At 63.9% G+C, this 56,048-nt stretch carries 57 protein-coding genes (2 of these 57 only partly in view); 23 read left to right on the plus strand and 34 right to left on the minus strand.

Annotated features, from left to right (window positions below):
* A protein-coding gene (locus M1E17_RS11815; protein WP_457962241.1) for an IclR family transcriptional regulator crosses the window boundary here: on the plus strand, positions 1-519 show its 3' portion. Its footprint begins 303 nt before the window's first position; 519 of the gene's 822 nt are visible here — the last part of the coding sequence; the start codon falls outside the window, past its left edge; it ends in the stop codon at positions 517-519.
* 39 nt (positions 520-558) lie between these two features.
* Here the strand turns inward: M1E17_RS11815 and M1E17_RS11820 are convergent, their stop codons facing one another.
* The 3 genes from M1E17_RS11820 to M1E17_RS11830 all read right to left on the minus strand — a co-directional run bounded on the left by M1E17_RS11820 (position 559) and on the right by M1E17_RS11830 (position 2,811).
* On the minus strand, positions 559-1,317 hold the full coding sequence (locus tag M1E17_RS11820) for an iron ABC transporter ATP-binding protein (RefSeq protein ID WP_457962242.1): 759 nt from the start codon (positions 1,315-1,317) through the stop codon (positions 559-561).
* Positions 1,314-2,000 carry an iron chelate uptake ABC transporter family permease subunit gene (locus M1E17_RS11825; protein WP_457962243.1) on the minus strand — a complete coding sequence of 229 codons (687 nt, stop codon included), beginning with the start codon at positions 1,998-2,000 and terminating at the stop codon, positions 1,314-1,316. The genes M1E17_RS11820 and M1E17_RS11825 overlap by 4 nt, the downstream gene beginning before the upstream one ends.
* A 208-nt stretch (positions 2,001-2,208) precedes the next feature.
* Positions 2,209-2,811 carry a TetR/AcrR family transcriptional regulator gene (locus tag M1E17_RS11830; RefSeq protein ID WP_457962244.1) on the minus strand — a complete coding sequence of 201 codons (603 nt, stop codon included), beginning with the start codon at positions 2,809-2,811 and terminating at the stop codon, positions 2,209-2,211.
* A gap of 258 nt (positions 2,812-3,069) precedes the next feature.
* On the opposite strand from M1E17_RS11830, the gene M1E17_RS11835 reads away from it, so the two are divergent.
* Positions 3,070-3,315, plus strand: a complete 246-nt coding sequence (locus M1E17_RS11835; RefSeq protein WP_457962245.1) for a hypothetical protein — start codon at positions 3,070-3,072, stop codon at positions 3,313-3,315.
* Positions 3,316-3,358: 43 nt separating this feature from the next.
* On the opposite strand, the gene M1E17_RS11840 is transcribed toward M1E17_RS11835, so the two are convergent.
* From M1E17_RS11840 to hxlB, 4 genes are all read right to left on the minus strand, one after another.
* Entirely contained in the window at positions 3,359-4,273 is a 915-nt protein-coding gene (locus M1E17_RS11840) for a glucose-6-phosphate dehydrogenase assembly protein OpcA (RefSeq protein ID WP_457962246.1), read from the minus strand.
* Positions 4,270-5,778, minus strand: a complete 1,509-nt coding sequence (gene zwf / locus M1E17_RS11845) for a glucose-6-phosphate dehydrogenase (RefSeq protein ID WP_457962247.1) — start codon at positions 5,776-5,778, stop codon at positions 4,270-4,272. Before zwf ends, M1E17_RS11840 begins: the two co-directional genes overlap by 4 nt.
* Positions 5,779-6,055: 277 nt before the next feature.
* Positions 6,056-6,679, minus strand: coding sequence for a 3-hexulose-6-phosphate synthase (hxlA, locus tag M1E17_RS11850; protein ID WP_457962248.1), 624 nt, complete (start codon positions 6,677-6,679; stop codon positions 6,056-6,058).
* A 72-nt stretch (positions 6,680-6,751) separates the two neighbouring features.
* Positions 6,752-7,351: a 6-phospho-3-hexuloisomerase gene (gene hxlB / locus M1E17_RS11855; protein ID WP_457962249.1), complete on the minus strand. Its 600-nt coding sequence runs from the start codon at positions 7,349-7,351 to the stop codon at positions 6,752-6,754.
* 163 nt (positions 7,352-7,514) lie between these two features.
* On the opposite strand from hxlB, the gene M1E17_RS11860 reads away from it, so the two are divergent.
* Positions 7,515-8,843: a LuxR C-terminal-related transcriptional regulator gene (locus tag M1E17_RS11860; RefSeq protein ID WP_457962250.1), complete on the plus strand. Its 1,329-nt coding sequence runs from the start codon at positions 7,515-7,517 to the stop codon at positions 8,841-8,843.
* Positions 8,844-8,921: 78 nt separating this feature from the next.
* On the opposite strand, the gene M1E17_RS11865 is transcribed toward M1E17_RS11860, so the two are convergent.
* Positions 8,922-9,521 (minus strand): TetR/AcrR family transcriptional regulator, encoded by a 600-nt coding sequence (locus M1E17_RS11865; RefSeq protein WP_457962251.1) that lies wholly within the window; start codon positions 9,519-9,521, stop codon positions 8,922-8,924.
* Between the two features lie 92 nt (positions 9,522-9,613).
* Positions 9,614-11,194 carry an FAD-binding oxidoreductase gene (locus M1E17_RS11870; protein WP_457962252.1) on the minus strand — a complete coding sequence of 527 codons (1,581 nt, stop codon included), beginning with the start codon at positions 11,192-11,194 and terminating at the stop codon, positions 9,614-9,616.
* 260 nt (positions 11,195-11,454) lie between these two features.
* On the opposite strand from M1E17_RS11870, the gene M1E17_RS11875 reads away from it, so the two are divergent.
* The 13 genes from M1E17_RS11875 (at position 11,455) to M1E17_RS11935 (ending at position 24,096) form a co-directional block, all read left to right on the plus strand.
* Positions 11,455-12,636, plus strand: coding sequence for a cytochrome P450 (locus M1E17_RS11875; RefSeq protein ID WP_457962253.1), 1,182 nt, complete (start codon positions 11,455-11,457; stop codon positions 12,634-12,636).
* The gene (locus M1E17_RS11880; RefSeq protein ID WP_457962254.1) at positions 12,624-13,661 is read left to right on the plus strand and encodes an amidohydrolase family protein; all 1,038 of its coding nucleotides are present in this window, start codon (positions 12,624-12,626) and stop codon (positions 13,659-13,661) included. Before M1E17_RS11875 ends, M1E17_RS11880 begins: the two co-directional genes overlap by 13 nt.
* A 36-nt stretch (positions 13,662-13,697) precedes the next feature.
* The gene (locus M1E17_RS11885; protein WP_457962255.1) at positions 13,698-14,633 is read left to right on the plus strand and encodes an ABC transporter substrate-binding protein; all 936 of its coding nucleotides are present in this window, start codon (positions 13,698-13,700) and stop codon (positions 14,631-14,633) included.
* 15 nt (positions 14,634-14,648) lie between these two features.
* Entirely contained in the window at positions 14,649-15,326 is a 678-nt protein-coding gene (locus M1E17_RS11890) for a 4-carboxy-4-hydroxy-2-oxoadipate aldolase/oxaloacetate decarboxylase (RefSeq protein WP_457962256.1), read from the plus strand.
* Positions 15,313-15,870, plus strand: a complete 558-nt coding sequence (locus M1E17_RS11895) for a cupin domain-containing protein (RefSeq protein WP_457962257.1) — start codon at positions 15,313-15,315, stop codon at positions 15,868-15,870. The genes M1E17_RS11890 and M1E17_RS11895 overlap by 14 nt, the downstream gene beginning before the upstream one ends.
* Positions 15,871-15,872: 2 nt before the next feature.
* Positions 15,873-17,102 (plus strand): NAD(P)/FAD-dependent oxidoreductase, encoded by a 1,230-nt coding sequence (locus tag M1E17_RS11900; RefSeq protein WP_457962258.1) that lies wholly within the window; start codon positions 15,873-15,875, stop codon positions 17,100-17,102.
* Positions 17,103-17,150: 48 nt separating this feature from the next.
* Positions 17,151-17,468 (plus strand): 2Fe-2S iron-sulfur cluster-binding protein, encoded by a 318-nt coding sequence (locus M1E17_RS11905; protein ID WP_457962259.1) that lies wholly within the window; start codon positions 17,151-17,153, stop codon positions 17,466-17,468.
* Positions 17,469-17,504: 36 nt separating this feature from the next.
* The gene (locus M1E17_RS11910) at positions 17,505-18,614 is read left to right on the plus strand and encodes an alcohol dehydrogenase catalytic domain-containing protein (protein ID WP_457962260.1); all 1,110 of its coding nucleotides are present in this window, start codon (positions 17,505-17,507) and stop codon (positions 18,612-18,614) included.
* Between the two features lie 221 nt (positions 18,615-18,835).
* On the plus strand, positions 18,836-20,008 hold the full coding sequence (locus tag M1E17_RS11915) for a sugar ABC transporter substrate-binding protein (protein WP_457962261.1): 1,173 nt from the start codon (positions 18,836-18,838) through the stop codon (positions 20,006-20,008).
* Positions 20,005-21,612 (plus strand): sugar ABC transporter ATP-binding protein, encoded by a 1,608-nt coding sequence (locus M1E17_RS11920; RefSeq protein WP_457962262.1) that lies wholly within the window; start codon positions 20,005-20,007, stop codon positions 21,610-21,612. The genes M1E17_RS11915 and M1E17_RS11920 overlap by 4 nt, the downstream gene beginning before the upstream one ends.
* Positions 21,609-22,781 (plus strand): ABC transporter permease, encoded by a 1,173-nt coding sequence (locus M1E17_RS11925; protein ID WP_457962263.1) that lies wholly within the window; start codon positions 21,609-21,611, stop codon positions 22,779-22,781. Before M1E17_RS11920 ends, M1E17_RS11925 begins: the two co-directional genes overlap by 4 nt.
* Positions 22,782-22,911: 130 nt before the next feature.
* Positions 22,912-23,346 (plus strand): DoxX family protein, encoded by a 435-nt coding sequence (locus M1E17_RS11930; protein WP_457962264.1) that lies wholly within the window; start codon positions 22,912-22,914, stop codon positions 23,344-23,346.
* Between the two features lie 114 nt (positions 23,347-23,460).
* Complete coding sequence (locus M1E17_RS11935; RefSeq protein ID WP_457962265.1) at positions 23,461-24,096, plus strand: dihydrofolate reductase family protein; 636 nt, start codon at positions 23,461-23,463, stop codon at positions 24,094-24,096.
* A 48-nt stretch (positions 24,097-24,144) separates the two neighbouring features.
* Here the strand turns inward: M1E17_RS11935 and M1E17_RS11940 are convergent, their stop codons facing one another.
* From M1E17_RS11940 to M1E17_RS11970, 7 genes are all read right to left on the minus strand, one after another.
* Positions 24,145-24,789 carry a GntR family transcriptional regulator gene (locus tag M1E17_RS11940; protein ID WP_457962266.1) on the minus strand — a complete coding sequence of 215 codons (645 nt, stop codon included), beginning with the start codon at positions 24,787-24,789 and terminating at the stop codon, positions 24,145-24,147.
* Positions 24,790-24,904: 115 nt separating this feature from the next.
* Complete coding sequence (locus M1E17_RS11945) at positions 24,905-25,501, minus strand: dihydrofolate reductase family protein (RefSeq protein WP_457962267.1); 597 nt, start codon at positions 25,499-25,501, stop codon at positions 24,905-24,907.
* 105 nt (positions 25,502-25,606) lie between these two features.
* Positions 25,607-26,029: an alternative ribosome rescue aminoacyl-tRNA hydrolase ArfB gene (arfB, locus tag M1E17_RS11950; protein WP_457962268.1), complete on the minus strand. Its 423-nt coding sequence runs from the start codon at positions 26,027-26,029 to the stop codon at positions 25,607-25,609.
* A 34-nt stretch (positions 26,030-26,063) separates the two neighbouring features.
* Entirely contained in the window at positions 26,064-26,831 is a 768-nt protein-coding gene (locus M1E17_RS11955; RefSeq protein ID WP_457962269.1) for a maleylpyruvate isomerase family mycothiol-dependent enzyme, read from the minus strand.
* Positions 26,831-27,685 (minus strand): fumarylacetoacetate hydrolase family protein, encoded by an 855-nt coding sequence (locus M1E17_RS11960; RefSeq protein ID WP_457962270.1) that lies wholly within the window; start codon positions 27,683-27,685, stop codon positions 26,831-26,833. The genes M1E17_RS11955 and M1E17_RS11960 overlap by 1 nt, the downstream gene beginning before the upstream one ends.
* Positions 27,682-28,827 (minus strand): cupin domain-containing protein, encoded by a 1,146-nt coding sequence (locus tag M1E17_RS11965; RefSeq protein ID WP_457962271.1) that lies wholly within the window; start codon positions 28,825-28,827, stop codon positions 27,682-27,684. Before M1E17_RS11965 ends, M1E17_RS11960 begins: the two co-directional genes overlap by 4 nt.
* Before the next feature lie 111 nt (positions 28,828-28,938).
* A complete protein-coding gene (locus M1E17_RS11970; protein WP_457967727.1) occupies positions 28,939-29,727 on the minus strand; it encodes an IclR family transcriptional regulator in 789 nt (262 codons plus the stop codon).
* 114 nt (positions 29,728-29,841) lie between these two features.
* Between M1E17_RS11970 and M1E17_RS11975 the strand changes: the two genes are divergently transcribed.
* Together M1E17_RS11975 and M1E17_RS11980 are read left to right on the plus strand one after the other, a co-directional pair.
* Positions 29,842-31,170: an MFS transporter gene (locus M1E17_RS11975; protein ID WP_457962272.1), complete on the plus strand. Its 1,329-nt coding sequence runs from the start codon at positions 29,842-29,844 to the stop codon at positions 31,168-31,170.
* On the plus strand, positions 31,163-32,419 hold the full coding sequence (locus M1E17_RS11980; RefSeq protein ID WP_457962273.1) for an FAD-dependent oxidoreductase: 1,257 nt from the start codon (positions 31,163-31,165) through the stop codon (positions 32,417-32,419). The genes M1E17_RS11975 and M1E17_RS11980 overlap by 8 nt, the downstream gene beginning before the upstream one ends.
* Here M1E17_RS11980 and M1E17_RS11985 read toward each other — a convergent pair.
* From M1E17_RS11985 to M1E17_RS11995, 3 genes are all read right to left on the minus strand, one after another.
* On the minus strand, positions 32,409-33,701 hold the full coding sequence (locus M1E17_RS11985; RefSeq protein WP_457962274.1) for an RNA polymerase sigma factor: 1,293 nt from the start codon (positions 33,699-33,701) through the stop codon (positions 32,409-32,411). The two genes, M1E17_RS11980 and M1E17_RS11985, sit on opposite strands and share 11 nt — an antisense overlap.
* 21 nt (positions 33,702-33,722) lie before the next feature.
* Entirely contained in the window at positions 33,723-34,082 is a 360-nt protein-coding gene (locus M1E17_RS11990; protein WP_457962275.1) for a YciI family protein, read from the minus strand.
* Between the two features lie 153 nt (positions 34,083-34,235).
* Positions 34,236-34,859 carry a TetR/AcrR family transcriptional regulator gene (locus tag M1E17_RS11995; RefSeq protein ID WP_457962276.1) on the minus strand — a complete coding sequence of 208 codons (624 nt, stop codon included), beginning with the start codon at positions 34,857-34,859 and terminating at the stop codon, positions 34,236-34,238.
* Positions 34,860-34,965: 106 nt separating this feature from the next.
* Here M1E17_RS11995 and M1E17_RS12000 point away from each other — a divergent pair, with 106 nt between their 5' ends.
* Positions 34,966-35,799, plus strand: a complete 834-nt coding sequence (locus M1E17_RS12000; protein WP_457962277.1) for an alpha/beta fold hydrolase — start codon at positions 34,966-34,968, stop codon at positions 35,797-35,799.
* Between the two features lie 28 nt (positions 35,800-35,827).
* On the opposite strand, the gene M1E17_RS12005 is transcribed toward M1E17_RS12000, so the two are convergent.
* The 3 genes from M1E17_RS12005 to M1E17_RS12015 form a co-directional block, all read right to left on the minus strand.
* Positions 35,828-36,229, minus strand: a complete 402-nt coding sequence (locus M1E17_RS12005) for a RidA family protein (RefSeq protein ID WP_457962278.1) — start codon at positions 36,227-36,229, stop codon at positions 35,828-35,830.
* Between the two features lie 17 nt (positions 36,230-36,246).
* Positions 36,247-36,615: a nuclear transport factor 2 family protein gene (locus M1E17_RS12010; RefSeq protein ID WP_267275014.1), complete on the minus strand. Its 369-nt coding sequence runs from the start codon at positions 36,613-36,615 to the stop codon at positions 36,247-36,249.
* Positions 36,616-36,717: 102 nt separating this feature from the next.
* Entirely contained in the window at positions 36,718-37,791 is a 1,074-nt protein-coding gene (locus M1E17_RS12015) for a LacI family DNA-binding transcriptional regulator (protein WP_457962279.1), read from the minus strand.
* 153 nt (positions 37,792-37,944) lie between these two features.
* Here M1E17_RS12015 and M1E17_RS12020 point away from each other — a divergent pair, with 153 nt between their 5' ends.
* The 4 genes from M1E17_RS12020 to M1E17_RS12035 all read left to right on the plus strand — a co-directional run bounded on the left by M1E17_RS12020 (position 37,945) and on the right by M1E17_RS12035 (position 43,425).
* Positions 37,945-40,053 (plus strand): beta-galactosidase, encoded by a 2,109-nt coding sequence (locus tag M1E17_RS12020; RefSeq protein WP_457962280.1) that lies wholly within the window; start codon positions 37,945-37,947, stop codon positions 40,051-40,053.
* Between the two features lie 71 nt (positions 40,054-40,124).
* Positions 40,125-41,477, plus strand: a complete 1,353-nt coding sequence (locus tag M1E17_RS12025) for an ABC transporter substrate-binding protein (protein WP_457962281.1) — start codon at positions 40,125-40,127, stop codon at positions 41,475-41,477.
* A 77-nt stretch (positions 41,478-41,554) separates the two neighbouring features.
* Entirely contained in the window at positions 41,555-42,511 is a 957-nt protein-coding gene (locus M1E17_RS12030) for a carbohydrate ABC transporter permease (protein WP_457962282.1), read from the plus strand.
* Positions 42,508-43,425 carry a carbohydrate ABC transporter permease gene (locus tag M1E17_RS12035; RefSeq protein ID WP_457962283.1) on the plus strand — a complete coding sequence of 306 codons (918 nt, stop codon included), beginning with the start codon at positions 42,508-42,510 and terminating at the stop codon, positions 43,423-43,425. The genes M1E17_RS12030 and M1E17_RS12035 overlap by 4 nt, the downstream gene beginning before the upstream one ends.
* A 20-nt stretch (positions 43,426-43,445) precedes the next feature.
* Here the strand turns inward: M1E17_RS12035 and M1E17_RS12040 are convergent, their stop codons facing one another.
* The 12 genes from M1E17_RS12040 to M1E17_RS12095 form a co-directional block, all read right to left on the minus strand.
* Positions 43,446-44,030: a histidine phosphatase family protein gene (locus M1E17_RS12040; protein ID WP_457962284.1), complete on the minus strand. Its 585-nt coding sequence runs from the start codon at positions 44,028-44,030 to the stop codon at positions 43,446-43,448.
* Positions 44,031-44,089: 59 nt separating this feature from the next.
* Positions 44,090-45,001, minus strand: a complete 912-nt coding sequence (locus tag M1E17_RS12045; RefSeq protein ID WP_457962285.1) for an SDR family oxidoreductase — start codon at positions 44,999-45,001, stop codon at positions 44,090-44,092.
* Positions 45,002-45,023: 22 nt separating this feature from the next.
* Positions 45,024-45,449, minus strand: coding sequence for a DUF1801 domain-containing protein (locus tag M1E17_RS12050; protein WP_457962286.1), 426 nt, complete (start codon positions 45,447-45,449; stop codon positions 45,024-45,026).
* A gap of 47 nt (positions 45,450-45,496) precedes the next feature.
* Positions 45,497-46,684, minus strand: coding sequence for a VWA domain-containing protein (locus M1E17_RS12055; protein WP_457962287.1), 1,188 nt, complete (start codon positions 46,682-46,684; stop codon positions 45,497-45,499).
* A complete protein-coding gene (locus M1E17_RS12060) occupies positions 46,681-49,002 on the minus strand; it encodes a DUF5682 family protein (RefSeq protein ID WP_457962288.1) in 2,322 nt (773 codons plus the stop codon). The genes M1E17_RS12055 and M1E17_RS12060 overlap by 4 nt, the downstream gene beginning before the upstream one ends.
* 9 nt (positions 49,003-49,011) lie before the next feature.
* Complete coding sequence (locus M1E17_RS12065) at positions 49,012-50,118, minus strand: ATP-binding protein (protein ID WP_457962289.1); 1,107 nt, start codon at positions 50,116-50,118, stop codon at positions 49,012-49,014.
* Entirely contained in the window at positions 50,115-51,569 is a 1,455-nt protein-coding gene (locus M1E17_RS12070) for a DUF5691 domain-containing protein (RefSeq protein ID WP_457962290.1), read from the minus strand. Before M1E17_RS12070 ends, M1E17_RS12065 begins: the two co-directional genes overlap by 4 nt.
* A complete protein-coding gene (locus M1E17_RS12075) occupies positions 51,566-52,864 on the minus strand; it encodes an SWIM zinc finger family protein (RefSeq protein WP_457962291.1) in 1,299 nt (432 codons plus the stop codon). Before M1E17_RS12075 ends, M1E17_RS12070 begins: the two co-directional genes overlap by 4 nt.
* A 115-nt stretch (positions 52,865-52,979) precedes the next feature.
* Positions 52,980-53,261, minus strand: a complete 282-nt coding sequence (locus M1E17_RS12080) for a DUF3040 domain-containing protein (RefSeq protein WP_457962292.1) — start codon at positions 53,259-53,261, stop codon at positions 52,980-52,982.
* A 141-nt stretch (positions 53,262-53,402) separates the two neighbouring features.
* Positions 53,403-53,843, minus strand: coding sequence for a universal stress protein (locus M1E17_RS12085; protein ID WP_457967729.1), 441 nt, complete (start codon positions 53,841-53,843; stop codon positions 53,403-53,405).
* Between the two features lie 170 nt (positions 53,844-54,013).
* On the minus strand, positions 54,014-55,474 hold the full coding sequence (locus tag M1E17_RS12090) for an APC family permease (RefSeq protein ID WP_457962293.1): 1,461 nt from the start codon (positions 55,472-55,474) through the stop codon (positions 54,014-54,016).
* A gap of 336 nt (positions 55,475-55,810) precedes the next feature.
* Positions 55,811-56,048 carry the end of an SRPBCC family protein gene (locus tag M1E17_RS12095; RefSeq protein ID WP_457962294.1) on the minus strand. 239 nt of this gene lie beyond the right edge of the window, so only the last 238 of its 477 coding nucleotides appear in the window; its start codon lies off the right edge, out of view — the gene reads right to left on this strand; it ends in the stop codon at positions 55,811-55,813.

The raw sequence follows: 56,048 nt of genomic DNA on the forward strand, positions 1-56,048 counted from the left end.
CATGGCCATGTCCACCTGGCTGCGCTGCACGGACACGGCGCACTGGTCCTAGAAAAGCTGTCCTGGCCCCATGCCGAGAAGACCATCTCCCGGACCGGGAGCAAAATGCCGCTGCACGCCAGCGCCGCCGGACTGGTTTTGCTCGCCTATGCCCCCAGTGCGTTTCAGGAAACTGTGCTGGCAGCGCCCCTGAGTGCCTTTACGCCTCAGACCACAACAGATCCGCTTGTTCTCCGAAGACTGTTGGCTGTGATCCGGCAGGAGGGGATTTCCAGGAGCATGGAACAGCTGGTAGCGGGCATGGATGCCTGTGCGGCGCCGGTCTTCTGGCCTGATCAACGGGTGGCAGGAGCCATAGCCGGTATCGCGGCGACGGGAACCTACAAAATGGCGGACATGGAGCGTGCCGTCAGGAAGGCCGCCAGGGGTCTCACGGACTTCCTGGCTACCCCCGAATCTGCCGTTGGTTCACGGGCATCGTTCCATGCCGGGCTGCGGCCAATGGCCCAAACGGATTGAACCCACTCGAAGCGTGAAGGTTCCCAACGGATCCGACGTTCAGGCGAAATAGACGCCGATGCGGTTGCCGTCGATCTCTTCGATCCTGATGTCGATGTCATAAACAGCCTGGAGCATGGGGCCGTGCATGATCTCCTCCGGGCTGCCCTGATGGATCAGGCGCCCGTCCTTCATGGCCAGGATCGTATCGGAGTAGCAGGACGCAAAATTGATGTCGTGCACCACCAGGACAATGGTCTTGCCCAGCTCATCCGCCAGCCGGCGCAGCAACCGCATCATTTCCACTGAATGTTTCATGTCCAGGTTGTTCAACGGTTCATCCAGGAGCAGAAATTCGGTGTCCTGCGCCAGGACCATCGCGATGTAGGCACGCTGCCGCTGGCCTCCGGAGAGTTCGTCCACGAACCTGTCTGCCATGGCGGTCAGATCCAGCTGCCGGATCGATTCCTCCACCATTGCCAGGTCTTCCACCGTGGGGCGGCCCCCGGTATGGGGGAACCTGCCAAAGGCAACCAGGTCACGGACCGTGAGCCGCATGGTCAGGTGGTTTTCCTGGCGAAGGATGGCCATGGTCCGGGCGAGCTCCCTGCCCGGCGTGCTGGCCACGTCCAGGCCTGACACCTCAACCGTGCCACTCTCCAGCGGCTGCAGCCGGCTGATCAGCGAAAGCAAAGTGGACTTTCCGGCACCGTTCGGGCCGATGATCGAGGTGATGCCACCGCGGGGAATAAGGCAGCTGACGTCGTCGAGGACCAACCGCCCTCCGTACGCCTTGGAAACGTTCCGGATGTCAATCATTTGCGTGTCCCGGTCATTTTCAGGGAGCCCTTGAGGAGGAGGAAGAGGAACAGAATGCCGCCGGCGAATTCGATGACAACACTCAGGGCGGTGGCGAAGCCGAACACACGCTCCAGCACCACCTGGCCACCCACCAGCGCGATGACGCCGATGAGCGCCACTATCGGGAAGAGGCGGGCGTGGCTGAAGCCACGGCACAGCTGATAGGCAAGGCTGACCACCAGCAGGCCGAAGAACGTCACAGGACCAACCAGGGCAGTAGAGACCGCCACCAGGAGTGAGCAGGCCAACAGGATACGCATGACTGCGCGCCGGTGGTCCACGCCTACATTAATGGCGATCTCCCGCCCGAGGGCCAGCACGTCCAAGGTATGGCGGGACTTCCAGACACCCCCGCACACCACGGCGATGATCACGGCGGAGACTCCCAAAAGCGAGGGCTCCACGTTGTTGAAGCTGGCAAAAAAGAAATCCTGCAGAATGATGAACTCGCTCGGCTCCATCAGCCGCTGAAGCAGCGAGGAAAGACCACGGAAGAGGCTACCCAGGATCACACCCACCAGGAGCAGCAGGTGCAGGGAACGCGTTGCACCGGTGAACATCCACCGGTAAAGCACGGCACTGAAGGCCACCATGAGGACCACCTCCAGCCCGAACCGCAGGGAAGGCGAGGGGGCCACCACCGTGGCCCCCCCAGAGTGAAGGTCAGCACTGTCTGCAGCAGGATAAACAGTGAGTCGAAGCCCATGATGGATGGCGTGACTTTATGGGTAAGGCGAGGCTCAATTCAAAACAAGTCGGGCGTTTTTCCCCGTTTTGTGGGTTAAATCACAAATGGGCACGACGGCGCCGCGAACGTGCGCTGCATGCCGGCGGTAAGGAATCCGGAAGTTATTTGCCGGGTGTTACCCGGGCTGAGTCGCGAAGAGCGGACAGGATGTGCCGCACCATTTGCCCGGCCGTGTTCACCTCGAGGTAGACCGCGATGCCGCCGTACGTCAGGTCCAGGATCATTCCGCCGAGATCCGTGTCGCTTATTTCAGGATGGCCATTTGGGAAGAGTTTACTGCGGAGGAGATGTCCTATCTGTTCCCACTGGCTGGTAAAAAGCTGGCGCTGCCGGTCAGTCAGCGTGCCGTCGCGATGCGCCCGCCGCAGCATTTCGATGGCAATGAGGCCCCACTTTTTTTCGCCCGCGCGTGAATCGCTCCACTGGGCGACGACGTCGATCACCTCGACGGGATCGTCGATCCCGTCGAGCAGCTGGGCCAGATCCTTGACATCGAAGCCGGCATTTCCTTCGAGCATCTGTTGAAGAATGTCCTCCTTGGAGGAGAAATTCGAGTAGAACGCGCCTTTGGAGAACCCTGCTTCCTCGGCGATGCGCTCTACGGAGGCGCCGTCATAGCTGTAACGTGCCACCACGTCGCCAGCAGATCGGAGGAGCTTCTCCCGAGTCAGTGCCTGGCTCTGTTCCCGTGTCAGCCGCGCCATCGATGCCCCTTACATTTCCGTTCAGTCCAGGTCCATCTAACACTAGTATGCGAGCCTGCCCGGCTGGATTTAGCAGGTGATTGCCGCGTCCGTGGCAGCCAGTGCTTGGAAACCATCCTCGGCTGCAGCAGGGCATTGACGCCCTCCTCCGATCGAGATACGATCAGGTATCTGAATTCTTAGTGGAATGTCAAATAGATGTCCTTTCCGTAAGCCGCAGCCGAGGGGAGCGGCCCGCAGAGTCTCAATGGAGGAGCTATGTCGTTACGAGCAGCAGGCAACCCGGACCGGGACCTGAACAGCGGCCTCGGTCCGCACCCGCGGTTGCTTTCGCTGCCAAGCAAGTGGGTGGGCGGAATGACCCGCGAGGAGGCCTATTCGCTCTGCCCGGAGGACTCATATGTCGAGTACTACGGAAACCAGTGGCTGATTGTGCCTTTCGAACCGGTGGAACAGCCGCACTTCTTCGTCTGCCGGCCGGAGGACCATGTACTTGTCGCATGACACCACGACGGGTTGCCGGTCAATGCTCTGGCGTTGGGGGTAGTCAGCGGCCGGCGGGAGTCGCCGTCTGCAGAACCTGGCCGAAGACTTCGTCGGGGTCCAGGCGGCGGAGTTCTTCGGCGAGGCAGTCGCGGAGGCTGCGTCGGGGGAGTGAGATGCGTTGGGCTGGTTGGCCGGGTTGGGTGAGTTCGGCGATGGAGAGTCCGGGGCGGAAGAGTTGGACGTCGCCGCCGGGTCGGCTGAGGCGGACGCGGCGGATCCCGGTTCCGGCGGGGTCCGCGACGATGGTCACGGGGGCCTCCAGGGACAGGGTGAGCCAGGCCGCGAGGAGGATGGTGGAGGGGGAGTCGGAGGCGCCCTCGACCGCGACGGCTGTTACGGGGGAGGGGTCTACCTGGTCCAGGACCGCGGCGAGCTGGATCCGCCAGTTCGTCAGCCGGGTCCAGGCCAGGTCGGTGTCGCCGGCTTTGTAGGTGGCGCGGATGTTTTCCAGGGCCTGTTGCGGGTCCGGTTCGTTCGCGGAATCGGTGATCCGGCGGTGCGCGATCCGCCCGATCGAGGTTTCGCAGGCGTTTTCCGGGGCGCCGTGCGGCCACCACGCCACGATCGGGGCGTCCGGCAACAGCAAAGCCGCGACGAGGGACTCGGACTCGTGCGCGAGCTGGCCGTAGCCGCGCAGCACGATCACCTCGGACGCGCCGGCGTCCCCGCCGACCCGGATCTGCGCGTCCAGCCGGTCCGGGGCGTCCTTGCCGGCGTCGGCGAGGACGATGATCCGGCAGGGGTGTTCCCGGCTGGCCTCATTCGCGGCCTCGATCGCTTCTTCCTCGAGCCCTGAGGTGGTCACGACCACCAGGGTCAGGACCCGGCCCAGGGCGATCACGCCGCCCTGCTCGCGCAGGGCCATGATCTTCTTGGACACGTTCGAGGTGGTGGTGTCCGGCAAATCAACAATCATGGCCTTCTCCAGGTTCGTCCGTCACGGGCCAGCAACTCATCGGCGCTGGCCGGGCCCCAGGAACCCGGGGCATAGGGCTCGGGCTGTTCGTTCAGTTCGGCCCAGTAGTCCTCGAACGGGTCAAGGATCTTCCAGGACAGCTCCACTTCCTCATGCCGCGGGAACAACGGCGGCTCACCCAACAGCACGTCCAGGATCAAACGCTCATACGCCTCGGGGCTGGATTCGGTGAACGAATGCCCGTAGCCGAAGTCCATCGTCACGTCCCTCACTTCCATCTGGGTGCCCGGGACCTTGGAGCCGAACCTGATGGTCACGCCCTCATCGGGCTGGACCCGGATCACCACAGCGTTCTGCCCGAAATCATCCTCGCCATGATCCCGGAAGAGCAGGTTCGGGGCGCGTTTGAACACCACCGCGATCTCCGTCACCCGCCTCCCCAAACGCTTGCCCGCACGCAGATAAAACGGCACCCCGGCCCAGCGCCGGGTATGGATATCCACCCGGATCGCCGCGAACGTCTCCGTCATCGAATCAGCAGGGATCCCCTCTTCCTCCAGGTAACCCAGGACCTGCTCCCCGCCCTGCCAGCCACCGGCGAACTGCCCCCTGGCCGAATGCGCCGACAGGTCCTCCGGGAGCTTGACCGCGGCGAGGACCTTTTCCTTCTCCGCCCGCAAATCATCAGCATTAAACGAGATCGGCTCTTCCATCGCGGTCAGCGCCAACAGCTGCAGCAGGTGGTTCTGGATCACATCCCGCGCCGCGCCCACACCGTCGTAATACCCCGCCCGGCCGCCCGTACCGATATCCTCAGCCATCGTGATCTGGACATGGTCCACGTAGTTCGCGTTCCACAACGGCTCAAACAACTGGTTCGCGAACCGCAACGCCAGAATGTTCTGCACCGTCTCCTTACCCAAATAATGATCAATCCGGAACACCGCGTCCGCCGGGAACACCGACTCCACAATGTCGTTCAGCTTCCGGGCCGATTCCAGGTCATGACCGAACGGCTTCTCGATCACCACCCGCCGCCACTTATCCCCCTCGGCCTGCGCCAGGCCATGCTTGGACAGCTGCCGGCACACCTGCTCAAACGCTTTCGGCGGGATCGACAAATAAAACGCGTGATTCCCACGCGTGCCGCGGACATCATCAAGTTCCTTGATCGTCTCGCCCAGCCGCTCAAACGCGCCGTCATCATCGAACTCGCCCTGGACAAAACGGATCCCCTCCGCGAGCTGGTTCCACACCGCCTCATCAAACGGCGTACGGGCATAGGCCTGCACCGAGGCCTTCACCTCCGCAGCGAAATCCTCCTTGTCCCACTCCCGCCGCGCGAACCCGACCAACGCGAAACTCGGCGGCAACAACCCACGATTCGCCAAGTCATACACCGCCGGCATCAACTTCTTCCGCGCCAAATCACCAGTCACCCCAAAGAGCACCAACGACGACGGCCCCGCAATCCGATTCAACCGACGATCCCGCGGATCCCGCAACGGATTACGCCCCGATTTCCCCGGACGCGATTCATATGTCCTGATGGAAGAGCCCGCAGTGCAAGAGGATGCAACGGTGGGGGACGCCAAAGCAGGCGCCGGCGAAGGGGCGGAAGGCGAAGCCTGTGCCGGAATAGTGGGGGAGGGCAAAATGGAGGATTGGGGGGTGTGGGACAGCAGATTCGTAGCAGACATTGCGGCTTTCTGTTCCTGGCATGGATGCGGCGGCCTGCACCTATATATAGGTGCAGGCCGCCGCCGTCCCGATAACGGTGTACTAGATGATGGCGGCCTTCAGCTCTTTCGCTGCGAGGGCCGGATCTGCGGCGCCGTAGATGGCACCGCCTGCTACGGCCACGTCAGCGCCTGCACGCTGGACAGCCTCAATGGTGCTGAGGTTGACGCCACCGGCAACCGAGAAGGGAACGCGGGCCTCTTCGCCTGCACTGAGCAGCCCGTTGAGGTCAAAGCCGGGCTGCGCCTGCTCATCCAGGCCCGCGTGGAACTCCACGAAGGTTGCGCCGAGTGCACGTACCTCTTTGGCGCGGGCAACCTTGTTCGGAACGCCGATGAGGTCCACCACGATGCCCTTGTTGTGCGCTTTTGCGGCCTTGACGGCACCTGCGATAGTGGAGTCGTCAGCGCTGCCGAGAACGGACACCAGATCGGCGCCGGCTGTGAAGGCAATGTCGGCTTCAAGCTCGCCGGCATCCATCGTCTTCATATCAGCAAACACGGTCTTGTCCGGGTGGGCAGCCTTGACGGCGGTGACGGCACCCAGGCCGGCGGCTTTGATCAGGGGCGTGCCGAGCTCAATGATGTCAACGTATTCGGCAACCTTGCCGGCCAGTTCGAGGGCATCCTCGACGGTGAGAAGGTCCATGGCAACCTGAAGTTTCATAATGTTTGTTTTCTTTCTGTTGGGAACTGCGTGATTTTTGGAACGACTGTAGAGAAAAGGAAGGGTGCGTTGTTACTCGAGGTTGGCGTGCCGCAGCCAGAGTTGCTCCGCCGGCACATCTGCGTTGCCCCAAAGCGTTTGGAAGACGGCTTCGGTGGCCAGGAAAAGCACCTGCTCGAAGAGGCTCCCGGAGTACTGACGGGAGACCCCTGATCCGTGGTCTGTCTTTTGCTGGGCGGGGATAATCACCAGCTCGTCGCTGAGACCTGCCAACGGCGATCCCTGGTTGGTGGTAAACGCCGCGACGCTTGCCCCCGCGCTGACTGCAGTTTCTGCTGCCTTCACCACACCGGAAGTGGTGCCGGAGCCGGAAGCAACCAGGAGCAGGTCACCGGAGCTGATCGCTGGGGTGGTGGTATCACCAGCCACATGGACAGTCAGGCCCAGATGCATCAAGCGCATGGCCGCCATCCTCAGGACGAGGCCGCTGCGGCCTGCCCCGGCGACAAAGACGCGGTCTGCCTGGCCGATTTTCGCTGCCAGTCCGGCCAGTTGCCGGTCATCGATCCGTGCGGCTGTGTCAGCAATCTCGTTCCGGACGAGTGACAGGTTGTAAGCAATGGCGCCGACAGTGTCTTCCACTGTCGATGCACCGGCTGTTGTTGAATTCACTGTGTGCGTTCCTTCATTCGTCATCAGCGACACTGTGCCAGATGAGAAGCTTTTCATTCTCTGCTACTTATCCTGTCCAAGATCCGGGGTAGGCGTAACGCTGATTTAGAACGGTTCTGCCTACACTTTCGGATAGTTGGCTGTTTCCGGGTAGTCTGGCCGGATGAACACAGCCGGAAAGCCACTCGACACAGCGCCGGGCCCTGCTCTCCTGGATGCGACGTGGGCCCTCCTGAACGCGGTGTCGGCCGTGGCCCAGGCCCCCCTCACCTCCATCGCGGAGCGTTTGCGCGAGGCGCTGCTTCCCTTCGCGGCCGGAAGCGCACTGGTGATTTTCACAGAGGACTGCACGGGGCGTCCGCAAAAGAAGGCTGGTGAAGAAGGGATTATTTCCCGGGTGTCCATCGCCGAACTGCAGGGCCTGCGCGCGTCCCTGACTGATGGACGTCCCTGGCTGGGGGAGGCCGGGATAGCGGGGGAGCCACGGCCGGTACTCGCAGTTAGGCACGTGGCCAGCAACGCCCTGCTTGTTATTACTGATCCCTGCCTGGACGAGAATGATCTGGACAAGGATGCGGCGGCACTGGACGCGGCGCTGGAACTGGTGCAGTACTTTTGGCAGCTCGCAGCCCAAAGGATCCAGGAAAAGGTTAAGGACGCTCCGCCGTCGTACCTGCTGGAATCACGGGCGGCATCGGCCGAGCGGATCCGCGTCACGGCCGAACTGGTGGACCAGCATTCCACAACCCTGGAAACACAGCTGGCCGCCCTTCGATCTTCGTCCCTGGACGACGCCGCCGCGCGTTCGTCGGTTACTGCGCTGACGGCCAAGGCACTGGTGGGGCTACGGACTCTCAGTGACCGCACAGCCGACCTGGTGGAGGAGCCGGTTGCAAAGGCCTTCGAACGCCTGCGGGAGGACCTGCGGCCGCTGACCCGGTTCAGCGGCATCAACGTCCAGTTCATTGAACCGCCCCTGGGTGGGAGGGCGCTTCCCGGTGAGGTTGCCCACGCGGCGAGGGCGATAGTCAGGGGACTGCTGCTGGCGATGATGGAACAGCCGGAAGTCAGGCGGGTCCGGGCACAGTGGGACTGCGACGGGGAGAACCTGCTGATAAATGTACGCGACGACGGCCTCGGCGCGCTTTCAGCCGACGCCCCGAGTATTGGCCGGTTGGACCGCCGGGTCCAGGCGCTGTCCGGTCGCATGCAACTCGACGTCATGGCCGGCTGGGGTGCCGACGTCAGTGTCACGCTGCCGTTGGACCCTCCAGCTCTGCCTGCCGGTGATGTGACGGCCTGGAACCTTGCCGCCCGGGAACTGGAAGTCCTTCAGCACCTGGCTGCCGGGAAGCGGAACCGCACCATCGCGTCGGCCCTGGGCATTAGCGAGAACACCGTGAAATTCCATGTGCGGAATCTTTTCAGGAAGCTCGACGTCGGTTCACGCACCGAGGCAATTGCCCTGGCCAACAGCCACGGCCTGCGCTGACGCTCCCTTCTGCGCCACACCCGGTTGGACCTATCCCTTCGGATAGACGACGCGCTGCCTTGGGCTGTGGTCCCGCGTTCACCCGCTGGGCACGCGTACGGATCCGTGAAGTGCAGTGAGGACCTGGCGCACCATCTGCCCGGCGGTGTTGACCTTAAGGAAGACGGCAATACCGCCGTAGGTCAGGTCCAGGACTATGCCGCCGAGATCGACAGCGCTGATGTCGATGTCCCTGTCCGGAAAGAGCCTGCTGCGCAGGAGCTCACCCACCTCTTCCCACTGGCTGGCAAAGAGCTGCCTTTGCCGGTCAGTCAGGGTGCCATCGCGCTGCGCCCGGCGCAGCATTTCGATGGCGATGATGCCCCACTTCTGTTCCTCGGCGCGTGAATCGCTCCACTCGGCCACGACGTCTATCGCTTCTTCAGTCGTTTGGACACCTTTTAGCCGCCGGGTCAGGTCCCGCACGTCGTTGCCCGCGTTCCCTTCCAGCAGCTGTTGAAGAATGTCCTCCTTGGAGGCGAAGTTTGAATAGAACGCACCTTTGGAGAAGCCTGCTTCTTCGGCGATGCGTTCAACGGACGCACCGTCATAGCTGTAGCGTGCCACCACGTCGCCTGCCGATTTCAGGAGCTTCTTTCGTGTCAGTGCCTGGCTCTGTTCCCGTGTCAGCCGCGCCATTGGTCCCCCTTATAGTCGTTTCCACCCGCCGGCCCCATGATGGGCGGGGTCCCGGGCAAACGATGCCCGGAAGTTCACTCAATCAGGCCGCCCTAGGTGCGGCTGCTCCGCTCGCCCCCGTCGCGGTACGCAGCTGGCCAGATGCCATGGCGGCCCGGGGACAGAATGCCGTTTGGGTCCACGGCGTCCTTCAGCTTCTCGACGAAACGCCGGTAGGCATGTCCATTGAACGAATATTGGTCTGCCGCAAGGTCCATAAAATCGAGGTGGGGGCGGCAGACGCCGTAACCAAGACTGCCGAGCCGGGAAACCATCAGCTTGACGACGTCGAACGCGTTGCGCACCGCGTCAGCGTTCGTTTTGTCGTAACGAACGCCCGCCAGGACAATCCCTGACCTCTCGCTGGTCAGCATTATGGCTGCCGAGAAGTTCAGGCCGGCCGCCTCGAGATGCCTGCGAATCTCGTCAGTGACCAGGCGCACCTCGGTGCCCTGCATCGGCACAATCGGGGAGAAGTCGACGTGCGCAATATGGTCGGGAGTGTTTTCAATGGCCTTCAGTGTGGGGATGCCCGCCATGATCTGGTCAGCCGAATAGACAATCTCGTCGTACTCATGGGGGGCGTAGGTGCGGGGAGCGTCAACGCGTCCACTGGGGATCTTGGCCCACGCGTCCTGGATGCGGCGAAGCTTGATTCGGACTATCTCGGCGTCACCCCAAACCGCCGCCCGCGTTGCCCAGGCGCCCACTCCTGCCCGTTCGCCGATCTCCCGGACCTCGTTGGCCGTGAGCTGCGTGAGGCCGCCAGCACCCGGCTCATCGCGAAGCATAACGGCGGCGCGCAGGGATGAATACAATGTCGGAACCCCCTCCAGGTGGCCCTCGATCTTCAACTCCCGGAGCGTATCTATCGCGAGCTCCAGGTCCATGTCCTCCCCGATCGAGAGCATCACCGGGGCGTAGGCCTCGGGCAGGCGCTTCAGCCAGACACCCATCCTGGTGACGATACCCAGATTCGACTGCACAAACAACGGATCCAGGGACGGCCCAAGGCTTCGCTTGTAGAGGTGCCACACCTTGCTGCCCGGTACCGCGCCGGCACCGGTCCGCAACAGGTCCCCGTCCGGCAGTACCACCTCGAAGCCCGTCGGGAACATGTAGTCCGCGCCGTAGAACTGGTAGGTGTGCCCGCTGTCCATCGAATTGCCGATGACCGATCCCCAGCCGAGGTCGGGACAGGGCACCATGAGGCTGTAGCCGGCCGCTTTCACTGCGTCGTAGAGGTCGAACCACCGTACGCCCGGCTCAACCACCGCATAGGCGAGCTCGTCATTGATCTCGAGTATCCGGTTCATCTTCTGGAAGCCGATTTGGATGGACCCCCGTACCTTGGGCGACGGGCCGCCGTGTCCGACGTTACGGCCCTGGCTGTGCGGCCACACGGGAATCCCGTACTTGTTGGCGATCCGCATGATTTCCTGCACCTGTTCCGTCGACGTCGGCTGCAGGACCGCCGACGCGGCGTACGTCTCGTCTCCGGGGAGCCAGTAGGGGTCCTTGAACTCGTCCACCCTGGCGCGCTCAATGTGGACCGATTCCTTGCCAACTACCGCTGAAAGCTCACGGATCATGTCGTCCGGGATGGTCGGGAGGTCCATCGCGAGGTTGTTCATGTCTTTCTCCTTTGAAAGATGGACCGTCCCGAGGCGAACGGGAGGGTATCGAAACATATGCGAAATAGTATTGGGATACTACATGGTATCCCAGCCGCACCGTTCAGCGTCAACCCTCCATAACCCCGGCGGCCCTTTCCCGCATCCCTCTGCGCTCCATTGACAAGAATCCCGCACAGAGATACCGTTCAGTATCTGAATGCCGAACCGTATCTAAAGCGGCACAACAGGCACCAAGAGACAGCTGCGATGGAGGAGATATGTCGACAGAATTAACAGGAGACAACCTGTACAGGGATCCCTATCCCGTCTATGCCCGGTTGCGCCGGGAAGAACCGGTGGCCTTCTTTGAGGGCACCAAGGAATACTTCATCACCCGTTTCGATGACTGCCGTGCAGCAGGATCCAATGACCGGGTTTTTGGCCCGTCGGCCAGCCCGGACAGGCCAGAGGCCCGTGTTATGGGTATGCCGAACGTGCTGAGCATGACGGGTGAAGAACACAGCGGTCTTCGTGAAGCGATCGACCAGAACCTGACCCAGGAGGCGGTGCGCCGTTTCGTTGACGCACTGACCCGGCCGGTGGTGAAGCGGTACCTTGCCGAGCTGTTGCCGCGCGGCGAGGCAAACCTCACGGCCGACCTCTTCGAACCGATTTCGGTCCGCTGCATCGGCGATGTCATTGGACTCACTGAAACGCCTAACGAGACGTTGGTGGAATGGTTCCACGCGATGAGCGCAGGCCTGCAGAACGTCAATGACGACCCCGCCGTATGGGGCCGGCTGGACCGGGCATTGGTCGATATCGATTCCCAGTTGGGGGATCTGTACGAGCGGGCGGTGTCAAAGCCCAACCACACGCTGATGAGCCATGTGATGCATGGCGGCATGCCGGAGGGCAAGGTGCGCAGCGTCGAAGAGATCATGCCCACCATGAAGGTCATCATTCTGGGTGGCCTTCAGGAGCCGGGCCACGCTGCTGCGAATGCTGCCGCAGGGCTCCTCCTGGATCCTGAGCAGACCCAGGCCATGGCTGCCGACCCCAAGGAACATGCCCTGCGCGCGTTCGATGAGGGCTTGCGCTGGGTCTCACCCATTGGCGTCACTCCACGCGTTGCCGCCAAAGACGTGCAGATCTCCGGCACACACATTCCGGCCGGCTCTTCAATCGCCATTGTCATGGCGTCGGCCAACCGCGACGAGAGCCGTTTCGAGGACCCGGACCGTTTCAACATGTTCCGGAAGAAGCGCCCGCACTTCTCCTTCGGCTTCCGGCCGCATTTCTGTTCCGGCCATGCGCTTTCCCGCGCCATGGGCGAGATCGCGCTGGAAGAAGCCTTCCTGCAGCTGCCAGGTCTTCGCCTCGATGACAGCCGCGAGATGAAGTTCAAGGGCTGGCGGTTCCGTGGTGTGTCAGACCTCCCCGGCACATGGAACGCCTGAACACGCTGGCCATCGATTGCCATGGCCACTTCACCACGGAGCCGCCGGAGTTCCACGCGTTCCGGAAAGCCCAGATCGCCTTCGCTGAAGGACGATCAGAAGAACGGCCGCTGTATACGGGCATCCCGGACGACGAGCTGCGCAGGATCATCACGGACAACCAGCTTCGGATCCAGCAGGAAAGGGGATCGGATTTCACCATCCTCTCGCCGCGGGCGTCCGGAATGGGCCATCATGTACCCGGCCAGGAAACGGCGACGGACTGGGCCCGCCTGTCCAACGATACGATCCGGCGAATCTGTGAACTCTTTCCGCTAAACTTCGCCGCGGTCTGCCAGTTGCCGCAAACCGTCGACGGCGGCCTGGGCCCCGTCGTATCCGAACTCGAACGCTGCGTCTCCGCCGGCTTCATTGGATGCAACATCAACCCCGATCCCTCCGGCGGGCACTGGTCGGCTCCGCCGCTCTACGATCCGTGGTGGGACCCACTCTGGGAAGCCATGACCAGGCTCGACGTCCCGGGCATGATCCACGTCTCCGGCTCCTGTGAACGCGCACTGCACACCACAGGGGCGCACTATCTGGCTGCCGATACCGCCGTTTTTATGCAGTTGGTCGAAGGGGATCTCTTCGAACGTCACCCAAACCTGCGCCTGATCATCCCCCATGGCGGCGGCGCCGCTCCCTATCACTGGGGCCGCTACCGGGGCCTGTCCATGATGCTGGGTAAGCCGCCCCTTGCCGAGCACGTGATGCAGAATCTGTTCTTCGACACCTGCGTCTACCACCAGGCGGGGATCGACATGCTCTTCCGGGTGGTGGAGCCGAAGAACATCCTCTTCGGCTCGGAACTGCTGGGAGCGGTTCGCGCCGAGGACCCCGAAACTGGCCACAGCTTTGACGACACCAAACGCTACATCGACGCGCTGAACCTCGATCACAACATCCATCACGCTGTCCTGGGCGGAAATGCCCGGCAGGTCTACCCGCGGCTCGACGCACTGCTTACGGCACAGGGCCGCTAGGGACGTCCAACTTTCCGGAACATAGGAGTTCTCACCATGACAACATCTTTGACTCAAGTGCGCCTTGCGGGAGGTGCCCAGGGCTTCAACTGGCTTCCCGTATTTGTCGCTGAAGAGCAGGGCCTGTTCGAACGGAACGGGCTGACGATCGAATATCTGAAGCTTGGATCCGTGGACAAGGCGACCACCGCAGTGCGTGAAGGCACAGCAGACCTTGCCATCACCCCGCCGGAAGGGGCCATCGCGGACTACGTCTCCGGCGGCAACCTTCGGATCATCGGCGCCAACGCCGTCCGCCTTCCGATGTCGCTGGTGGCACGGCCGGACATCGCCGGCATCCAGGACTTGCGCGGGAAGCGGATTGGAACATCTTCCCTGACCGAGGGAACCGCAATCTACACGCAGATGATGCTTCAGCAGGAGGGCCTGAGCTACCCGGCTGACTATGACTTTGTCCTTGCCGGTGTTCATACCACCAGGTGGACGGCGCTGAGGAACGGCGAGATCGATGCCGCACCCCAGCCTGCTCCATGGAACTTCCTTGCCGAACGCGAGGGGTACCGCCTGATCTGCGAGACGAATGACGTGATCCCTGAGCTTGTGTTCGCGGCCCTCATCGGCAATGCCGGCTGGGTCTCTGCGAACCCGGAGACGGTGGGCAAGCTCGTGGCAGCGCTGGCCGAGGCCCACGACTTCGTCAATGATCCCTCCAACGATGCCGTCACCCTGCCGATTTATCAGCGGCTGACGACACCCGGAGACGTGGAACTGGCCACCAAGGGACTCGCTTACACCCGTGACATGGGGATGTGGCCGGGCAATCTCCACATCCTGCCCACTGCGCTGCAGGCCACCTTTGACCTGATGATCCGCGTCGGGTTGCTGGGGTCCGAACACCGAACCACAGCGGAAGGCGCGTTCGATCCCGGCTTTGTCCGGCAGCTCACCGCACCGACGCCGACGACTGCCTAAAGGAAGGGAAACGTCATGGCAAAAGTAGTGACAGAAACCAAGCGGACCGGGGCCGGGATCTGCGAAGGATTCGCCGCCCTCGGTGTGGCCACCGCGCATGAAGCACAGAACCGGACCGGGCTGCTGGGCGCCCGGCTGCGCCCCCGGCAGTCAGGAACAACCATTGCGGGGCCGGCACTGACCTGCGAGGTGGCACCGGGAGACAACTGGATGATCCACGTCGCCCTGGAGCAGGCGCAGCCGGGAGACATCCTGGTGGTGACACCGACGTCCCCCTGCGATGACGGCTATTTCGGGGATCTCCTCGCCACCTCGGCGATGGCCAGGGGCATCCGGGGACTGGTCATCGACGCGGGAGTTCGCGACGTGGCCCAGTTGCGCGCCATGGGATTTCCTGTCTGGAGCAAGGCAGTCAGCGCCCAGGGAACAGTGAAGGAAACGCTCGCCGACGTTCAGGTGCCCATTGTTTGCGGCGGCGCCCTGATCACCCCGGGAGACGTGGTGATCGCTGACGACGACGGCATCTGCGTAGTGCCGCAGGGCAGCGCAGCCGCGGTGCTTGGGAAGGCCCGCGCCCGCGCCGCGATGGAGGAAGAGAAGCGGCAGCTCTATGAGGCCGGCCACCTGAGCCTGGACGTCAACGACATGCGGCCCCGACTAAAAGAGAAAGGCCTTTTCCATGAGCAAGCCTGATGCGCCCGCTGTCCCACGCCGGGTGGTGACCGGCGTCAGGAACGGCAGATCCGTCGTCGTCAGCGACGGCCCTGTTCCCAATGCCCACCACTACACGTCCATCCCGGGCATGATGACCTCCGTCCTCTACGCGACCGCCGCCTCACCAAGGCTTCCCCAGCAGGAGGTGGAGACCGCGCCGTTGCGGATGCACGTGCCTCCGCCACCTGGCGAGACCCGGCTGATGATCGTGACCTTTCCGCCGGATTCCTCGCTGGCCCTGCCCGGGTTTGATCCCGTCGCCGCCGATGCCGAACAGCGGGAATTCATCCCTGGCCTGGCCGAACTGTTCGAACAGGACGCCCCCGGAATGCACAGGAGCGAGACGGTGGACTACGGCGTCGTCCTCGACGGCGAAATCTGGCTTGAGCTGGACGAAGGAGACCGGACGCACCTGCGGACGGACGATGTGGTGGTTCAGTGCGGCACCAGGCACGCCTGGCGGAACGCCGGCGACCGCACCGCGAAGATGCTTTTTGTACTGATCGGCGGTGAGCGGAAATGACGATGGAACGTTTTGATTGCCTCATTATTGGGGCGGGACATGCCGGGGCAGAGGCCGCAATTACCCTTCGCCAAACAGGATTCGCGGGAACAATCGGCCTGGTGGGCAACGAGACCGTGCTCCCTTACGAGCGTCCGGCGCTGTCAAAGGAATATCTCGCCGGCAAAAAGACCTTCGACCAGCTTCTCCTGCGGCCGTCGGACTTTTGGGGCCAGCACAACGTCTCCGTCCGCCTCGGGCGGCAGGTGATCGGGATCGATGCTCCCGGCAAGACCGTGACCTGTGAAGACGGCAACGAGATGGGTTATGGCGTCCTGGTCTGGGCCACCGGGGGCAGCCCGCGCACTCTCACTTGCCCCGGTCATGACCTTGAAGGCATCCACGCGATCCGGGATCTGGCTGACTGTGACCGGCTGATGGCCGTACTTCCCGAAAGCCGGCGCATCGCAGTCATTGGCGGCGGTTTCATCGGGCTGGAGGCTGCTGCCGTCCTCCGGGAGCTCGGCAAGGAGGTGGTGATCATCGAAGCCCTTGACCGTTTTCTGGCCCGGGTGGCTGCGGAACCTGTGTCCCGGTTCTATGAGGCTGAGCACCGCAGCCGCGGCGTGGACATCCACCTTGGAACGGGTGTGTCGGAAATCGTGGGCCGCAATGGTGCCGTGAGTGGTGTCCGCCTTATTGATGGACGGGTCATTGACGCTGACCAGGTCATCGTGGGAATTGGGATTGTTCCGGCAATCCAGCCCCTTGTCCTCGCAGGGGCGGAGGCAACAGCGGGTGCCACCGGTGTGCTTGTTGACGACCACTGCCGCACCTCAGTGGCCGATATTTATTGCATTGGTGATTGCGCAGTCTTGAGCAGCGGACCCGGCATCCGCATTGAATCCAGGCAAAACGCCACCGAGCAGGCGCAAACCGCGGCCAAAGCGATCAGCGGCCAGGCTGAACCCCTGGATCTGCTCCCGTGGTTCTGGTCAAACCAGTACGATCTGCGGCTCAAGACCATTGGCCTGAGCCTCGGCTATGACCAGACGGTATTGCGCGGTGACCCGGAAAGCCGGAGCTTCTCGCTGATCTACCTGAAACAGGGCGCCGTCATTGCGCTGGACTGCATCAACGCCACGAAGGACTACATGCAGGGACGCAAGCTTGTCGAAGCGCGCTCACGCATCGATCCCGCCATCCTTGCGGACAAAGGGAAACCACTCAAAGAGATGGCCGCTGCCATCTGACCTGCCGCATGAGCGCAGGTTGCAATTCACACAGAAGGAGGAAAAGTCATGGAATTCACTGTTACTACCCGGGACGACGTCGACCACACCATAGAGGCCCGCACTGGCATTTCGCTGATGCAGAATATCCGCAACGCCGGCATCGAGGAACTTGAGGCCATTTGTGGCGGCGCGCTGTCGTGCGCCACCTGCCACGTCTACGTGCAGAGCCTGCCCGCCGGTGCCGAACTGCCCGAAAAGTCCCGGGACGAGGAAGACCTCCTCGACGCCTCGGACTGCCTGACGTCCTATTCCCGGCTGTCCTGCCAACTGGTCTTTGACACACCCCTGAGCGGCATGCGGGTCACCGTAGCACCTGAGGACTGACCCATCCAGCGTCCAGCTGAACCTGAAAGAGGAATTATGCAGCAAGTAATGCGTGCCGCGCGGCTCCACGCCGTCGGCGAAAAGATGGTCATTGAGGACGTCGAACGGCCCAGGGCAACCGGCACAGACGTAGTGGTTGAAGTCAAGGGATGCGGAATGGTGCCCAATCTGGGCAACGTCCTGGCGAATTGGGAAACCTGGTACCCGCAGATGCCGCTTCCGCCCCGTCCCGCGATCTTCGGGCTCGACCCGGTGGGCATCGTGCATGAGGTCGGGGAGATGGTGCTCAACGTGAAGCCCGGAGACCGGGTCTATGTCAATCCGGGGCGTTCGTGCGGGGCATGCCAGTCCTGTGCCGCCGGGACACCGCAAAAATGCGACTACTGGACGTTGAACGGGTACTTCGGCTACAACCCCAACAGCCTTGAGATGTTCAAGCGCTATCCCCACGGCGGCTTCTGCGAATACATGCGGGCTCCCCAGACCGCCATCGTGAAACTTCCGGACAACATAGAGTTCCGCCAGGCAACCCGGATGGGTTACCTGGGAACGTCCTACGCCGCAGTCAAGAAGATGGGCCCGCTGGCCGGAAAATCCCTCATCATCAACGGCGCGTCGGGAACGCTCGGAGTCGGTGTCACCTTGGTGGCCCTGGCACTTGGCATTTCCCGCATCTACGCAGTTGCCAGGGGACTGCCCTTGCTGGAGAGGCTCCAGGCCCTTGCCCCGGAGCGCATCGAGATCTTCTCCAACACCGAAGGCAGCACCGCAACCTGGGTCAGGTCCAGGACCGGGGGAGCCGGAGCGGATTTGATGGTGGATACCCTCGGTGCCGTTGCCTCGCTCGACTCGCTCAAGGATGCCATGCATGGGGTACGCCGCGGTGGACGCATCATCAACATCGGCGGAACCGCTGGCGACCTCAGCATTGACGTGAAGTGGTGGATGGACGAACAGATGGAACTCCTTGGCTCGGTCTGGTTCACGTCGGCTGAGGCGATCGAACTTGCGGAGTTGTTGCGTAACGGGACTATCGACATCTCTGTACTGACCCCTAAGAGTTGGCCATTGGATGACATCAATGAAGCCATCTCAGGGGTCGCCAGTGGTGACGGCGGTTTTACCAGCTACCTCGTCGAAATCTGAACATCCCTGTGGGCAGCACGTATCTAACAAACAGCTGCCAATGGGCAGATATCCATTGACCCATCATGTGACCTGAGATACCATTTAGTATCTGAAGTCTCAGCGGTATCTATAGAAAAGCCGTACAGCGACACAACCCCCACAGCTCAGCAAAGACCCATCGTCCCGGCACCTCCTGCCGGACGGTACGACAAAGAAGTCACCAGAAAGCGAGCATCATTATGCAACGACGCATTAAACGCGCCTTGAGCTCCGCCGCAGTCATCGCCTCCATCTCACTTGCCGCCGCAGGCTGCGCCACGGACGCCGGCAGTGACGGCCCGACGGCGGAAGTCACCTACCGTGACGCAAGCGACAATTGTGCCGCACCTCCGCTGGCGGGAGTCGATTTCGACGCTGCGCAGGCATTCCTCAAGCCGTTCGAGCAGAAGGCAACCGGGCTGCTTGTGACCCAGCCGCTGCCGCAGCCCATCAACCCCGGCACTACCGTCGCCTACCTGGACAATGGCTCAGCTGTCTCGGGACTTATCTGGGGGTTCATGGAGGCAGCAGGCAAGACGGCCGGCGTGACCATGCAGCGGGTAGCCACCGGGACGAATGCCCAAAGCATTAACACGGCGCTCAGCTCGGTTGTTGAAACAGCTCCTGACATCCTGGTGGCGGCCGCCACGGATGCCACGTTCTTCCAGGACCAGCTCAAGGCCCTTGAGGCAGCCGGCACAACCATTGTGTACGCCGGGTCTACCAACGCGGAGGACTTTGGCCTGCTCGACTCATTCTCCGGCCGCGGCGCTTCGATCGAGAACGGCAAGGTTCTTGCTGCCAGCGCAGTGAACTTTACCTGTGGCACTGGCACGGAATTCGTGTTCTATAACGTCCCTGAATTCACGTTCTCCCAGGTGCAGCTTGAGGCGATCCGGGAGTACCTGCCGACGCTGTGCCCTGACTGCAAGCTCCGCGTGGCGGAGATCCCGGTAGCCACGATGGACACCACTGCCGGTGACGCGATCGTGAGTGACCTGCAGGCGCATCCGGAAACGCAGTACTTCATGACGGTTGCAGACCAGATGCAGATCGGGCTGAAGGCAAAGCAGGAGCTCGCCGGAATCAACGTTCCCGGTATTGGTCATTCCTCGCTCCCGCCGAACGTCGAGCAGATCGCCAGCGGACTCCAGTCCGCCGGTTACGCAGCCGACTACAACATGTACGCCTGGCTGCTCATGGACGAGGGACTCCGCCGCCACATGGGTGAAACCGTGACCTACGACGATTGGGCCAACGCCACCCAGCACATGTCGCGAGTACTCACGGCGCAGAATGCCGGCGAGTACCCGCATGGTTTCGTTGCCTACCCCAACATGGTGGAGGACTTCAAGAAGCTCTGGGGCAAGTGAATCACGTAACTGCTGGCACGCCAGCTGACCTGATGGACCGTGGCTCCGGGCCCCTGCTGAGGGTCCAGGGCGTTACCAAGGACTTCCCCGCGCTGCGGGCCCTGGATGACGTGTCCCTGGACCTTCACAGCGGCGAGGTTGTTGCGGTAGTGGGCCACAACGGCTCCGGCAAATCGACCCTTGTCAAGATTCTCGCGGGACTGTACGTCGCCGATGGTGGAACTGTTGAATTGGCGGCCACGGAGGGCCGGCAGACCGAACTGCACATCATCCACCAGGACCTGGGCCTCGTCTCAGAACTCAACGCCATCGAAAACCTGGGCATGACGCACTACAAAGGCGCGGCGGCGGTGACACCCTTCAACAGGAAGCAGGAGCGTGCCCGGGCGCTTGAGCTGATTCGCCGGTTCGGTGAGGAGTTCGACGTCGACGTGCCCATCAGCGGGCTGACTCCGGCCCAGCGGGCGATCATTGCGATCGCCCGCGCGCTGGACGGCTGGCAGCACAGCCACAACGTCCTCATTCTTGATGAGCCGACCGAGGCGCTCCACGCCAGTGAAGTCAAGATCCTCTTCGACGCCGTCAAGCGTGTGGCTGCAGACGGCGCCGGGGTCATCTTCATTTCCCACCGGCTTGACGAGGTACTGGAGATGGCGGACCGTGCCGTCGTCCTGCGCGACGGCAGGAAAGTCGCGGATGAGCAGCGGGAGACCCTGGACCATGACCAGCTCATTGCCCATGTCACGGGTGTGGCGAAGGGCGTTGCCCTGGCCCGGCAATCGAACCGGGAGAAGGGTGCCGTGATCCTGGAAATATCGGGACTCAGAGGGGCCGGTGTGGAGTCTGTGGACCTCACGCTCCGCGCCGGCGAAGTGGTTGGCGTCGCCGGTGTCCTGGGCTCGGGCCGGGAGGCACTTCCTGCCCTGATGTTCGGGGCCATTGATTCAACCGCTGACAGCTACATCCTGGGAGGGCAGCCGTACCGGAAGCGCCGGCCGGCGGAAAGTATCCGCCGCGGGATGGCGTTTGTGGCGGGGGACAGGGCCCGCTTTGGTGCTGTCCGCGCCCTGACGGCCCGCGAGAACATCACCCTCCCGGAGCTGGCGAGCCTGCGGAGCCGCTTCGGCGGCATCAAGAGGAAGAAGGAGCGCGCCCACACCGCCGCGCTCATGGAGCAGTTCGGCGTCAGGCCGCCGCGGCTGGAGCAGAAGTTTTCGCAGTTCAGCGGCGGTAACCAGCAGAAAATCGTGATGGCGAAATGGCTGCGCAACCGGCCGCAGGTTCTTCTCCTTGAGGAGCCGACCCAAGGGGTGGACATCGGCGCGAAGCAGGCCATCTACACCGCCATCGAAACCGCTGCAGGCCAGGGCGCCGCGGTTCTGGTGTGCTCCTCGGACGCCAAGGAACTGGTGCGGCTGTGTGACAGGGTCCTTGTCCTGCGGCACGGAACAGTGGCGGCCGAGCTGTCCGGGGACCGACTGACAGAGACCGATCTGGTGCTGGCGGGATACGGATTGGCCGACGCCGGCGCTGACGCCGACACCGGGGCTGAGCCCGCGCCCGCTGCCGGCGGAGCACGTGAAATAAGCAAAGGAAAGCAATGAGCACCATCGAAACCCCCAGCACCGCCGCGGGCGAGGCGAGCGCCGCCCCCTCCGGAGGTATGAATACTGCAGGTACGAGCACTGCAGGGAGGAACACTGCAGGTACGGACACGGCCGGGATGAAGCCGGCCGCTACGAAGCCGAGCGACCTGAAACCGGGTGGCTGGGCGAAGGCGCTCTCCTTCCGGAACATCAGCGCCATCTATATCTTCATCTCCATCTTTGTGATCTTCTCGCTGGTGACGCCGCAGACCTTTCTCCAGGCGGGTGTGTGGCGCACCTTGCTGGACGCTCAGGCGATTACTGTTATCGCGGCCATCGCCGTCCTCATCCCGCTGGTGACCGGCGCCTTCAACCTCGCCATTGGCGCGGAAATCGGGTTCGCCGGAATCCTCATCGCCACCCTGCAGGTGAAGGCAGGCATCCCCTTTGCAATAGCGATCCCGCTGGCCCTGCTTGTGGGCGCGCTGGTTGGGCTCGTCTCAGGCCTCCTTATCACCAAGGGCAAGATCGACTCATTCATCGCAACCCTGGGCCTGAGCTCAGTCCTGCTCGCCGCCCTTGCGTGGCTTTCGGCAAGCCAGCAGATTACTGGTCTTCAGGATGGTTTCCGGCTGGTGGCGACAGGGAAGTTCCTGGGGGTAACGAACTCCGCCTACATCATGATCGTCCTGGCGTTTGTCGTCTGGTACGTCCTGGAGCGGACGCCGGTGGGCCGGCGCATGTATGCAGCAGGCTATAACCCGGACGGGGCAAGGCTCGCGGGAGTTAATGTCGCACGGATCCAGATCTGTGCTCTGATGGCCGGCGGTGCCATCGCAGCCGTTGCCGGAGTGCTGCTCACGTCCAGGATCAATACCGGCGATCCGACGGTGGGCCCCAGCTTGCTGCTGCCGGCACTGACTGCCGTGTTCCTCGGTTCCACGCAGTTCAGCGGGGGCCGCCTTAACGTCTGGGGCACCCTGATCTCCGTCTACGTGCTTGCCACCGGGATCAAGGGCCTGCAGCTCATTGGTGCCGCGCCCTGGATCAACGACCTTTTCAACGGCGTCGCGCTGCTCGCCGCCGTCGGCCTCTCCCAATGGGAGGCGACGTCCAAGCGGACCTCAGCCATCCGGCGGGTCCTGCCGTTCGGCAAGGGCAAGAAGGAGAAGGCGGCCGCCCGCTAGCCCCCAGACCCGCGGGGAACGCTCCAACAGCCCGAACTTTTCAGAGTTTCAGTTCAGATAAATGGCTCCACGTTGCGGCGCTTGCCGCGGGATGGCAGCCTTCCAACAGCCAGCGAACGGAATTATTCTCATGAACCAGTCCACCCTGACAAACACTGCCCTGACCATCCTGCGCGCCGCCGTCGGATTTATTTTCGCCGCCCATGGCCTGCAGAAATTCGTCGAGTTCACTATCCCCGGCACGCAGGCCGCTTTCGCCCAGATGGGTGTTCCTGCAGCCCAGATCGTGGCACCCGTTGTGGCCACTCTCGAGTTGCTGGGAGGGATCGCCCTGATTGCCGGTGTCCTGGCACGGGTTTTCGCCGCGCTCCTGGTCCTGGACATGCTCGGCGCCCTGGTGGTGGTGCACGCTCCGGCTGGCATCTTCGTGGAGAAGGGCGGTTTCGAATTCGTCCTGGCCCTCGCCGCCGCGGCCCTGGCAATTGTCCTGACCGGCGCTGGCCGCTTCTCTGCGGATGCCACACTTTTCGGCGGCAGGGGCTCGAAGCTGAGCGTCCTGGCCTGAACCCTCGATTTACCCACGGGCCCTTGAACGCCTGATCGCTCCGGGCTTAGCATGACCGGCACGGGGCGCCGGGCACCACAGCGGACTGACGCCGTTTAGATCGAGGAGGCGGCTATGGGCGAGACAACTTCTGAAGGGTCTTCAGCGGATCTGATGGTGGACCTGATCATCTCCCTGGACGGGTATGCCTCAGCTGAGGGATGGCCCGGCTGGTGGGGTCTGGAGGGCCCGGAGTACCTCGCGTGGCTCGGGGAGGAGGGGGAGAAGGGCTACACCTTCCTGCTCGGTGCCAACACATACCGGCTGATGTCCAACATGTCGGAGGAGGCCGCGGCGGAGGACTCCGAATTTTCCGAGGATGAGGGAGCCAGCCTGACAGGCCTTGCAGCCGTCCCCAAGGTTGTCTTCTCCTCCTCCCTTCCGGCGCCGCTGACATGGCCGAACTCCACCCTTGTCACCGGAGACGCGGTCCAGGCTGTCAGGGAGCTGAAACGGACAGCTGCCGGCCCCCTGAGCACCCTGGGCAGCTTGAGCCTCTGCCGTTCGCTCCTGAGTGCCGGCCTCGTGGACAGATTCCGGTTGGTTGTCTTCCCTGTGATCACAGGGAAGACCGGGCGGGAGCGGATCTACGACGGGTATCCGGACGTTGCCCTGGAGATGGTGGAGAGCCGGACCTTTGACGGCCGGCTCCAGCTGCTGGAGTACATTCCCACCGTGCTCAACGGTCCGCCGGGCAGCGGTCCGACATAAGTCGGCTCCAGGTAAGTCAGGTCTCGGTAAGTCAGGTAAGAGGAGACCTTATTCCACAGACAGGTGCCTGTGGAATGCATCCCGGATCTCCGGGAACGTGCCTGTCGCGATCAGCTCGGCCATAACGGTGTGGTTACTCACGCTGCTCAGGGCGGGATACGCCTGGTCCAGATTGGTCATGCACATCAGAGATTCAGTTGCCAGTGTGGTGTAGGCGCGGAGCAAACGTGATTTTCCGGACTCCGCCACCAGGGTGGTGTGAAACTCAAGGTCCAACCTGAACACCTGGGCCCAGTCATCGGCCTCGGCAGCTTCTGAGAGCCTTACGGCAATGTCAAGAAGCTTCCGGGACGTCTGCCTTCTCTGCTGGGCCGGCTGGGCAGCGATGATTTCGGCGGCGCCAAGTTCAAGGATCTCCCGCACGCGGTAGATCTCGTCGACGTCCTCTTGTGTCAGCTGAACCACAAACACGCCGCGGTTGGGCCTGCTGACCAGCAACCCCTCCTGGCTCAGGCGCTGCAGGGCTTCCCGGAGCGGACCACGCGAAAGATTGAGCTGGCCTGCCACGAGCACTTCATTAATCTGCTGGCCTGGGGCGAAGTGCCCGTCAATCATCCGCTCACGCAACTGATCCGCGATTTTAACGGGTGTTGACTGGCGGGTCATGGCATTCAGGGCGGGTCCACTGTTCATATCTCACACGTCCTTCCCGAACCTCGATCCATCCACCCTACCATAACTGTAAACAGTTGACAGTAGACTTTCGTGATTGGAGGGCGCGTGGGGGAGGTTTATAGCCACTTAGGACTTAGCGGATCGACCGGTAGCGGACGTGCGTCACCAGGCGGGTCCCGCTAACGTCTCTGGGCTCCACGTTGAAGTTTTGGACGCCATCGAGCAGCCGCTCACCCGCTCCGAGCAGGATCGGTGCGATATGCAGCCGCAACTCGTCGATCAGCCCTGCCGAAAGGAACTGGCGGACAGTTTCTGCGCCCCCCGCTACGGCAACGTCCTTACCAGCGGCTGCTTCCCGGGCCTGGTCCAGTGCCGATCCGATCCCGTCGGCCACGAAGTGGAAGGTGGTGCCGCCCTGCATCTGCAGGGGAGGGCGGGGATGATGGGTGAGGACAAACACGGGGGCGTGATAGGGCGGGTCCTCACCCCACCAGCCGCGCCAGTCCTTACCCCATGGCCCCGGCCCGGGGCCGGCGAACATGTTGCGGCCCATGATGTAGGCGCCGGACGAGAGGATGCCCGCAATCTCCGCCGCGTTCGCCTCGGGCTCTTCGAACATCCACCGGTGCAGGTCTTCGCCGCCTTCGCCCAGCGGGTTTTCCTGGCTCTGATTGGGCCCGGCGAGGTATCCATCGAGGGAAATGGTGAGATCGCACGTGACACTGTCCATGATGTCCTACCGGGGTGGCTTGTTTTTCCGGGCACGGGTGAGTACCGCCAACCCTAACGGCATTCCGGTGCTGCTGGAAGCGCCGTTCCCTGAACTTTTGCGGTGCTACTCTGCAGACGGCCGCTTTCGTTGCCGCTTCGTCGCCGCCCGTTGTTCCTTCGCGGCCAGGCGGCGGCGGTTCGAGCCCCGGGTTGGTTTGGTCGCCCGGCGAGGAGCCGCCGGCGGAGCAAGGCCTTCTGCCACAATGTCAAGGAGCTTGCTCATGGCGATCTCGCGGTTTCGCAGCTGGGAGCGCTGCTCGGAGGCGGTCACGGTGATGATGCCGTCGACGAGGCGTTGTCCGAGACGCGTGAGCAGTATCAGGCGTTGGCCCTCAGTAAGCGCCGCAGAGTCGCCGATATTCCAGAGGAGCTCTACGCGGCTGTCCGTTGTGTTGACGTGTTGACCGCCCGGCCCGGACGAACGCGAAAACCGCCATCCTAGTTCCGAGGCAGGAATGGTCAGCGCGGGTGACACCTCCAGATCCATGACACCAGCCTTGCACAAGATCGGCCACTGGCCGCTAAATCCAGGCGGGGGCGGCTGGCGTACCTTCCGTTGTACCCGGGCCCGAGGCGGTCACCCCCGTGCTGCCGCGGCCTGCGGCCCATTCGACGACGGCCGCCAGGGGACCGGCTATTTCCACCGGTGATTCGGCTGCCGCGTCTCCATAAAGCACCGGCGGCTGCTCGGGCTGGTCAGTGCCTGTGACACTGATGCGCAGCCCGGCGTCGGTGCCGCGGGTGGCCCAGGCGCTGGTGATGTCTTTGAGGAGCCTGGTGAGGACGGGTGCGGGGATGTCGGCGAAGGTGGCGCCGTTGTCGAGGTCGACGGCGTGAATCCAGACTTCGCGGGTGCGCATCCATACCGTTTCGCTTGCCGGGACGATCCGGCCTTGGGCGGTTTTGACTTTGTGGTGCCAGGCGTGGGCGGGGAGGTCGCGCCATTCGACGTTCAGGTGCACGGCGGAGTGGTCAAAGAGGTTCCGCAGCGCGATCGGGGACAGGGTGGCACCGAACGCGATCTCCTGGTTGCGGGCTTCCGGGGAGGGGTACATGGGGGTTTCGATCCCGGTGGCCGCCCATTCGATGAGCCGGGCCAGGGCGCGGGCGTTGTAGCCGATGTGCGCGGTGACGTGGCGGCGGGTCCAGCCCGGCAGCAGCGAGGGCCCGTCGAGGTCCGCGTCGGAGAGCTCGTTGAGTTTCCGGGCGAAGAACGCGGTCCCGCGGCGGGCCTGGAGGAGCGCGTCCAGGATCGCCGGGTCCGTGGTTTGGTCGGTGCGGGCAACCATCAGGCTTCCTTGACCACACGGTTTTTCAGTTGGCCCAGGCCTTCGATGGTGGTGACCAGGAGCTGGCCTTCCTGCAGGTATTTTTTGGGGTCCTGTGCGTGGCCTACGCCGCCGGGGGTGCCGGTGGCGATCACGTCGCCGGGGTTCAGGGTGATGATGGTGGAGATGTAGGAGACCAGGAACTCGGGGGTGAAGACCAGGTCCGAGGTGGGGGTGCTCTGCTGGATGTCCCCGTCGACGGCGGAGGTCATCAGTGGGCCGGGGGTGAATTCGTCTTTGGTGACCAGGGCCGGGCCGAACGGGGTGGATTTTTCCCAGGTTTTGCCTTGGAGCCATTGGATGGTGCGGAACTGGTAGTCGCGCATGGAGATGTCGTTCAGGACCGCGTAGCCGGCGATGTGGTTCGCGGCGTCGGCCTCGGGGATGCGGCGGCCGGTTTTGCCGATGATGAGGGCGAGTTCAGCTTCCCAGTCCACCGCGTCTGATTCCTGCGGCAGCGCCAGGTCATCGTTGGGCCCGATCAGGGACTCGGCGTACTTGGCGAACAGGGTGGGGTACTCGGGGACTTCCCGGCCCATTTCCTTGATGTGGTTGCGGTAGTTATGGCCCACGCAGATGATCTTGCCTGGGGAAGGCACGACGGCGACAAGGTCCGCGCCGTCCAGCGTGTGCGTTGCGCCGTTGGCTGCCTTCGCAGTGGTTTCCCAGGCGGGATCCTGCAGGAGGGCTCCGACGTCGACGAACCCCTCAATCTCTGTGAGGGTGCCGCCGTCCTGGCGGACCGCCACAGTACTGGTTGTTTTGGTGCCGGCGCCGTTGCTGCCGTTTTCGGTGCGGAGGGTGAGGAGTCTCATGCGTTCTTGCGTCCTTCGATGTAGGTGCGGTTAAAGCTCAGGCGCTCAAAAATGGGGGCGTCACTGAAACGGAACAAGTCAAAGTCTGTGTCTGTCCCCGCCTCGGCCTGAAGCGACCAGGCCGCCCAGGACGGGACCACAAACAGGTCGCCCTTGGCCAGCTGCCTCGTTTCGCCGTTCAGAGTCACGGATCCGGTGCCTTCGAAGACCTGCCAGACGCTGGAGCCAACCTCGCGGACGGTTTCGGTCAGGGCGCCGGCGCGGAGCCGGTGGAACTCGGCCCGGATGGTGGGCATCACGTCCCCGCCGGTGGTCGGGTTGGTGAAGCGGACGGCGGCATGGCCCTGGGACACGGTGGCCGGGTGGCCCTCGTCTTCCAGGAGCAGCTGCTCGGCCAGTGCCTTGTCTGTGTGTTCCCAGCGGTAGGCGGCGATGGGGGAGCTGGTGGTGTCATCCAGGCCGGAGAGCGGGCGCAGGCCGGGGTGGGCCCAGAGCCGCTCCGAGCGGGAGATGTCAGGAGTGGCCTCGTCGGTGACGCGTTCGGTGCCGAACTCAAAGAAACCGGCGTCGGCGTAGTGCACAAACGGGATGTCCAGGCCGTCAATCCAGGCCATCGGCTGATCCGTGTCGTTATGGTGGCCGTGGAAGTTCCAGCCCGGTGTGAGCAGAAAATCGCCGCGGGACATCCGGACCGGGTCACCGTTGACCACGGTCCAGACGCCCTCGCCCTCCACCACAAAGCGGAAAGCGTTCTGCGAATGGCGGTGCTCCGGTGCAGTTTCGCGGGCGCCAAGGTACTGGATCGCAGCCCACAGCGTGGGCGTCGCGTAGGGGGTACCAGCCAGGCCCGGGTTGGCCAGGGCAATAGCACGGCGCTCCCCGCCCCGGCCCACGGGCACCAGATCACCGGCATGGGCAGCCAGCGGATACAAATCGTCCCACCGCCAAACATGCGGCACCGCCTTCGGCGACGGAACCATCGGCATCAAGTCCGCGATCTCGGTCCACAACGGAATCAGGTTCTCCTTATCAAAGTCCCGGTACAACTGCCCCAGCTGGGCAGCCTCCTCAGGCGTGGGCTCCGGAACAGAGTGCCCTGCGGCAACTGATTCATGGGTCGTGTTCTCGGCGCTGATGGACACGCAGGCCTCCTGAGGTCAGAAACGGTTCTTGGCGTACCCCGACTCTATGGACGCAGGCCAGCTAAACCCCAGCACATTCTGCTGACCAGAATCTTTTGCAGCTACGTACTTTCAGCCGGCGTCGGGCTCGGCCGGGTTCGCTGCTATGTCGATCTCCAGTTGCCGGCAGCTTTCACGCAGGACCGGAACAAGTCCGGCGTCGAATACCCTCCTAAAACGTGTTGCGGGAGTGGCAACGCTCAGCGCCCCCACCACGTGCCCGTGGCGGTTGTGCAGTGCCATCCCCAGGGCGCACACGCCTTCCTCAGTGCCCTCGAAATTAGCGGCGAAGCCATTGCTGCGGATGGTCTCCAGCTCGCGAAGGAACGCCGGATACTCCTCATCCGAGATGGTGTCCCCGCCGATTTCGGCGTTATTGCTGCGAAAAAGCTGGCCGATCAACGGGGTTTCAAGTTCTGCCAGCATGGCTTTGCCGCCAGAAGTCCTGTTGGCCGGCATGACCGTCCCCTGCCTGTCACCGACACGTAACACGTTGTTTCCCTCCACGGTGGCCAGGAAACGCACTTTGGTGCCCACCCTCACCATGAGGTTGACGGTCTCGTTGAGCTGCGCCGAGAGCAGCTCCATGTGGGGCTGGGCGAGGGAGCGCAAGAGCCTGGTCCACCCCAGCCCCGCCGGTCCGACGCCCATGGCCGGGCCGGGGACGTACCGCCGGTTTTCATCCTGCACGGCAAACCCGCGGTAGACCAGCATGGCCAGGAGCCGGTGGGCCGTGGAGGGGGCAACCCCCAGTTCCATGGCGGCGTCCTTGAGCCGAAGCGCCCCGCCGTCGCGCAGCAGCTGGAGGAGCTGGAGCGCGTTGTCCACCGCCTCGATGGAGTAAGCCGGCCGTTTTTGCACTGGATTCTTCTGAGCTGGCTTACGGGCCGGCTTGGCCGCCCGCTGCCCCGGAGGATTCTTCTGCACATCAGAATTCTATGGTGGTCCAACTCCGCTGGCCATGACAGTAGGGGAATGAACCACACACTTCCCGCTGCAGCGCCGCAACGGACCTCGCCAGAACAGTCCTCCACAAAGTTCACCAAAGCCTCGGCTGCGGCCGTCCTTGTCTGCTGGCTGTTGGTGGTCTTTGATGGCTATGACCTGATCGTCTACGGCACCGTCCAGTCCTCCCTGATCTCCGAAACCGGATGGGGACTCAGCAAGGCCACGGCCGGAACCATCGGGTCCATGGCCTTCGTGGGCATGATGATCGGAGCGATCTTCGCCGGCCGGATGGCCGACTCCTGGGGCCGGCGCCGCACCATCCTGGGGTGTGCCATTGTCTTTTCGGTCTTCACCGTCCTCTGCGCATTCGCGCCCAATGCCGCCATCTTCGGCATCCTGCGGCTCCTCGCCGGCATCGGGCTCGGCGGCCTGGTGCCGTCGGCAAATGCCCTGGTGGCCGAACTCGTCCCCAGCAAATGGCGGTCCATCGTGGCCACCCTGATGATGTCCGGTGTCCCCATCGGCGGATCCATCGCCGCCGTCGTCGGCATCCAAATGATTCCGGCCTTCGGCTGGGAGTCCATGTTCCTTGTTGCCGCGCTGGCCCTGGTGATCGTGGTGCCGCTCGGACTGAAGTACCTTCCTGAGACACTGGCCGCCGGAACGGTCGGCAACCAGGGTTCGGCGGATGGGGCCAGCACCACAGTCAGCAGGCCTGCCGGCTTTAAGTCACTGCTCCGCGCACCTTATCTGGGGATCAGCGTACTGTTCGCCGTGGCCACCATCGCCACACTTTTCGCCTGGTACGGGCTGGGGACCTGGCTGCCGAACCTTATGCAGCTGGCCGGCTACAACCTCGGTTCCGCCCTGACCTTCGCCCTTGCCTTGAATCTGGGAGCGGTGGCAGGCTCAGTCATCACTGCCTGGGCCGGCACCCGCTTCGGACCGATTCCGACGGCGATCGCCGCGGCCGCAGTTGCGGCCGGAGCGCTGCTGGTCCTGGTTACAGGACCGTCCGTCACCATCGTGTACCTGATGCTGGTCCTCGCCGGCGTCGGGACCCACGGCACGCAGTGCCTGATCATCGCGGCAGTGGCAAGCCACTATCCGGGACATCTGCGGGGGACGGCCCTCGGCTGGGCACTGGGGACAGGCCGCATCGGAGCGGTGGCTGCACCCCAGGTTGGCGGCCTTCTGCTGGCCGCCGGGCTGGGCGTCAATTCGAATTTCCTTGCCTTTGCCGGCGCAGCGGCAATCGCGGCGGTCCTGCTGGCCGCCGTCGGTCTCAAACTCACTTCAAAGCTCGCTATCACCCCCTCAATCCATCCCTCACCAACAGGAGCAAACAATGTCTGAGCAGGCCACGTCCACTGATGTCCTTGTGATCGGAGGGGGAATGGCCAGCCTGGCCGGCGCCCTCGCGCTGCGTGAAAATGGGGCCGACGTCACGCTGGTGGAGCGGGCGCCCGAGTTCGGCGAAGTAGGCGCAGGGCTGCAGATGGCCCCCAACGCCTCCCGAGTCCTGCAGCGGTGGGGGCTGCTTGAAAAGGCGCTGGAAATCGGCGTCCAGCCCAAGCACCTGGTCTTCCGCGATGCCATCACCGGTGAGGAACTCACCCGGCAGACACTGGGTGGGGAATTCGCCGAACGCTACGGCGCACCGTACATAGTGATCCACCGTAGCGACCTGCACCGGGTCCTGCTCGAAGGGTGCGAGGCGGCCGGCGTCAAGCTTGTGAACGATGTGATGGTCGAAAGCGTGGAGACCGTGAACGGACGGGGAGTGGCGCACACCGCCGCCGGTGTTGACTACGAGGCCGACGTGGTGATCGGCGCAGACGGACTCAAATCCACACTGCGCCCGCTGGTTGCAACCGACGAACCGGTCTCCTCGGCCTACGTGGCCTACCGCGGCACAGTGCCGATCACGGAAGAGACGCCGCAGGCTGACCTTGAGGACGTCATCGTCTACCTCGGACCGGACTGCCACCTGGTCCAGTATCCGCTCCGCAAGGGCAAGCTGCTGAACACCGTGGCAGTTTTCAAGTCCGCCTCCTTTGAGCGCGGCGAAGAGCAGTACGGGGGCGTGGACGAGCTCGAAGCTGCGTACAAGGACTGTGTCCCGGCCGTGCGGGCAGCGTTGAAGAACCTGGGCACCGGCATGCGGTGGCCCATGTACGATCGCGACCCGATCGAAAACTGGGTTGCCGGCCGAATGGTGCTGATGGGCGATGCCGCCCACCCCATGCTGCAGTATCTGGCCCAGGGGGCCTGCCAGGCTCTTGAAGACGCAGCGGTCCTCCAGGATGTCAGCGCCGGCAGCGTTTTCACCGAAGACGGCGTCAACCCGGCCGCCTGGGACGTCGCCATCAAGGAATTCAACACCATCCGCGCGGGCCGTACCGCCCGGATTCAGCGCACCGCACGCGTCTGGGGCGAATCCTGGCACGTCTCCGGCCTGGCCAGGACACTCCGGAATCTGCTCTTCAAGAGCCGGAAGGACAACAACTTCCAGTACAACGACTGGCTGTACGGCCAGGATGGCGAGGGAGTTCCGGCTGTTGAAGCGGCCCGGTCCAGCCAGGCAAACGGGCTTACTGCCTGACCTGGCGGACCTGGCCCAGCCGGGCCGCCCGTGCTGCGAGGTAGCGGCGCTCGGGGAGGCTCGCAGTTGTGGCCGCAGCCCGGAGATAGGCCTCACGGGCCGCCGCCGTATCACCGGAAAGTTCCAGCAGGTGCGCCCGCACCGCATCCAGGCGGTGACTTCGGGCCAGCTGCGGATCGTTTTCCACTGTCCCCAGCACCGCCAACCCGGCGAGGGGTCCCTTGACCATGGCGACGGCGACTGCCCGGTTCAGAGTCACCACCGGGCTGGGTGCCACCTGCTCCAGCACGTCGTAAAGCGCCAGAATCTGGGGCCAGTCGGTAGCCGCGGCGGTCAAAGCTTCGTCATGGATGGCAGCTACTGCCGCCTGCAGTTGGTACGGTCCTACCGGAAATTTTCCCAAGGTTCCGGTCAGGAGTAGGACACCTTCGCGGATCCGGTCCGCATCCCAGAGGGTCCGGTCCTGTTCAGCGAGCGGCACCAGGGCGCCGTCGGGCAGCGTGCGGGCCTGCCGCCGGGCATCCGTCAGCAGCATCAGGGCAAGGAGGCCGGCTGTTTCTCCCCTTGCTGCAGATTCGGCCGGGGTAACGTCCAGCAGCAGCCGGGCAAGCCGGGTGGCCTCGCCGGTCAGGTCTGAGCGCTGCAGCGATGGCCCTGAACTCGCGGCGTAACCTTCGTTGAAAATCAGGTACAGAACCTGCTGTACGACGGCGGTTCTCGCCATCGCCTCTTCGGGAGCGGGGGATTCGAAACGGGCGCCCGCCCGGGTGATGCTGCCCTTTGCCCGGCTGATCCGCTGTGCCATGGTGGCCTCGGGCACCAGGAAGGCGCTGGCGATCTCCGCAGTGGTCAGGCCACCCACGGCCCGCAGCGTCAGGGCCAGTTGGGACGGCGGAGAGAGCGCCGGGTGGCAGCACAAGTACAGGAGCGTCAGGGTGTCATCGGCGTCAGGCGCCAACGCGTCGTCGTGCTCCCCGGCACCCGTCACAGTCAGCCCCGCCTGCAAAGGGAACGTCGCCAGGGCAAACGATTCCTCCCGGCGACGCCGCGCGGTCTCGCTGCGCCACTGGTCAACCAGCCGCCGCCCGGCAACCGTCATCAGCCAGCTGCGGGGGTTGTCCGGAACACCATCCTGCGGCCATCTGAGGGAGGCTTCCAGGAGCGCTTCCTGGACGGCGTCCTCACACGCATCGAACTGGCCGTGGCGGCGGGCAAGCATGCCCAGGACCTGCGGCGCGAGGGTGCGCAGCAGGTCCTCGAACGGAAGGCGTACCCGTTCCATGGCGTGTTCGTGCCGGCGGCCCTAGACGTCCGGCGGCCCGTCCTGAACGGCCCTCAATTCCACAGTTCCGGCGTACTTGACTATGCCGGAGCAGATCTCAATGGCCCGCTGTTCGCTGGCCACATCCACCACCCAGTACCCGATCAACGACTCCTTGGACTCTGCGTAGGGACCGTCAGTGGTGATCACGCCGCCGTCCGCCTGTTTGACGGTTTTCGCGGTGCTGCCGTCGGCCAGACCGGCATTGAAGACCAGTTCGCCGGATTCGGTGAGATCCTTGTCGATCTGGATCATGAACCCGATCATTTCCTGGATCCAGGCCGGATCGGCAGTCTCCATCATGCCTTCGGCCGAACCGAACATCATGATCATGTATTTCATCTTTGGCTCCTTGGTTTTGGTGCACCGGATGGTGCCTTCATGGATAAGTCGGAGCCGCCAGGTGGTTCTCTACACGGTCCGGAAAAAAACTGAAGAAAATGTCCGACGGCGGCCGACCGCCCGGCAGCGCATGGAACCGGATTCCCGCAGCCATCAGTTTGAAGCCGCCTGCGCGCGGGTCAGTGCAGAGCCAATCAGCACTTCGGCGGCCTCACGCGCTTGCCTTGCCGGCTCGGCACTGCCCGAGATGGCGGCAGTCGTCTGGGCCCCTTCGGCCAGGATGGCGAGTTGGGGCGCCAGCGCCGGTGGTGCCCCGATCTCCGCGGCCAGCGCCGAAAGGTACTGCTGGAAGTCCTCTTTGTGGGTCCTCACGATTTCAGCAATGCGCGGAGACGTACCGCCGAGTTCCCCAAAGGAGTTGATGAAGGCGCACCCGCGGAAGTCCTCCTGGATAAACCACTCGGCAAGAAAATCGTAGACGGCCAGGAGCCGCTCCCGTGGTTCCGTCTCACGGGCCACCGCTGCGGCCACGCCTTCGGTCCACTTTCGGTGACGGGCCAGCAGGACCTGCTCCACGATCGCATCCTTGGAGGGAAAAAGCCGGTAGAGCCGCTTGAGCGAAATTCCCGAGGCGCTGCGAAGCTCATCCATGCCCACGCCCTGGATGCCTTTCGCGTAGAAGAGGCGGTCCGCGGCGTCAAGGGCAGCACCGCGCAGGACGTCGTCTTCAGCGGAGCCGGAGGGCTGCTTCCTCTGGGGAGCACTCTGGTTGGGCATCGGGATGCCTCCTTTCCCAGATTCACTTGCGCGGATAACGATCGTTCTCTATAGTAGAGCAAGAACACCGAGAACGGTCGTTCTCCATTTCTGAAAGGATCACCCCGTGGCTTTCATTACGGTTGGAACAGAAAACAGCACCGACATCGAGCTCTACTACGAGGACCACGGAGCGGGACAGCCGGTTGTGCTGATCCATGGGTACCCACTCGACGGCCACTCCTGGGAAAAGCAGAGCGCGGCCCTGCTCAGCGCCGGGTACCGTGTCATCACCTATGACCGCCGGGGCTTTGGCCGCTCGAGCCAGCCCACCACGGGTTACGACTATGACACGTTCTCCGCTGACCTGAACGTCCTCCTGGAAACCCTTGATCTTAGCAACGTCGTCTTGGTGGGCTTCTCCATGGGAACCGGCGAGGTGGGCCGGTACCTTGGCACGTACGGATCCGGCCGCATTGCCAAGGCAGCCTTCCTGGCCGCCCTGGAACCATTCCTCCTGCAGACCGGGGACAACCCCCAGGGTGTCCCGCAGGAAGTATTCGACGGGATCCTCGACGCCGTCACCACCGACCGCTACGCCTACTTCGCAGACTTCTACAAGAGCTTCTACAACACCGACGACACCCTGGGAACCCGTCTGTCGGAAGAGGCGCTGCGCAACAGCTGGAACGTTGCCGCCGGCGCCTCCTGGTACGCCTCCAGTGCGGCCGTGCCCACCTGGACTACAGACTTCAGGGCTGACATTGCCAAGATTGACGTTCCCGCGCTCATCCTGCATGGAACCGCCGACAACATCCTGCCCATCGATGCAACCGGGCGGCCGTTCTACAAGGCCCTGCCCACAGCCGACTACGTAGAGGTTGAGGGGGCTCCGCACGGCCTGCTCTGGACCCATGCCGAGGAAGTCAACGAGGCACTGCTGGCCTTCCTCGCCAAGTAGGCTCTTCCGCGGGACTGCACGGTGCCGCTTACTGCATCACGGCTGCGACGGCGCTGATCTCCACGAGCGCACCTGGAACCCCCAGCCCGGCTACACGGGCTGCGGTGACCAGTGCCGGCTCGTCGGAGGCCAGCTCCGGCGCTATCGCCCCATATCCCGCGGCGAGGTCTGCGCCGTCCACAAAGAGTACCGTCCACTGGACGACGTCGCTGAGCGTTGCGCCGGCCGCGGCAAGCGCGGTTTTGACGTTCGCCAGGGCGCGCGCAGACTGCACCGCAACGTCTCCCTCACCGACGAGGGAGCCATCGGCGTCGACGGCGTTCTGGCCTCCGACATAGATGGTGGTGGCGCCCGGCGGAACAATGGCGACGTGGCTGAAGGCGGGGCTCGGTACAAGCCCTTCAGGACGGATGCGCTGGATGGATGTCATGCCGTGGAAGCTGCAGTCTAGGTGAGTTGCGAGAACATGTCGTTCCCGCTCGCCGTCGCCGTGGGGACTTCCTGGAGAACGTCCCAATGCTCAATGATCTTGCCCGCTTCGTTGAAGCGGAAGATATCAACAGCAGCGGAATTCAACGTCCGGTAGTGCGAATGCACGGCAACGAAGTCGCCTTCGGCGATCACGCGGTGGACTTCGACGTCGACTGGCCCGAACTGGGCGAAAAAGCCCTTGACAGCTTGCAGTCCGTTGCCAGCCAGCGGATTGTGCTGCTTGTAGTCGTCCACAATCAACTGATCGAAAGCCTCCGTGTCACCCGCCCGGAAAGCTTCGAAAAGCCGAGCCACGGCTTCCTTGTTTGATTCTGTTGACGCCATGACGGACCCTTCCTGCCCCACAATGTGGCTCAAAGGTTACGCGTGCGGGCAAACCCGGACAAGGGGTGGAAGCAAAGCAGAATCCGTTTGCTGTTTGGGCAGCTACGGCAGCGATGCAGGCGCCGGCCCGGTGGATCGACGGGGGACAAGTTCAGAGGCCAGCACATCACCGGGCGGCGGCGGGGTGCTGTTGACCTGCGCCAAAAGCTCCTGGACAGCGGTCCGCCCCTGGGCGGCAAAGTCAACGCGGAGCGTGGTGAGGGGCGGGGCGAAGTAGGCGGCCTCGGGGATGTCGTCAACCCCTGTCACGCTCACGTCTTCCGGGACGCTGAGTCCCCGTTCGGAGAGGGCGAGCATGGCCCCGAGCGCCATTTGATCGTTGGCAGAAACCACTGCCGTGGCTTGGAGGGTGCTGGTCATTCCAGCGATTGTCACATACCCGGAACTGGCGGACCAGTCGCCAAAGACGATTCCCTCGGACCGGAGGCCCTGTTCTGCGATCGCTGCCTCATAGGCCCGGGCGCGGTTTCGGGCGGCAGGAAACGTGGTGGGCCCTGCGACGTGAAGGAACCGGCGGTGGCCCAGGGACGCCAGGTACCCGATGAGGGCCGGAAAACCAATGGTGGTCAATTGTGAGGGGCGGCCGGTCAGGGCATCGTCCTCCTCGGAACCTATATACGAGGGGACGCGGAATTCGGTTCTCTCGAAGGCCTCCCGCATCTCGTCGGTTGAGGCGAGTGCCAGGACACCGGCAAGATCGTGTTGCATCACCAGCGCCAGTGCTTCTTCGATTGAACGGCGGTCGCTGACATCCAGGGTGACGATATCGAGCAGGTATCCGGCCTCCCTTGCCGCGGCACTGGCGCCCTGCAGGACCTTGCTTGGGCCGAAATGGGCGATCTCGTGGGTGAGGGCACCGATCCGATGGGACTGACCTGTTGTCAGCGAGCGCGCCGACAGGTTGGGCCGGTAGTTGAGCTTCTCAAGGGCGTCAACCACCCGCCGTTTCGTCTCAGGCCGGATGCCCTCGAAACCGCGCAGGAAACGGCTGACCGTCTGATGCGAAACTCCTGCCGCTTCAGCGACATCGTAAATGGTGGCCTGCCTGGTCGCCGGTGACGGCGGAACGGGCCCACTGCCCGCAGCCACCGTTTGTGTAGCCCGCTCGTTGTCCATTCCGGCCTTCCCCAAATCACTGAACGATCAGGGCTTCTGCCCGTCACTCGAGTTTACCGGAAACATTTCTGCTCCAAGGTCTATGTTTCCGGTAACATTTGGCGCTAACATTCAAGGACCGTCTCCGCCCCAACCAATGGAGTACCAACCCACATGGATTCGCCCGCCCCCGCCCACGTCCCCAACGGCATCCTCTTTGGTGCCGCCTACTACGCCGAATACCACATGAACGACCGGCTTAAAGTGGATCTCGACCTGATGAAGGATGCCGGGTTTACCGTCATCCGGGTGGGCGAGTCAGTCTGGTCCTCGTGGGAGCCGCAGGATGGAGAGTTCGACGTCGAATGGTTGGCCCCCGTTTTGGACGGCGCCCATGAACGCGGCATCAAAGTCATCCTGGGTACCCCCACCTATGCTGTCCCGCCATGGCTGCAGACTGCCTATCCTGAAATCGCCGCCGAACGAAGCACCGGAACCAGGATTCCCTGGGGCGCACGGCAGGAAGTGGACTACTCCCACCCCGCATTCCTCTTCCATGCAGAACGCGTTATCCGCAGGGTCATGGAACGGCATGCCAGCCACCCTGCGGTTATTGGATTCCAGGTAGACAACGAGCCCGGCCTGGAACTCATCCATAACCACGGCGCCTTCACACGGTTCGTGCGGCGGATCAAGAAGCAGTACGGCGACGTTGAGACCCTCAACCGGGAATGGGGCCTGACGTACTGGTCGCACCGGATCACCGACTGGGCCGAGCTCTGGCGGCCGGACGGCAACACCTTCCCGCAGTACGATCTGGCCTGGCGGCGCTACCAGGCGGACCTCACCACGGAGTTCATCACCTGGCAGGCGGGCCTGGTCTCCGAGTATCGGCGGGGCGATCAGTTTGTCACAACGTGTTTGCAGTTCCCGCGCCGCGGCCTGGACGACGAACAGCTTTTCAATGGACTCGATATTGCTGCCGGAAACCCCTATTACGGCATGCAGGACCACCTGGACGGGCTCGAAGAACTTGACCAGCCCAACTACTGGACCACCACGGGGGTGGCGGGTCTGTTCAGGCAGGCTGACCGGCTCTACGGAGCCAAGCAGGGACGTTACCTGGTCACAGAGACCAACGCCCAGGCCATAGGTGCCGCCGAGACAAACCTGCCACCCTACCCGGGCCAACTGAAGCAGGCGGCTTACGCTTTCATCTCCCGGGGTGCTGCGATGATCGAATACTGGCACTGGCACACTCTGCCTTACGGGGCGGAAACCTATTGGGGAGGAGTCCTGCCCCACAGCCTGGTCCCCGGGCGGGTCTACGCGGAACTGTCCGAACTGGGGTCCGAACTCGGCCAGATCGGAACGCTGCTGGACGGCTACGTGCCGGACGCCGACGTCGCGATTCTGTGGTCGAACCCCAGCCGGTTTGCCTTACAGTTCATGCCGCCCTTTGCTGCCGGCAGCCAGCCGGACGGAGAATCCTACGAGCACATCATTGACTCGTTCCACCGCGGGGTCATCGACGCCGGCCGGCAGTCCCGGGTCCTCCATCTCGCCCAGGCAGCGGCGCTCGGCGCCGCGCAACTGGTCGAGCAGTTCCCCGTACTGGTGGCGGCAGGCGTCTATGTGGCCTCGGACGAGGAACTTGTGCTGCTGCGGGAGTACGCCGAACTGGGCGGCCACCTCATCCTTGGCGTCCGCACAGGGTATGCCGATGAGGAAGCGCGAGCCCGCGTCGCCGTCGCGCCTGACTTCCTGCATGAGGCTGCCGGCGTGCGGTACGAGGAATTCTCCAACCTGGAGCGGGATGTTCCGGTAAGCGGCACGGCCGGCAGCGGCCTTGAACTCGAGGATGCGTCGTATGCCCGGCTGTGGGTGGACGGGCTCATCCTGCAGGGGGCAGAGACACTGGCCTCCTATGAGCACCCCCGGTTCGGGGACTTTCCCGCGGTCACCACGCGGATCCACGGTGCAGGCAGGGTGACGGCGGTTGGTTGCGTGCCCTCGCCGGGACTCGCCAAGTCGCTGATCCGCTGGGCCGTCCCGGAGGCGCCGGAGTCCCGGCTGGTGGGTGAAGTCCAGCGGCCCATCACCGTATCCTCTGGTTCGCTGCCGGACGGGCGCCGGGTGTGGTTTGTCTTCAACTGGGGCTGGGACCGTCAAACGGTCTCCCTCGCCGGACGCGTCACCGAGGTGGTCACCGGTACCGCCCACGAACCCGGTGCAGAGCTTTCCCTGAGCCCATGGTCAACACGAACTTTCGTCAGCCAGTGAGGCGTCCGGCTCAGCCGGACGCCGCTCCGAAACAATTCATCAGCATCAACAAATACACAGAAAGAGTAACGATGAAAAAGGCACCAAAAACAGCAATGGCGCTGGTGAGCAGCGCCGCGGTGGCCGCAATGCTCCTCTCCGGCTGCAGCAGCAGTACACCGGCCGGAACCACGGCACCGGAGAAAGTGTCGCAGGACCAGATCGACCAGGCGCTGAGCACACCTACCAAGCTGACGTTCTGGACCTGGGTGCCTGATATCGAAAAGGAAGTCGCCCTGTTCGAAAAGAAATACCCGGCGATCGATGTCACGGTCGAGAACGTCGGCCAGGGATTGGAGCACTACCAAAAGGTCCGCACGGCTCTCCAGTCCAAAGAGGGCGCCCCGGACGTAGTGCAGGTGGAGTACCAGTACATCCCTTCATTCACCCTGACCGATTCCCTTCTGGACCTCACTCCCTATGGTGCAGCGGACCTCTCCGGTGACTACGTGGACTGGGTCTGGAACCAGGTCTCCACCGATGACGGCGTTTGGGCCATTCCGCAGGACATCGGACCCCTGGGCAACGTCTACCGCAGGGACATCCTGAACCAGGCAGGCGTCACCGAGGCCCCGAAGACCTACGAGGAATACACCGCAGCAGCCCAAAAAGTAAAAGACTCAACGGGTTCGTACATCTCCAACCTTGCAACCAACGACCCCGCGCAGGTGGTCGGACTCCTCTGGCAGGCCGGTGTGAAGCCCTTCGGGTACGACGGCGACAAAACCGTCAGCATCAACGTCAACAGCCTCGAAGCCAAGCAGGTCCTCGGCTACTGGCAGGACCTGATCGAAAAGGACCTTGTATCCACGGACGCGGATTTCAATGACCAGTTCTACCAGGGCCTGGCCGGCGGCAAGTATGCCGGATGGCTGACGGCGGCCTGGGCTCCCATTTTCCTCCAGGGCACGGCCGCTGACACCTCAGGAAAGTGGAGCGCGGCACCACTTCCGCAATGGGAAACAGGCAAGGAAGTCTCGGGAAACTGGGGCGGCTCCTCGGACGCCGTGCTGTCAACCACCAAGAACCCCATCGCAGCCCAGGAACTGGCCAAATTCATCAACCACGATGAAGAATCCACCACGATGTTCGCCAACGAGCAGTTCCTCTTCCCGGCAGCGAAAAGCGTTCTCGAAAGTCCGGAATTCACTGACAAAGCGGTGCAGTTCTTTGGCGGCCAAAAGGTGAACGACCTCTTTGCCGAGATCTCAGGCACGGTGGATACCGAGTTCCAGTGGCTTCCGTTCACCGAGTACGCGTACTCGCAGTTCAACGAGATTGTCGGCACCGCCATCGGTGAGAAGAAGGACCTGGGCGCGGCACTTGACCAGTGGCAGGACGTCCTCGTCAAGTACGCGAAGGCCCAGGGATTCACCGTCACATAAGACGCTCCGGGAGGCGCCGCTGCCTGCAGGCGCGGCGTCTCCCGTCCTTCCCATTTCCCTTAAGTAAAGGATCAGCCGTGGCCATCAGGTCTATCTCCGCCGCGAAACCGGCCGGCACAAGCACCGCCAGACGTTCATCCGTCAGCAAGCGCAGACAAACGACCGCCGCCTACCTCTTTGTGCTGCCGTTCTTCGTGGTCTTCACCACCATGCTTGTCATCCCGCTCGGATACTCGGGCTACCTCAGTGTGTTCAAGAACCAGTTGGTCGGCGGACTCTCATTTATCGGACTGGACAACTACATCCAGGCTTTCTCGGACCCGGATTTCCTGGCTGGGATTGGCCGGATGCTGATTTTCCTGCTGGTCCAGGTGCCTATCATGCTCGGCGTAGCCCTGTTGCTCGCCCTCGGCCTCGACAGCGGCAGGGCACACGGTGCCAAGGCCCTGCGCCTCGTGTACTTCATGCCCTATGCCGTTCCCGGGGTCGTCGCGACGCTGATGTGGGGATACCTCTACGGCCCCGACTTCGGCCCCATCTCGCAGCTGTTCCGCGCCGTGGGCCTTGAGTCCCCGAATCTTCTCAACTCACAGAACATTCTCGGATCGATGATGAACATCGTCACATGGGAATTCGTGGGCTACAACATGATCATCCTGTACGCGGCCCTCCGCTCCATTCCTGCTGAACTCTATGAGGCGGCAGCCATCGACGGCGCCAGCCAGTACAGGATCGCCTGGAGCATCAAGATCCCGGCCATCCGGCCCGCCATCATGCTGACAGTCATCTTTTCGATCATTGGGACGTTCCAGCTGTTCAACGAGCCAAGCCTGCTGGACGCAATCGCCCCCAGTGCCATCACCAATGGGTTCACCCCGAACTTCTACGCGTACAACCTTGCGTTCGTCAACCAGGACGTCAACTACGCCGCTGCCGTGGCGTTCCTCCTCGGGGCGATCATCGCCGTCGTCTCCTACGTCGTCCAGTTGGGCACGCAGCGCAGCGAACGCAAACAGCGAAAGGCCACCCGATGACCTCCACCACGCTCGCTCCCAGCCCGAAAACCGAGACCGTTCCGAGCAGGCCGGCCGGCCGCCGCAACGGAAAAGAACGCAGCCTGCCGCTGACCATCGTTCTGTGGCTGTGCGCCCTCTATTTCCTTCTCCCGCTGTTCTGGCTGTTCATTGCCAGCACAAAAGACAACTCTGATCTATTCAGCAGCTTCGGGCTGTGGTTCGGCGACCGGTTTTCGCTCTGGGACAACATCGCCTCGGTGTTCACGGTCCGCGACGGCCTCTACCTCCGGTGGACGCTCAACACTGTCCTCTATGCCGGCGTGAGCGCTGTGGGAGCGTCACTGATTGCAACGATGGCCGGTTATGCCTTTGCGAAGTACACGTTCCCCGGGTCACGGGCCCTGTTCAGCCTCACCCTGGGGGCCATCATGATTCCGCTCACGGCCCTGGCATTGCCCACGTACCTGCTTTTCAACGCGGCCAGCCTCACCAACACGCCCTGGGCAATCATCCTGCCCTCTCTGGTGAGCCCGTTCGGGGTCTTCCTGATGCGCGTCTACGCAGCCGACGCTGTACCGGACTCCATGATCGAAGCCGCTCGCGTTGATGGGGCAGGTGAGTTCAGGATCTTCTGGCAGGTGTCCTTCCGGCTCCTGGGGCCCGGAGTGGTGACCGTCTTCCTCTTCGCGCTGGTGGCCACTTGGAACAACTACTTCCTGCCCCTGATCATGCTGAACAGCTCCTCCCTGTACCCGCTGACTGTCGGACTGGCGCAGCAACAGTCCGCGAGCGCCGCGGGAGGCGGCGCCCAAGCCCTCTTCTCGACGGTTATCACCGGCTCACTGGTCAGCGTTATACCGCTGATCATCGCCTTCCTGTTCCTCCAACGCTATTGGGAGACGGGTTTGGCGACTGGGGGAGTCAAGGAGTAGTTGACCCGGAAGCCCTCCCGTCAGCCTGGGACGTCGGCGGATACCCGTTCGCCGTTGAAATACTCGAGCTTCCAGCCATCAACGGCATGGTGGTGGGCCAGGTTGAGGGCGGCGTTGTCGATTTTCTGCAAGGCACGGCCGATGGCGCGGCTGAGACTGACTCGGATGAGCGTGCCGTGGGCGATGGCAAGAATACGGCCGCCCGGAAATTCCTCGGCCAGTGCTTCCAATGCAGCCAGCCCGCGGCACGCGGCGTCGTCCTCGCCTTCTGCGCCGAGGTAGCCACCGGGGATGCGCAAAGCGTCCAGTTCGGGTCCGGCCTGAAGGCCCTCCGCGGATCCGAAGCTGCGCTCAGTCAGCCCTTGCACACGCCGGACCACGTCCAGCCCCAGCCCCGCGGCGATAAGATCGGCGGTTTCCGCGGCTCGGCTCAGCGGCGAGGACACGATGGCGTCCCACTCGTAGCCGGACAGGACGGCGACGGCATCGCGCGCCTGGCCCCGGCCGACGTCGTTCAGTGGGATATCGGTGGATCCCTGCAACCGGCGCTGCGCATTCCAATCTGTCTGACCGTGGCGGACGAGGGCGAAAGTCGTAAGAGTCACGCCCTCATTCTGCCCTGAGCGCGGCAGGCACCGGAACAGCCGCTCCCGTGATGAGACGGCTAACGGGCGGGGGAGTGTCCCAGGCTGGTTATCAGGCGGCCGATGGAATCTTCGGCCGTAGGCACGGCGCCAAAGACCTCCTGTTGCCGGGTGGTGTCGGCGACGTAGCCGCCGGTCTGGAAATAGTTGATCATCGCACCCAGGTCCTTCAGCATCGGGTTAACCGGCCCAAGCACGGTGCCCATGGTGCGGACGAGCCCCGCGGGGACCGCCCGTACGCCCATGCGCCTGCCAAGGAGCCGGCCGGAGATCTCGGCCACCTGCTGCATGCTTACCGGCCGGTCCCACCCGATATCGATCCGTTGACCCTCGACGCCGGGTGCGTCGACTGCCGCGGCAAGACAGCCTGCAACGTCGGGCGTGAGCACGAACGTCAGCGGGACGCCAGGGTCCCCGAGCCATCTGAAGCGGCCCTTGCTGACGGGGTCGCCGCCGAAACGGGTGACCTGGTCAAAAAAGGCGCCCGGCCGCAGCGCCACGAACGGCACGCCCCGGTTTTCGAGCCGGTCCTCAGTCAGCTTCTTGTGCCAAAAGTGCGGAACCCCGGGCGTCTGGTCACACGTCAGGATGCTTGTCAGGACGAACCTGCGCACCTTGCTGGCGGCCGCGGCATCGACAAGGTTGGCGTTGCCAACGATGTCCGTTTCTGGTGTGTCCCCCTTCCGGTGCCGGGTATAGCCTGCCGCCGTGGTGATCACACAGTCCACGCCGTCCATCGCCCGCCGCAGCGACCCCGGGACCATCATGTCGCCCCGGGCGATAGTGGCTCCGGCGGCTTTCAGGCGGGCCGCATCCGAACCGACGCGCACGAGGGCACGAACTTGTTTTCCGCGCGCCAGGAGTTCGGCCACAACCTGGCCGCCCAGCATGCCAGTGCCGCCCACCACCAGAACGGGCCCATTGTCAGTCATCGCCGCCTCCGTTTTCTGGAGCTCAAGTCCTTGGCACGTCCAGTTCCGTCGTGACGTACTCATAGCCCTCGCGTACCAGCTGCTCGAGGACGTCGGTGTCCACGTCGTCGAGCTTGTTGATGTAGAGGCAGCCGACACCCAGCTTGTGTTTTCCGAGCTTGGGCAGCAGCGACGACGCATCGGGGCGGTAAATCACCCCGTACAGCGCCAGATTGGCCTTTCTCGGTGAATATCCGACGGCGGCAAAGTCGCCCTCGCGGCTGGCGCCCCTGTAGTGGTAGCTTCCGAAGCCCACGATGCTGGGGCCCCACATGACGGCGGGCTGCCCGGTGGCCTCGGACATGATCCGGAGCAGGGCGAAGCCATCCTCACGGCGGGTGGGATGGTCAATGGAGGAGAGGAACTCCTCCACGCTGGCGCCAGTGGGGACGGTTATGTTTTCAGCCATACACGTAGTGTCGCAAAATACAGGGCTGGTGGGGCGACAATCGGCTGCTAGGTTTCGTGAGTCGTGACAATGTCGTGGGAGGCGGCCCATTCGCCCACGTCCCTGCGTTCGATGGCCGCGGCCATCAGTTCAGGGAACAGGTCCGGCGTGCAGGCGAAGGCCGGGACGCCGATGCCGGCAAGGGCGGCGGCGTGGTTGACGTCGAACGTCGGATGTCCGCTGTCGCTTAACGCCAGCAGGGCAATCATGGTTGCCCCGGCTCCGACGATCGAGGCGGCCCGGCGCAGCATCTCCTCAGCTATTCCACCTTCATAGAGGTCGCTGATGAGCACCAGGATTGTCTCCGTTGGCTGCGTGATCTGATCCTGACAGTAGGCCAGTGCCCGGTTGATGTCCGTGCCGCCGCCCAGTTGCACGCCGAAGAGCACGTCCACGGGGTCCTCCAGCTCGTCCGACAGGTCCACAACTTCGGTGTCGAAGACCACCAGCCGTGTCCGCACCGACCGCAGCGAGCTGAGCACCGCGCCGAACACGCTGGAGTACACCACCGACTCGGCCATGGACCCGGACTGGTCGATGCACAGGATGATCTCACGCTGGACCTGGGTGCTTCGCCGGGCATATCCCACCAGCCGTTCAGGCACAATGGTCCGGTATTCGGGCTGATAGTGCTTCAGGTTCGCGGCGATGGTGCGGTTCCAATCGATGTCCTGGTGCCGCGGCCGCCTGGTCCGTGCTGCCCGGTTCAATGCCCCGGAAACTGCCTGGACTGTCTTGGCGCGCAAACGGTCCTCGAGTTGATCCGTCACTTGGCGGACCACTGCCCTGGCTGTCTCCCGCGAACGCTCCGGGATCACGCGGCCCAGCCCAACGAGCGTGCTGACGAGGCCGATATCCGGCTGCACGGTGCGCAGCATCTCCGGTTCCAGGAGCAGTTGGCGCAGGGCCAGCCTGTCCATGGCGTCGGCCTGCATCACCTGGACCACGCTGGAGGGGAAATAGCCACGAATGTCACCGAGCCACCTGGCCACCCGGGGACTGGAGGCGCCCAGGCCTCCCGCCCCCTTGCCTGCTGCCCCGTACAAGTCTTCCAGCGCCTTGTCCCGGAGGTGGTCCTCAGCTGAGAGGACCACACTCTCGCCGTCGGATGTTCTGACGCCGTCCGCTTCGTGACCGCCGAGCAGCAGACGCCAGCGGCTGAGCCTGTCCCGGCCTTCAGCGTTGGTTTCGGTCACTGCACTGCCTCCCATCCCAGGTACCTGGCCATCGTGCGGATCGCCTCGTCCGCGCCCGTGAAGTGCAGCGCTAATGCATCCGAAGTCCGGGTGAGCGCACTTCCGCGGCTCACCTGTTCACCCATTTCCCGCCGCTCTGGAGGGCTGAACAACGAAAACGTCCTGCGCAGCAACGGCAAAACGTCGTCAAAGACGCCGTCTGGCACACCGGCCACCCACTCGTCGACGATCTGCAGGAGGCGCGGATCGTGAATCAGCAGGACAGCATCGCCTGACAGAACGCCGTCGAGCCAGGCTGCGGCCTGCGGGGCCGGCGTGGCGATGGACAGCCGGCGGCTGAGCCGCGCCGCGACGTCGTCCCTGTCCACCAGGCCGGCGTCCAGCAGCAGCCTGGTGGCCCGCCCTGCGACCGCTCCGTGAATGGCGTCCGAACCTGAAACGGCACCCAGGGCCCCGTGCCAGTCATCCAGGGGCAGGTCCGGCAGCAGGGACAAACCATGCTGGGCCGAGTCAATGGCCCGCCGCATCGCTGCTGCCGCCTCATCGTCCAGCCCGGAGCAGGCTGTCGGCAGGCCAACACAGGCCCGAACTGCGGTCGCATCGAGAATCTTCCGCACTTCCGTGACGTCCACACCGCGCACGTTGCCGTACCGGCAGGTCCGGGCAAGCGGAGCAATGGTTTCCAGGAGCGGCGGAACGTCATGCTGCAGGGCCGTGCGCTCCGCCAGCACCGACACCACGCCACTGATTCCCTCCGGCAGGTCCGCAAGCAGGCAGCGCGTCAGGAGATCACTAAGGTCCGTCAGGCTGGTGGCGAGCTGGGCCCGTTCGGACACGTATGCCGCTGCCGCCGATTCGACGGTGGTGCCATAACGGCTGGCTTCCACCACTGCGATGGCAAGCTCCGGCTCCCAACGCAGTATCCACGCCTCTTTGAACGTGCCCGTGGTACGGCCGGTCTCGCTGGGGATGCCCCAGTCCACGCCGAGCAGCGCCAGCCTGTGCAGCAGCACCGAGCGGGCCAGCTGGTTCGGCTTGCGCAGGTCAATTGTCAGGACCTCTTCCATCGCGCTGGGTTTCAGCCGCAGCCTGCGCTGGGCGGCAGCGAGGTCAGCGGCCAGCGGAACGGTGGGCGCGGACGCCGGCACGTTCCCCAGTTCACGTCCGATGGTCAGTTCCCGGTGCACCAGTGCCAGGGGCAGCGGCGAGCCGTCGCAGAGCACTGCCTGGGCGGCGTCATCCAGTTCGGATAGTCCCGGGCTGGGCCGTCCCCGGACTGCGGCCAGGGCACGCGCCATCCGGCTTGCCTCCACCACCGACGCCGTGGACGCGTCAAGGTTCTCGCGTCGCAAGGTACGGGCAACCCGCACCAGCCAGGTGGTTGCTACATCCAGGGAGGGATCCTGGGCGGCGCGGTGGGTGAAGAGATGCTGGTACCAGCCCGGAGCGGTCACGCCCGCCCCATATCCGCTGCGGAGACTGAGCCGATCGGAGGTCCAGGGCACCCAGGCGGCCGTGACCTTGATCTTGGGCAGGCCGGCCAGCAGCCTGTTGTCGGCCGAGACAGGAGGAAAAGCAGCGGTGACCAGCGCCGGCGCGTGATAGGCGCCGCACACTACGGCGATCCGTCCGTGCCCTTCGCGGATCGCCGCCCGCAGGAGACGCCGCATGGATGCCTCCCGGAGGTTGTTCTCCACCACGTCCGGGTGGTCAGCGGGCCTGGTGTCGATGGCGCGAATTTCGGCGATGGCATCGATGACGGCGGCAAACTGGTCCAGCGGGCCCTCATTCCGGTGCTCGATGGCGTCCTCCCACCAGCGTTCGGCGTCGCTGTACCCGGCAGCCTCAGCCAGCATCGCAACCGCATCCGGCCGGTAGGGCTGCTGCAGGTCCGGGGCTGGTTCGGCGGGGTCAACGGGGGTGGCCGGGTCAGCCTCTGCTGAATCCGAGTCCGAGTCAGCATCGGAACCAGCATCGCGTGGCGGGGCGGCCAGGTGCAGCGCGAAGCTGTGGGCCGCGGGCAGGTCGATGGCCCGGACCCCCGTTCCTGTTGACAGCGCCCAGCGGATGGCCACCCACTCAGGGGAGAAGCCTGCCAGCGGGTAGAACGACGCCAGCCGCGGCTGCTCGGCTGCGTAGATCAGCCCCGCCACCGGAGGGGTCATCCCGGGATCCGAAAGCAGCGGCAGGATCTGGTCCAGTTCCGGCGGGCCCTCCACCAGCACCAGGTCCGGCCGGAGGGCTGCCAGGGCTTCCGCGACCGAATGCGCCGAACCGGGTCCGTGGTGCCTGATGCCCAGGACGTGGACGTCTGTCACTGAGCAGCCTCAGTTGGACGAATCAAGATCGCGGCAGGCCCGGTACAGGTCCTTCCACTCCGGGCGGTTGCGGACGATGGTCTCCAGGTACTCCTGCCAAATCACCCGGTCCTGCACGGGATCCTTTACCACCGCGCCCACCAGGCTGGCCGCCACGTCGGGGGCCCGGACCGTTCCGTCTCCAAAATGGGCTGCCAGGGACAGCCCGTTGGTCATCACGGAAATGGCTTCCGCCGTCGAAAGGGTTGCCGACGGCGACTTGATGGTGGTGCGTTGATCCTGGGTGACGCCGGCGCGCAGTTCGCGCATCACAGTGACCACGCGGCGGATTTCAGACAGCGCCGCAAGATCAGCCGGCAGTTCCAGGGCCGCGCCCAGGCTGCGAACCCGGGTGCTGACAATCTCCACCTCCTGCTCGAGGCTGTCCGGGAGGGGCAGCACCACGGTGTTGAAACGGCGGCGCAGGGCGGAGGAGAGGTCATTGACGCCTTTGTCGCGGTTGTTGGCCGTGGCGATGACGTTGAATCCCTTGCGTGCCTGGACTTCCTGGTTCAGCTCAGGGATGGGCAGGACTTTTTCACTCAGGATGGTGATGAGGGAATCCTGCACATCCGAGGGGATGCGGGTGAGCTCCTCCACCCGGACCAGGCTGCCGCTTTCCATCGCGCGCATCACCGGCCCGGCAACCATGGCCGCCCTGGACGGGCCCTCGGCCAGCAGCCGGGCATAATTCCAGCCGTACCGCAGTGCTTCCTCGGGTGTGCCGGCCGTGCCCTGCACTACCAGCGTGGATGTGCCCGAGATGGCGGCGGCCAGGTGCTCGCTGAGCCAGGTTTTCGCGGTGCCGGGAACGCCGAGCAGCAACAGCGCACGGTCAGTGGCCAGGGATGCCACGGCGATTTCCACCAGCCGCGCCGAGCCAAGGTACTTCGCGCTGATCTCAGTCCCGTTGGGCAAGGTGCCGCCAAGGACATAGGTGGCCACTGCCCAGGGTGAAAGGCGCCAGCTGGGCGGGCGGGGCCGGTCATCCAAAGCTGCCAGCTCCCTGAGTTCCGCCGCATAAGCGTCTTCGGCATGGGCGCGCAGAACATCAGTGGTGGACTGGGCATCGGTCATCGGAAGGCCTCCGTCAGCGATTTTCGGAATGATTGGTACTGTACGACATCACGCAGAACGCGGCGCCGGGCGGCGTCGTCGTCTGAACGCTCGAGCAGGCGGCGGCACTCGTCGGCGGCTTCCAGCGGAAGCCCGGTGGGCAGGATGTCGGCCAGCATTGCTGCCAGCTGCCCGCCGTTCTTGGCGGTTATCAGCTTGAGTACTTCGTCGGCCAGGCGCGGGCCCCACGGCCTTGGCTGGTCCCTCAGCAACGGGGCCAGCGTCAACGGATTCCGGCCTCCGCTGCGGAGATGCCGGACGAGTGCGGACTCGCGCTCGACGGCGGGCAGGCAGCTCAGCAGCCGCGGGTCCTGGCGGAGCTCTGCCAGCGCGCGCACCCAGTCAAGGTCGGCGCGCAGCACAGCGGCGTCGAGAATGGCCGCAACGATCCGGGGTTCGCTCTCAAGCAGCGCCAGCGTTGCCGCCGGGCCACGTCCAGAAACCGTTGTCCACACGTCGAGCGGGGCACCCCGGATGATCGTTTCCAGCCGGCCGAGCCTGTGGGGTTCGCCGCTGCGGGGATCCCCGGCGATGCCGTCGCGCACGGACTCTTCGTCCGGTTCCGGTGGCAGCTCGATCTCGAACTGTTTGCGCAGCACCCCTTTGATGCGAAGCAGCGGGAGCAGCCGTGCGGCCATGCGGCCGGCCCGGGCGCTGCCGGGGAGCCGGTCCAGCAGGTTGGCGGCAACCTCCCGCACGCTCTTTGCCTTGTCATCCAGGGCCCGTTCCAGCAGCTCGTCGTCGTCGGATTGAACGTTGACGGCGAAGGTGCCCAGGTGGGCGGCCCGTTCCCGCGCGCCCAGGGTGCCCCATTGGCTGGCCAGCAGGCCCCGGGCGGCCGCGGGGTCGCTGCGCCGGAGCCGTTCCAGTTCCACCGTGGCGTCGGCGCTCCCCAGCCCCGCCCAATCGGTGCCGGCGGTGGAAGGCCTGCCGGAAACCCCGGGCCGGGCGAGGTCCTGCAGCCAGCTGCCACGGGCCCCGATGGCCGGATGAAGATGCTCCGCCACGCCGGGCCGGGTGTCAGCCAGCGTGAGCAGGGCCGGAAGCAAGCGGTGGGGCACCCGGCCTTGGGCCGCGTCCGCGAGCTGCAGCCAATCAATCACCAGCTGCCTCCGGAGCTCCTGACTGACCGGAGGCTGATTGAGCAGCAGGTCCAGCAACCGGGCGGATTCGCCGGACGCTTCCGGAACATCGTCCGGCGGGGCCGGAGCCGGCAGCTGATCGGTGTCCCCGGTGCCCGGGCGGCGGGCAGCACGGGTGGCGACGTCGGCCATGGCGGCCTGGTCGAGCAAGAGCTCCTCCCGGGACAGGCCGGCCGGTGGCCGAACCCCCAATTCCGCAGGCGGCAAGGGCGCCGCATGGCGTCCGGTGCCAAGAAGCGCCGACGTCCGGAGATCCGCCAGCCAGGTCACGGGGTCACCACCCGTTGCCCGACGACGACGGACAGGGGCCGCACCCGGCCCTCCTCCAGCTCACCAAACAGGTCCACAGGATGCCCGCCGGTCTGGGCCAGGAGCGAGTCCAGCGGCGCGTCCACCAGGGGGAGTGCATCGCCGGAGCTGTCGTGGAGCCAGCCGTGACCACCAGGGGAGACGCGGACCTTGCCGAACAGCACCGGGTGACGCCCACGCCATGGCGAGACGGCAACAGCGGCCGATTCCGATTCCAGTGCCCGGGCAATGCTGCACCCGTCACCGAGGCTGCGGGCCAGCCCGCGGGCGTTGACAGGGTTTGTGAACATGGCCCGCTGCGGCGCGGTGCCGGGATACCGTGCGACGCTGGTGTCCAGCTCCGCACCGGCCAATTGGGGCGCGGAGAGTGCCTGCCCCTGGGCGGCAAAATCGAGCACGACCACCACCGTACCGTCAGGTCCGCGAAGCCAGGTGCGTTGTTGCTGCAGCCGTCCGTCGTCGGTCCGGTAAGCCCCCAGCACCAGCCAAGGACCCGGCAATTCCTCCGTACCCTGGACATCGGCGGAGGCCACCGCCCATCCGACGGCCGCCCGGAGATCGGCAAACTCGGTGGCTGACAGCTCCTCCCGCATGTTCCAGGCTTTGGTCAGCGCCCACCAGCGGCCTGCGTGCAGGAGAAGATGATCGGCCCAATCCCCGCGGGCGTGCACGTCTGACCCCATCGCCCGGACTTGCTCGGCCAGGCCCGGAAGCTGGGCGTCCACCAACCGCGCGGCTACAGCGTCCCACCAGGCATACGGCTGGTCGCGGGCGGCAGCCAGGCCAGTCCGCACGAGGTCCGTCAGCCACCGGGCGAAGTCGGATACCCCCGAATCCATCAGGGCCAACCGGTCCGCGCGCCGCTTGGCCTGCGCAACCGGATCTGCCTGCTGGCCGGTCTGGCGCCGTTCCAGCGCTGCCGCCCGTTCCTCCCGCTGGCCCGCCCATTCCCGGGCAAAGTCGGCGGTCTCCGCGCCGGCGTCGGCCGCCTGGCCACGGGACCACAGGAGGAGAAGGGCCAGCGCATGCTTGCAGGGGAACTTCCGGCTGGGGCACGAGCACCGGTACGCCGGGGCGGCCAGGTCAACGCTGACCTGGTACGGGGTCTTGCCGCTGCCCTGGCATTTACCCCATACCAGGACGTCATTGCTGCCGGTCTCGGACCACGGGCCGGGACGAGCCAGCTTGCGGGCGGCCGCCATCGAAGAATCATCGGGGGCGGCGCTGATCACCTTCTCCTCGCTCCAACGCACCATGATGCTCATTGTGCCCGATGGTTCAGGGACCGCGGGCGAGATGGGGCAGCGTGGCTTTGGGGAAGCAACTTCACCGGGTTGTGAACACCCGGCAGTCCATGGCTCCGGCAATCCATTACCGGGGCTTGTCCGGGAGGCGGAGTCCGCTGAGGAACCAGTGAGCACCTGCAACCGTCAGCAGGAAGCCGACAGCGCCAATGACAACGAGCTCTGTAATAATTCCCACGATGACCAGCACCAAGCCGGCTATGACGGCCAGGACACCGTAGACGGTGCGGGCGGCGGCCCTGCCGTGGGGCGTTCCTGACTGCAGTTCCCGGTCCAAATCCGGATCCGTTGCGGCCAGTTCCTGTTCGAGCTTTTCGAGACGCCTGCGCTCTTCATCGGATAACCCCATGAGAACCTTCCCACCCTCCCGGAGGTGCCACGGCAGGACCCACTGACTCTGACTGCATGGCAGTTCCCGCTTGCGGCAAGGCTACCTCCGACTGGCTCATTGGCCAGGCCCAGAAAGGGTCCGCGATGGACGTCATGGCCCTTACCCGTCTGCTGCGGTGCGCCTACGTGCAATGAGCACGGGACAGTGCGCGTGGGCGATGCAGGCTGAGGTGACCGACCCGAGTAACAGCCCCGCAAAGCCGCCATGGCCCCTGGGCCCGAGGACGAGAAGATCGGCATATTTGCTCTCCTCGATAAGTATCGTGCGTGCGAATCCTTCCATAAGTCGGGTCCGTACATTTTCTGGACGCTGGGGGCCGAAGGCCTTGACTACGGCGTCCTCCAGTAATTCCTCTGCATGTTCCTTGAACCCTCCGATACCGACGGCCACATACGAGGCATACGTGTTCGGGTACTCCCAGCAGGCCAAGGCCTCTATCTCTGAATTAAGCGGGACCGCCAGCCGCTGTGCCTGCCGCAGCGCTTCGACGGAAGCATCCGACCCGTCGACTCCCACAACAATCTTCATTAAGCTCTCCATGTTGATCACCCCGGGTCTTTCGTACTGATCGAGTCATTACATGGAGTCTAGGCCGACACCGTTGGTGGCACAGCAGAACGCCCGGCGCCCTTTTCCAGGGCGCCGGGCGTTCTGCTGACACCGTTCGTGCACCTGCCGGTTATTGCCCACGGGCAGGCGGGTGTCACGGTTCAGCCGTTCCTGACCGCTTCCTGCCGTCGTTGCCCAAGGCGTTCGAGCAGATGGTGCTCAGCGTCTTCGCCGGGAGCAATTCCGGCCGGAATGCGCAGGAAGAGGACCAATCCGAGCACCCACCACAAGCCAAAGAGAATCCACGGCGGCGGTGTGAGGGATGCCGGCATGCCTGGCAGGTAGAGGCTGAGAAGTCCAATACACAGGACCACTGCCAGAACGCCAATAATGATGCCTCCGTTGCCCTTGCCGCCGATGCGGAGGGGCCTGTCCATGTGAGGTTCGCGGCGGCGCAGGATCACGAACACCAATGCAACAAGGATGTAGGCGATCACGATGCTCGGTGCGCCGGAGTCCACGAGCCAGCCCAGCATCGAAACGCCGAAGAACGGTGCAAGAAAGGACAGTGCGCCAATGAACAGCAGGGCGTTGACTGGAGTCCGGTACTTGGGGTGCAGCTTGGCAAACCATACAGGCAGCATGCCGGAGCGGGCCATTGAATACATCAGGCGTGAGGCGCCGAGAAGCAGTGAGTTCCATGAGGTCAGAATGCCTGCAATGCCGCCGGCGATCAGGATCTTGGCCATTACGTCGCTGCCGAACAGTGCACCCATGGCATCAGCCGTTGCTATATCCGCTTGAGCGATGTCTCCCGGAGGCATTGCGGAGGAGGTAGTCAGCACAGTCATGGTGTACCAAACCGTGGCAAGCAGGACCGCAATGACGACGAGCCTTCCTATCTGCCGCGCCGGGATGTTTACCTCCTCGGCAGACTGGGGGATAACGTCGAAGCCAACGAACAGAAACGGAACTACCACGAGGACGGCGAAGAAACCGTTCATGCCGCCCGTGAAGAAAGGCTGCATGTTCGCTGCTGAGCCTCCCGTGAAGGAGCCGAAGACAAGCATCAAGCCAATAACCAGCAGGAAAACGACCACGAAAGTCTGGGCGACGCCGGCAAGCTTGACTCCGAGGATGTTTATCCCCGTGATAATGACTGCGGCAACAGCCCCCACCAAGGCCCATGTGAGGTGTACCTGGTAGCCGGCAACTTCCCACAGGGGGACCTGGCTCAGGTCAGGAAAGAGGTACTGGGCAGTGCGCGGCAGCGCCACAGCCTCAAAGGCAACAATTGTGATGTAGCCTCCGGTGATGGCCCAGGACCCAATGAAAGACCAACGGGGACCCATGCCGCGGAGCAAGAAGTTGTGCTCGCCGCCGGCCTTAGGCATCGCAGCGGTCAACTCAGCGTAGGTTAATCCCACTACGCCCATGATCAGGCCACCGGTAATCATGGCGAGGACCGCCCCCATGGTGCCCGCCGAAGATATCCAGCCACCGGTGAGGACTACCCAGCCAAAACCGATCATTGCGCCGAAGCCAAGGGCTAACGCGTCCCAGTTTCCCAAGACCTTAAGAAGTGAAGTGTCCTGCGTTTGCACAGCTTGAGAGACTTTCATGCATCCTCGCTCTTTCTTGCTGGTGATTTGGAATGTCCCGGACCGAACGCCGTCAGGCACATCACGTCCTGACAGTAAAAGGCCCAGCCCTGTCAAAAAGGGATCATGGACGGGCCCTGACCACGCTCTTAGGCGGTTGAGTATCGTTTCGGAAAGCGAGAACCAGATCCATATGCGAAGTGTGCCACGACCTGCTCAAACTTTGAGCTAAAACCGCGACGCCACACGGTGCAGATGGCCAAAACGCTGGTCACCAGGTTTAGCAGGGCTACGACGGCAGACAATCCGCTCGCAGGCAGCGGCGAGGACGGCGCTGCCTGGGCGGTCACTCTTCAGTTACAAAGCCTCTCCGGTGGGTCGGGTGTCGTTCACTTCGCCGCGCCATGCACCGGTCTCGGCGCCCCGGGATTCGATGAACTCCTTGAACCTGCGCATGTCCGCCTTGACTCGCATGTCGTCGAGGTTAAGGGCAGCCCCGGCCTTCTCGGTGAAAGTCTCCGGTCCCCATTCGAAGTGAACAGAAATCCTTGTGTTCCCGGCATCCAGCGGCGTGAAGTGGACCCGGCCGGCGTGG

It is taken from the genome of Arthrobacter sp. D1-29 (genome assembly GCF_054130585.1).

Bases quoted from the DNA above. Each gene is read 5' to 3' on its own strand.
- M1E17_RS11820 (WP_457962242.1), bottom strand. From the start codon at position 1,317: ATGATTGACATCCGGAACGTTTCCAAGGCGTACGGAGGGCGGTTGGTC.
- M1E17_RS11830 (WP_457962244.1), bottom strand. From the start codon at position 2,811: ATGGCGCGGCTGACACGGGAACAGAGCCAGGCACTGACTCGGGAGAAG.
- M1E17_RS11835 (WP_457962245.1), top strand. From the start codon at position 3,070: ATGTCGTTACGAGCAGCAGGCAACCCGGACCGGGACCTGAACAGCGGC.
- M1E17_RS11840 (WP_457962246.1), bottom strand. From the start codon at position 4,273: ATGATTGTTGATTTGCCGGACACCACCACCTCGAACGTGTCCAAGAAG.
- hxlA (WP_457962248.1), bottom strand. From the start codon at position 6,679: ATGAAACTTCAGGTTGCCATGGACCTTCTCACCGTCGAGGATGCCCTC.
- M1E17_RS11860 (WP_457962250.1), top strand. From the start codon at position 7,515: ATGAACACAGCCGGAAAGCCACTCGACACAGCGCCGGGCCCTGCTCTC.
- M1E17_RS11865 (WP_457962251.1), bottom strand. From the start codon at position 9,521: ATGGCGCGGCTGACACGGGAACAGAGCCAGGCACTGACACGAAAGAAG.
- M1E17_RS11870 (WP_457962252.1), bottom strand. From the start codon at position 11,194: ATGAACAACCTCGCGATGGACCTCCCGACCATCCCGGACGACATGATC.
- M1E17_RS11875 (WP_457962253.1), top strand. From the start codon at position 11,455: ATGTCGACAGAATTAACAGGAGACAACCTGTACAGGGATCCCTATCCC.
- M1E17_RS11880 (WP_457962254.1), top strand. From the start codon at position 12,624: ATGGAACGCCTGAACACGCTGGCCATCGATTGCCATGGCCACTTCACC.
- M1E17_RS11885 (WP_457962255.1), top strand. From the start codon at position 13,698: ATGACAACATCTTTGACTCAAGTGCGCCTTGCGGGAGGTGCCCAGGGC.
- M1E17_RS11890 (WP_457962256.1), top strand. From the start codon at position 14,649: ATGGCAAAAGTAGTGACAGAAACCAAGCGGACCGGGGCCGGGATCTGC.
- M1E17_RS11895 (WP_457962257.1), top strand. From the start codon at position 15,313: ATGAGCAAGCCTGATGCGCCCGCTGTCCCACGCCGGGTGGTGACCGGC.
- M1E17_RS11900 (WP_457962258.1), top strand. From the start codon at position 15,873: ATGGAACGTTTTGATTGCCTCATTATTGGGGCGGGACATGCCGGGGCA.
- M1E17_RS11905 (WP_457962259.1), top strand. From the start codon at position 17,151: ATGGAATTCACTGTTACTACCCGGGACGACGTCGACCACACCATAGAG.
- M1E17_RS11910 (WP_457962260.1), top strand. From the start codon at position 17,505: ATGCAGCAAGTAATGCGTGCCGCGCGGCTCCACGCCGTCGGCGAAAAG.
- M1E17_RS11915 (WP_457962261.1), top strand. From the start codon at position 18,836: ATGCAACGACGCATTAAACGCGCCTTGAGCTCCGCCGCAGTCATCGCC.
- M1E17_RS11925 (WP_457962263.1), top strand. From the start codon at position 21,609: ATGAGCACCATCGAAACCCCCAGCACCGCCGCGGGCGAGGCGAGCGCC.
- M1E17_RS11930 (WP_457962264.1), top strand. From the start codon at position 22,912: ATGAACCAGTCCACCCTGACAAACACTGCCCTGACCATCCTGCGCGCC.
- M1E17_RS11935 (WP_457962265.1), top strand. From the start codon at position 23,461: ATGGGCGAGACAACTTCTGAAGGGTCTTCAGCGGATCTGATGGTGGAC.
- M1E17_RS11940 (WP_457962266.1), bottom strand. From the start codon at position 24,789: ATGAACAGTGGACCCGCCCTGAATGCCATGACCCGCCAGTCAACACCC.
- M1E17_RS11945 (WP_457962267.1), bottom strand. From the start codon at position 25,501: ATGGACAGTGTCACGTGCGATCTCACCATTTCCCTCGATGGATACCTC.
- arfB (WP_457962268.1), bottom strand. From the start codon at position 26,029: ATGGATCTGGAGGTGTCACCCGCGCTGACCATTCCTGCCTCGGAACTA.
- M1E17_RS11955 (WP_457962269.1), bottom strand. From the start codon at position 26,831: ATGGTTGCCCGCACCGACCAAACCACGGACCCGGCGATCCTGGACGCG.
- M1E17_RS11960 (WP_457962270.1), bottom strand. From the start codon at position 27,685: ATGAGACTCCTCACCCTCCGCACCGAAAACGGCAGCAACGGCGCCGGC.
- M1E17_RS11975 (WP_457962272.1), top strand. From the start codon at position 29,842: ATGAACCACACACTTCCCGCTGCAGCGCCGCAACGGACCTCGCCAGAA.
- M1E17_RS11980 (WP_457962273.1), top strand. From the start codon at position 31,163: ATGTCTGAGCAGGCCACGTCCACTGATGTCCTTGTGATCGGAGGGGGA.
- M1E17_RS11985 (WP_457962274.1), bottom strand. From the start codon at position 33,701: ATGGAACGGGTACGCCTTCCGTTCGAGGACCTGCTGCGCACCCTCGCG.
- M1E17_RS11990 (WP_457962275.1), bottom strand. From the start codon at position 34,082: ATGAAATACATGATCATGATGTTCGGTTCGGCCGAAGGCATGATGGAG.
- M1E17_RS11995 (WP_457962276.1), bottom strand. From the start codon at position 34,859: ATGCCCAACCAGAGTGCTCCCCAGAGGAAGCAGCCCTCCGGCTCCGCT.
- M1E17_RS12005 (WP_457962278.1), bottom strand. From the start codon at position 36,229: ATGACATCCATCCAGCGCATCCGTCCTGAAGGGCTTGTACCGAGCCCC.
- M1E17_RS12010 (WP_267275014.1), bottom strand. From the start codon at position 36,615: ATGGCGTCAACAGAATCAAACAAGGAAGCCGTGGCTCGGCTTTTCGAA.
- M1E17_RS12015 (WP_457962279.1), bottom strand. From the start codon at position 37,791: ATGGACAACGAGCGGGCTACACAAACGGTGGCTGCGGGCAGTGGGCCC.
- M1E17_RS12020 (WP_457962280.1), top strand. From the start codon at position 37,945: ATGGATTCGCCCGCCCCCGCCCACGTCCCCAACGGCATCCTCTTTGGT.
- M1E17_RS12025 (WP_457962281.1), top strand. From the start codon at position 40,125: ATGAAAAAGGCACCAAAAACAGCAATGGCGCTGGTGAGCAGCGCCGCG.
- M1E17_RS12035 (WP_457962283.1), top strand. From the start codon at position 42,508: ATGACCTCCACCACGCTCGCTCCCAGCCCGAAAACCGAGACCGTTCCG.
- M1E17_RS12045 (WP_457962285.1), bottom strand. From the start codon at position 45,001: ATGACTGACAATGGGCCCGTTCTGGTGGTGGGCGGCACTGGCATGCTG.
- M1E17_RS12050 (WP_457962286.1), bottom strand. From the start codon at position 45,449: ATGGCTGAAAACATAACCGTCCCCACTGGCGCCAGCGTGGAGGAGTTC.
- M1E17_RS12065 (WP_457962289.1), bottom strand. From the start codon at position 50,118: ATGACCGATGCCCAGTCCACCACTGATGTTCTGCGCGCCCATGCCGAA.
- M1E17_RS12075 (WP_457962291.1), bottom strand. From the start codon at position 52,864: ATGGTGCGTTGGAGCGAGGAGAAGGTGATCAGCGCCGCCCCCGATGAT.
- M1E17_RS12080 (WP_457962292.1), bottom strand. From the start codon at position 53,261: ATGGGGTTATCCGATGAAGAGCGCAGGCGTCTCGAAAAGCTCGAACAG.
- M1E17_RS12085 (WP_457967729.1), bottom strand. From the start codon at position 53,843: ATGGAGAGCTTAATGAAGATTGTTGTGGGAGTCGACGGGTCGGATGCT.
- M1E17_RS12090 (WP_457962293.1), bottom strand. From the start codon at position 55,474: ATGAAAGTCTCTCAAGCTGTGCAAACGCAGGACACTTCACTTCTTAAG.